Source organism: Paenibacillus sp., from assembly GCF_031177825.1.
In the GTDB taxonomy this organism is placed as follows: domain Bacteria; phylum Bacillota; class Bacilli; order Paenibacillales; family YIM-B00363; genus Paenibacillus_AE.
In genome coordinates this window covers 1-57,671 of sequence record NZ_JAPSKE010000003.1, presented here as the reverse complement: position 1 = coordinate 57,671, position 57,671 = coordinate 1, and the positions used below count along the sequence as shown (strand labels likewise).

General features: G+C 61.5%; 52 protein-coding genes. 18 read left to right on the top strand and 34 right to left on the bottom strand.

Annotated features, from left to right (window positions below):
* The first annotated feature begins 203 nt into the window (after positions 1 to 203).
* The 3 genes from RIN49_RS04470 to RIN49_RS04460 are packed head-to-tail and all read left to right on the top strand — an operon-like array spanning position 204 to position 2,187.
* On the top strand, positions 204 to 1,103 hold the full coding sequence (locus tag RIN49_RS04470; RefSeq protein ID WP_309118966.1) for a GNAT family N-acetyltransferase: 900 nt from the start codon (positions 204 to 206) through the stop codon (positions 1,101 to 1,103).
* Positions 1,104 to 1,159: 56 nt separating this feature from the next.
* Complete coding sequence (locus RIN49_RS04465) at positions 1,160 to 1,498, top strand: CidA/LrgA family protein (RefSeq protein WP_309118965.1); 339 nt, start codon at positions 1,160 to 1,162, stop codon at positions 1,496 to 1,498.
* Positions 1,495 to 2,187, top strand: coding sequence for an LrgB family protein (locus RIN49_RS04460; RefSeq protein WP_309118964.1), 693 nt, complete (start codon positions 1,495 to 1,497; stop codon positions 2,185 to 2,187). The genes RIN49_RS04465 and RIN49_RS04460 overlap by 4 nt, the downstream gene beginning before the upstream one ends.
* 518 nt (positions 2,188 to 2,705) lie before the next feature.
* Here the strand turns inward: RIN49_RS04460 and RIN49_RS04455 are convergent.
* The 18 genes from RIN49_RS04455 to RIN49_RS04370 all read right to left on the bottom strand — a co-directional run bounded on the left by RIN49_RS04455 (position 2,706) and on the right by RIN49_RS04370 (position 25,193).
* Positions 2,706 to 5,402 carry a chemotaxis protein CheA gene (locus RIN49_RS04455; RefSeq protein ID WP_309118963.1) on the bottom strand — a complete coding sequence of 899 codons (2,697 nt, stop codon included), beginning with the start codon at positions 5,400 to 5,402 and terminating at the stop codon, positions 2,706 to 2,708.
* Entirely contained in the window at positions 5,399 to 5,788 is a 390-nt protein-coding gene (locus RIN49_RS04450; protein ID WP_309118962.1) for a response regulator, read from the bottom strand. The genes RIN49_RS04455 and RIN49_RS04450 overlap by 4 nt, the downstream gene beginning before the upstream one ends.
* Positions 5,789 to 5,794: 6 nt before the next feature.
* Positions 5,795 to 6,625 carry a CheR family methyltransferase gene (locus tag RIN49_RS04445; RefSeq protein ID WP_309118961.1) on the bottom strand — a complete coding sequence of 277 codons (831 nt, stop codon included), beginning with the start codon at positions 6,623 to 6,625 and terminating at the stop codon, positions 5,795 to 5,797.
* Positions 6,622 to 7,215, bottom strand: a complete 594-nt coding sequence (locus RIN49_RS04440) for a HEAT repeat domain-containing protein (RefSeq protein ID WP_309118960.1) — start codon at positions 7,213 to 7,215, stop codon at positions 6,622 to 6,624. Before RIN49_RS04440 ends, RIN49_RS04445 begins: the two co-directional genes overlap by 4 nt.
* Positions 7,205 to 8,263, bottom strand: coding sequence for a protein-glutamate methylesterase/protein-glutamine glutaminase (locus RIN49_RS04435; RefSeq protein WP_309118959.1), 1,059 nt, complete (start codon positions 8,261 to 8,263; stop codon positions 7,205 to 7,207). Before RIN49_RS04435 ends, RIN49_RS04440 begins: the two co-directional genes overlap by 11 nt.
* 33 nt (positions 8,264 to 8,296) lie before the next feature.
* Complete coding sequence (locus RIN49_RS04430) at positions 8,297 to 9,706, bottom strand: chemotaxis protein CheW (RefSeq protein WP_309118958.1); 1,410 nt, start codon at positions 9,704 to 9,706, stop codon at positions 8,297 to 8,299.
* 23 nt (positions 9,707 to 9,729) lie between these two features.
* Entirely contained in the window at positions 9,730 to 11,694 is a 1,965-nt protein-coding gene (locus RIN49_RS04425; protein WP_309118957.1) for a methyl-accepting chemotaxis protein, read from the bottom strand.
* The gene (locus tag RIN49_RS04420) at positions 11,691 to 13,136 is read right to left on the bottom strand and encodes a PAS domain S-box protein (RefSeq protein ID WP_309118956.1); all 1,446 of its coding nucleotides are present in this window, start codon (positions 13,134 to 13,136) and stop codon (positions 11,691 to 11,693) included. The genes RIN49_RS04425 and RIN49_RS04420 overlap by 4 nt, the downstream gene beginning before the upstream one ends.
* A 492-nt stretch (positions 13,137 to 13,628) precedes the next feature.
* Positions 13,629 to 14,276 (bottom strand): nitroreductase family protein, encoded by a 648-nt coding sequence (locus tag RIN49_RS04415; protein WP_309118955.1) that lies wholly within the window; start codon positions 14,274 to 14,276, stop codon positions 13,629 to 13,631.
* Positions 14,277 to 14,350: 74 nt separating this feature from the next.
* Positions 14,351 to 14,668: a thioredoxin gene (gene trxA / locus RIN49_RS04410; protein ID WP_309118954.1), complete on the bottom strand. Its 318-nt coding sequence runs from the start codon at positions 14,666 to 14,668 to the stop codon at positions 14,351 to 14,353.
* Between the two features lie 54 nt (positions 14,669 to 14,722).
* Positions 14,723 to 15,070 carry an IDEAL domain-containing protein gene (locus RIN49_RS04405; protein ID WP_309118953.1) on the bottom strand — a complete coding sequence of 116 codons (348 nt, stop codon included), beginning with the start codon at positions 15,068 to 15,070 and terminating at the stop codon, positions 14,723 to 14,725.
* A 101-nt stretch (positions 15,071 to 15,171) separates the two neighbouring features.
* A complete protein-coding gene (locus RIN49_RS04400) occupies positions 15,172 to 15,603 on the bottom strand; it encodes an RrF2 family transcriptional regulator (RefSeq protein WP_309118952.1) in 432 nt (143 codons plus the stop codon).
* A 183-nt stretch (positions 15,604 to 15,786) separates the two neighbouring features.
* Positions 15,787 to 17,481 carry an ABC transporter substrate-binding protein gene (locus tag RIN49_RS04395; protein WP_375295207.1) on the bottom strand — a complete coding sequence of 565 codons (1,695 nt, stop codon included), beginning with the start codon at positions 17,479 to 17,481 and terminating at the stop codon, positions 15,787 to 15,789.
* A gap of 81 nt (positions 17,482 to 17,562) precedes the next feature.
* Positions 17,563 to 18,459, bottom strand: a complete 897-nt coding sequence (locus RIN49_RS04390; RefSeq protein ID WP_309118950.1) for a carbohydrate ABC transporter permease — start codon at positions 18,457 to 18,459, stop codon at positions 17,563 to 17,565.
* A gap of 10 nt (positions 18,460 to 18,469) precedes the next feature.
* Positions 18,470 to 19,408 (bottom strand): ABC transporter permease, encoded by a 939-nt coding sequence (locus RIN49_RS04385; protein ID WP_309119225.1) that lies wholly within the window; start codon positions 19,406 to 19,408, stop codon positions 18,470 to 18,472.
* Positions 19,409 to 19,663: 255 nt separating this feature from the next.
* Entirely contained in the window at positions 19,664 to 21,898 is a 2,235-nt protein-coding gene (locus RIN49_RS04380; protein ID WP_309118949.1) for a helix-turn-helix domain-containing protein, read from the bottom strand.
* Positions 21,899 to 22,076: 178 nt separating this feature from the next.
* On the bottom strand, positions 22,077 to 24,224 hold the full coding sequence (locus RIN49_RS04375; protein WP_309118948.1) for an Ig-like domain-containing protein: 2,148 nt from the start codon (positions 24,222 to 24,224) through the stop codon (positions 22,077 to 22,079).
* 102 nt (positions 24,225 to 24,326) lie between these two features.
* On the bottom strand, positions 24,327 to 25,193 hold the full coding sequence (locus RIN49_RS04370; protein WP_309118947.1) for an AAC(3) family N-acetyltransferase: 867 nt from the start codon (positions 25,191 to 25,193) through the stop codon (positions 24,327 to 24,329).
* 79 nt (positions 25,194 to 25,272) lie between these two features.
* Between RIN49_RS04370 and RIN49_RS04365 the strand changes: the two genes are divergently transcribed.
* Both RIN49_RS04365 and RIN49_RS04360 read left to right on the top strand, forming a co-directional pair.
* On the top strand, positions 25,273 to 25,866 hold the full coding sequence (locus RIN49_RS04365; RefSeq protein ID WP_309118946.1) for a thymidine kinase: 594 nt from the start codon (positions 25,273 to 25,275) through the stop codon (positions 25,864 to 25,866).
* Positions 25,867 to 25,944: 78 nt separating this feature from the next.
* Positions 25,945 to 26,385: a bactofilin family protein gene (locus RIN49_RS04360; RefSeq protein WP_309118945.1), complete on the top strand. Its 441-nt coding sequence runs from the start codon at positions 25,945 to 25,947 to the stop codon at positions 26,383 to 26,385.
* 106 nt (positions 26,386 to 26,491) lie between these two features.
* On the opposite strand, the gene RIN49_RS04355 is transcribed toward RIN49_RS04360, so the two are convergent.
* The 7 genes from RIN49_RS04355 to RIN49_RS04325 form a co-directional block, all read right to left on the bottom strand.
* Complete coding sequence (locus RIN49_RS04355) at positions 26,492 to 28,414, bottom strand: hypothetical protein (RefSeq protein WP_309118944.1); 1,923 nt, start codon at positions 28,412 to 28,414, stop codon at positions 26,492 to 26,494.
* 26 nt (positions 28,415 to 28,440) lie between these two features.
* Positions 28,441 to 29,277, bottom strand: coding sequence for a carbohydrate ABC transporter permease (locus RIN49_RS04350; protein WP_309118943.1), 837 nt, complete (start codon positions 29,275 to 29,277; stop codon positions 28,441 to 28,443).
* A complete protein-coding gene (locus tag RIN49_RS04345) occupies positions 29,277 to 30,200 on the bottom strand; it encodes a carbohydrate ABC transporter permease (protein ID WP_309118942.1) in 924 nt (307 codons plus the stop codon). Before RIN49_RS04345 ends, RIN49_RS04350 begins: the two co-directional genes overlap by 1 nt.
* Before the next feature lie 79 nt (positions 30,201 to 30,279).
* Positions 30,280 to 31,590, bottom strand: a complete 1,311-nt coding sequence (locus RIN49_RS04340) for an ABC transporter substrate-binding protein (RefSeq protein WP_309118941.1) — start codon at positions 31,588 to 31,590, stop codon at positions 30,280 to 30,282.
* A 49-nt stretch (positions 31,591 to 31,639) separates the two neighbouring features.
* Positions 31,640 to 34,117 (bottom strand): DUF4855 domain-containing protein, encoded by a 2,478-nt coding sequence (locus RIN49_RS04335; RefSeq protein ID WP_309118940.1) that lies wholly within the window; start codon positions 34,115 to 34,117, stop codon positions 31,640 to 31,642.
* 200 nt (positions 34,118 to 34,317) lie between these two features.
* Positions 34,318 to 35,850 carry an extracellular solute-binding protein gene (locus tag RIN49_RS04330; protein ID WP_309118939.1) on the bottom strand — a complete coding sequence of 511 codons (1,533 nt, stop codon included), beginning with the start codon at positions 35,848 to 35,850 and terminating at the stop codon, positions 34,318 to 34,320.
* A gap of 14 nt (positions 35,851 to 35,864) precedes the next feature.
* Positions 35,865 to 38,117 (bottom strand): AraC family transcriptional regulator, encoded by a 2,253-nt coding sequence (locus RIN49_RS04325; protein ID WP_309118938.1) that lies wholly within the window; start codon positions 38,115 to 38,117, stop codon positions 35,865 to 35,867.
* A 279-nt stretch (positions 38,118 to 38,396) separates the two neighbouring features.
* Between RIN49_RS04325 and RIN49_RS04320 the strand changes: the two genes are divergently transcribed.
* The gene (locus RIN49_RS04320) at positions 38,397 to 39,338 is read left to right on the top strand and encodes a DMT family transporter (protein ID WP_309118937.1); all 942 of its coding nucleotides are present in this window, start codon (positions 38,397 to 38,399) and stop codon (positions 39,336 to 39,338) included.
* Positions 39,339 to 39,513: 175 nt separating this feature from the next.
* Here RIN49_RS04320 and RIN49_RS04315 read toward each other — a convergent pair whose 3' ends face one another.
* Positions 39,514 to 39,702, bottom strand: a complete 189-nt coding sequence (locus RIN49_RS04315) for a dimerization/docking domain-containing protein (protein WP_138197183.1) — start codon at positions 39,700 to 39,702, stop codon at positions 39,514 to 39,516.
* Positions 39,703 to 39,878: 176 nt separating this feature from the next.
* On the opposite strand from RIN49_RS04315, the gene RIN49_RS04310 reads away from it, so the two are divergent.
* The 3 genes from RIN49_RS04310 to RIN49_RS04300 all read left to right on the top strand — a co-directional run bounded on the left by RIN49_RS04310 (position 39,879) and on the right by RIN49_RS04300 (position 43,383).
* A complete protein-coding gene (locus tag RIN49_RS04310) occupies positions 39,879 to 40,949 on the top strand; it encodes a serine hydrolase domain-containing protein (RefSeq protein WP_309118936.1) in 1,071 nt (356 codons plus the stop codon).
* A 105-nt stretch (positions 40,950 to 41,054) separates the two neighbouring features.
* Positions 41,055 to 42,233 (top strand): MGDG synthase family glycosyltransferase, encoded by a 1,179-nt coding sequence (locus RIN49_RS04305; protein ID WP_309118935.1) that lies wholly within the window; start codon positions 41,055 to 41,057, stop codon positions 42,231 to 42,233.
* Positions 42,217 to 43,383, top strand: coding sequence for an MFS transporter (locus RIN49_RS04300; RefSeq protein WP_309118934.1), 1,167 nt, complete (start codon positions 42,217 to 42,219; stop codon positions 43,381 to 43,383). Before RIN49_RS04305 ends, RIN49_RS04300 begins: the two co-directional genes overlap by 17 nt.
* A gap of 53 nt (positions 43,384 to 43,436) precedes the next feature.
* Here the strand turns inward: RIN49_RS04300 and RIN49_RS04295 are convergent, their stop codons facing one another.
* Positions 43,437 to 44,543, bottom strand: coding sequence for a diguanylate cyclase (locus RIN49_RS04295; RefSeq protein WP_309118933.1), 1,107 nt, complete (start codon positions 44,541 to 44,543; stop codon positions 43,437 to 43,439).
* Positions 44,544 to 44,719: 176 nt separating this feature from the next.
* Between RIN49_RS04295 and RIN49_RS04290 the strand changes: the two genes are divergently transcribed.
* The 4 genes from RIN49_RS04290 to RIN49_RS04275 all read left to right on the top strand — a co-directional run bounded on the left by RIN49_RS04290 (position 44,720) and on the right by RIN49_RS04275 (position 49,119).
* Positions 44,720 to 46,012 carry an AAA family ATPase gene (locus RIN49_RS04290; protein ID WP_309118932.1) on the top strand — a complete coding sequence of 431 codons (1,293 nt, stop codon included), beginning with the start codon at positions 44,720 to 44,722 and terminating at the stop codon, positions 46,010 to 46,012.
* On the top strand, positions 46,009 to 47,802 hold the full coding sequence (locus RIN49_RS04285; RefSeq protein WP_309118931.1) for a vWA domain-containing protein: 1,794 nt from the start codon (positions 46,009 to 46,011) through the stop codon (positions 47,800 to 47,802). The genes RIN49_RS04290 and RIN49_RS04285 overlap by 4 nt, the downstream gene beginning before the upstream one ends.
* Before the next feature lie 103 nt (positions 47,803 to 47,905).
* Positions 47,906 to 48,742: a MerR family transcriptional regulator gene (locus RIN49_RS04280; protein ID WP_309118930.1), complete on the top strand. Its 837-nt coding sequence runs from the start codon at positions 47,906 to 47,908 to the stop codon at positions 48,740 to 48,742.
* Between the two features lie 71 nt (positions 48,743 to 48,813).
* On the top strand, positions 48,814 to 49,119 hold the full coding sequence (locus RIN49_RS04275; RefSeq protein ID WP_309118929.1) for a hypothetical protein: 306 nt from the start codon (positions 48,814 to 48,816) through the stop codon (positions 49,117 to 49,119).
* Between the two features lie 71 nt (positions 49,120 to 49,190).
* Here the strand turns inward: RIN49_RS04275 and RIN49_RS04270 are convergent, their stop codons facing one another.
* The 5 genes from RIN49_RS04270 to RIN49_RS04250 form a co-directional block, all read right to left on the bottom strand.
* Positions 49,191 to 50,231: an FUSC family protein gene (locus RIN49_RS04270; RefSeq protein ID WP_309118928.1), complete on the bottom strand. Its 1,041-nt coding sequence runs from the start codon at positions 50,229 to 50,231 to the stop codon at positions 49,191 to 49,193.
* A gap of 155 nt (positions 50,232 to 50,386) precedes the next feature.
* The gene (locus tag RIN49_RS04265; RefSeq protein WP_309118927.1) at positions 50,387 to 51,160 is read right to left on the bottom strand and encodes a sporulation protein; all 774 of its coding nucleotides are present in this window, start codon (positions 51,158 to 51,160) and stop codon (positions 50,387 to 50,389) included.
* Between the two features lie 96 nt (positions 51,161 to 51,256).
* Entirely contained in the window at positions 51,257 to 51,928 is a 672-nt protein-coding gene (locus RIN49_RS04260) for a GNAT family N-acetyltransferase (protein ID WP_309118926.1), read from the bottom strand.
* 15 nt (positions 51,929 to 51,943) lie between these two features.
* The gene (locus RIN49_RS04255) at positions 51,944 to 52,621 is read right to left on the bottom strand and encodes a GNAT family N-acetyltransferase (RefSeq protein ID WP_309118925.1); all 678 of its coding nucleotides are present in this window, start codon (positions 52,619 to 52,621) and stop codon (positions 51,944 to 51,946) included.
* A gap of 10 nt (positions 52,622 to 52,631) precedes the next feature.
* Positions 52,632 to 53,489, bottom strand: a complete 858-nt coding sequence (locus RIN49_RS04250; protein WP_309118924.1) for a carbon-nitrogen hydrolase family protein — start codon at positions 53,487 to 53,489, stop codon at positions 52,632 to 52,634.
* A gap of 109 nt (positions 53,490 to 53,598) precedes the next feature.
* Here RIN49_RS04250 and RIN49_RS04245 point away from each other — a divergent pair, with 109 nt between their 5' ends.
* Positions 53,599 to 54,159 (top strand): CBO0543 family protein, encoded by a 561-nt coding sequence (locus RIN49_RS04245; RefSeq protein ID WP_309118923.1) that lies wholly within the window; start codon positions 53,599 to 53,601, stop codon positions 54,157 to 54,159.
* Between the two features lie 60 nt (positions 54,160 to 54,219).
* Here the strand turns inward: RIN49_RS04245 and RIN49_RS04240 are convergent, their stop codons facing one another.
* Positions 54,220 to 54,897, bottom strand: a complete 678-nt coding sequence (locus RIN49_RS04240; RefSeq protein ID WP_309118922.1) for a uracil-DNA glycosylase — start codon at positions 54,895 to 54,897, stop codon at positions 54,220 to 54,222.
* A gap of 15 nt (positions 54,898 to 54,912) precedes the next feature.
* Positions 54,913 to 55,068, bottom strand: coding sequence for a hypothetical protein (locus RIN49_RS04235; RefSeq protein WP_309118921.1), 156 nt, complete (start codon positions 55,066 to 55,068; stop codon positions 54,913 to 54,915).
* 136 nt (positions 55,069 to 55,204) lie between these two features.
* On the opposite strand from RIN49_RS04235, the gene RIN49_RS04230 reads away from it, so the two are divergent.
* From RIN49_RS04230 to RIN49_RS04215, 4 genes are all read left to right on the top strand, one after another.
* Positions 55,205 to 55,855, top strand: a complete 651-nt coding sequence (locus tag RIN49_RS04230) for an HAD family hydrolase (RefSeq protein ID WP_309118920.1) — start codon at positions 55,205 to 55,207, stop codon at positions 55,853 to 55,855.
* A 111-nt stretch (positions 55,856 to 55,966) separates the two neighbouring features.
* Positions 55,967 to 56,965: a DUF3231 family protein gene (locus RIN49_RS04225; RefSeq protein WP_309118919.1), complete on the top strand. Its 999-nt coding sequence runs from the start codon at positions 55,967 to 55,969 to the stop codon at positions 56,963 to 56,965.
* Positions 56,966 to 57,073: 108 nt separating this feature from the next.
* The gene (locus RIN49_RS04220; RefSeq protein ID WP_309118918.1) at positions 57,074 to 57,274 is read left to right on the top strand and encodes an aspartyl-phosphate phosphatase Spo0E family protein; all 201 of its coding nucleotides are present in this window, start codon (positions 57,074 to 57,076) and stop codon (positions 57,272 to 57,274) included.
* A 104-nt stretch (positions 57,275 to 57,378) separates the two neighbouring features.
* The gene (locus RIN49_RS04215; RefSeq protein ID WP_138197163.1) at positions 57,379 to 57,603 is read left to right on the top strand and encodes an alpha/beta-type small acid-soluble spore protein; all 225 of its coding nucleotides are present in this window, start codon (positions 57,379 to 57,381) and stop codon (positions 57,601 to 57,603) included.
* The last annotated feature ends 68 nt before the right edge of the window (positions 57,604 to 57,671 follow it).

Genomic DNA, 57,671 nt, shown 5'->3' with positions numbered 1-57,671 from the left:
AAGTGTGTAAACCTTTACATAGATCCGTCCCCTTCATTCTACACGCTGTCCGTCCGGGGAGGAATGATGATTTTTACCGAAAAACTTCTCGGAATTCGGAGAAGAAAAACCGTTGACAATCCACGATGGATGGAATATGCTCCCACTAACTTGATACGAGTTCGATCATCATAGAACTGTTTATTCAAGAGGAGGCTGCCCTTATGACCCAACTCCGGCTGGAACGGTTGGCCGACGTCCCGTTGTCCCGCGTCGTCGCCGCTTGGAACGAATGCTTCTCCGATTATTACGTACCGATCGCGATGGACGTCCCCGCCTTCGCCGCCGCGAAGCTCGGCAACGAAGACCTGCATCCCGAGTTGTCCTTCCTCGCGTTCGCGGACGGGCGCGAGGCGCCGGTCGGGTTTCTGCTGAACGCCGTGCGGACGGTCGACGGCGAGCGGATCGCCTGGAACGGCGGCACCGCGGTGCATCCCGACTTCCGCGGACGCGGGGTGGGAGCCGCCCTTCTCGAGAAGGCGCTGGAGACGTACCGGGAGCAAGGCGTCGGCGCCGCGCTGCTCGAGGCGTTCGTCCAGAACGAAGGCGCCATCCGGCTGTATCGCCGGTTCGGCTACGAGCGATTCGATACGCTCTATGGGATGGAGGCGGCGGGGGCGCTCGATTTCGGCCTCGATTCGGCCGAGGTCTCCTCCGAGGCGGCCTATCGAATCGAGCGGCGTCCCGCGGCGGCGCTCGAAGGGTTGCGGTTCGCGACGGAGACGCCGCCGTGGCAGACGATGCGCCAATCCGCCAAGACGGGCGAAGCGCTCGTCGCCGAGGACGCCGCCGGACGCCCCGTCGGATACGCGCTTCGGCGGCGCTCTCCTGCGGCGACGACGCTGCTGCAATGCGCCGTCGATCCTGCGCTGACCGACGACGCGGCCGTCGACGTGACGCGACGGCTGCTCGGCGCCGTCTTCTCCGGGACCGCCGCGGACGGCTCGGCCGGTCGCCGGAACGTCTTCGCCGCCCCGGCGTCTCAGCCGGCGCTGCGCGCCGCGCTCGCCTCGGCCGGCTTCGAGGACAAGTACGCCCTTGCGCATATGCGTTTACGCTTCTAAGCATCCTTGATACAATAAAAGGCAACTTGTTACGTATCTAGGAGGCAACGCTCGACATGCGCGGTATCGCGATCCTTCTTCTGTTCCACCTGGCGGGCACCGCCCTCGAACGGCTCGCCGGCGTGCCGCTCCCCGGCAACGTCATCGGCCTCTTGCTGCTGCTCGCGGCGCTCGGCCTCGGATGGGTGAAGCTCGAATGGGTGGAGGCGTCCGCTTCCTTCTTGCTGAAGCATATGATGCTCTTCTTCGCGCCGATCGTCGTCGGGACGATCGTCTTCCTTCCGCTTATCCGAACGGAATGGGCAGCCATCGTCGCTTCGCTCCTGCTCGGCCCGGCGATCGTCATACTCCTGACCGCCTTGACGGCGAAGCTGTGGCCGGGGGGAACGCGTTGACCGCGCTTTTGGAATGGGCGTCGACGCCGGCGTTCGCCGTCGCCGTCACCGTCGGCCTCTACGTCTTATCGCTCCGTTGGAACGCCCGCCTGCCCTGGCTGCATCCGCTGATCGTCACGTCGGGCGGCCTGATGGCGCTGCTGCTGGCGGCGGACATTCCTTACGCGACGTATTCCGAAGGCGGGGACCTGCTGTCCTTCTTCCTCGGACCCGCCACCGTCGCGTTGGCCGTTCCTTTGTATAAGCGGAGGAACGAAATCCGGAGGCGGCTCGGGCTCATCCTCGCTTCCGTGACGGTCGGCAGCGCGGCGGGCATCGGCAGCGCTTGGCTGCTCGTCACGCTGCTCGGCGGCAGCCGCGACCTGTTGATCGCCTCGCTGCCGAAGTCGGCCACCTCGGCGATTTCGATCGAGCTCGCCCGCTTCCTCGGCGGCCCCGGCGAGCTGTCCGCCGTGCTGACCGTGCTGACCGGCATCGCCGGCAGCATGTTCGGCCCCGCGCTGCTCCGCCTGTTCCGCATCGACGGCGACGTGCCGCTCGGCCTGGCCGTCGGCACCGCCGCGCACGGCATCGGCACGTCGCGGCTGCTGCGCGACTCCGAGGAGGCCGGCAGCTACTCCGGACTCGCGATGGGCATCGCGGGCATCGTCATCTCGCTGCTCATGGTGCCGCTCTCTTGGCTGCTGTAAGCCGCGGGTAAGCCGCGAGTTCACCCCGCTGTCGGCGCTGCGCCGGCCGGCGGGGTTTTGTTTGTTCCGCGGCTCCTTCTCCTCGAATTGCCTTCGTTCGGCCAAGACCGCGCAAACGTTCGGAATTGCCGTGAAGTGCCGGTTGTCGTTGACGGTAACGTCAAGGAGGCGATAACGGTATGCGAGGACCGCGCGAACGAACGCGCTTGCATGATTGAACTGCACGAATGCAGGTATATTCTCAAAAACCAGCCGAATCGACCCGGATGCCTGCAACCATGCAGTTATTTTCGGCGATTTCCGGAACATGCAGGCAAGACGCCTGCATCTTTGCGGTTATTTCGCTCGGAGCGGCTAATTTCCGGTGGAATACCTGCAGTCGTGCATTTCGTTTCGCAACCGCCCAAGCTGAGCGAAGGGAACCCGAGGGGAAGGAGCGGAGAAAGTAACACCCTCCCCCGCTAAAAAACGAAGCGCCGCGATCGGGAGATTTCTTCTCCCGAATCGCGGCGCTCTGTTTATCCTGTCGCCTCGACCGTCTCTTTGCGCGGCTCGAAGCGGATCGCGTTGCCGTTCAAAATCAACAGCACCGTACCGTCGCCGAGGATCGACGCCCCGGCCAAATACGAAAGATGCTTGAAGCAGTCCTCCGGCGGCTTGACCACGACCTCCTGCTGTCCCGCGAGTCCGTCGACGCGCAGCGCGACGCCGTTGCCGAGGATGACGAGGTACGAGGAGGAGTCCCCCGCCTTCTCGGCCGTTGCCGCCCCCTTCCCGTCTTCCGGTTCCGGCAACGACAAGTACGTCCGCAAATTCACGACCGGGTAAACCGTATCCCGCAGAATGACGACCGGCTCGCCCTGCATCGTCCGAACGTCGCCCGCGGAAATCCGCAGCGTCTCCTCGATCTGCTCGAGCGGGATGCCGTACGCGCTGCCGCCGACGGACACTTGGAGAATATGAGTCATCGACAGCGTGAGCGGCAATTCGATGCGAACCGTCGTGCCCGCGCCCCGCTCGCTGCGGATGCCGACATCCCCTTGCAGCCGGCGGATCGCCTTCTTCACGGCGTCCATCCCGACGCCCCGGCCCGAAAGCGTTGTCACTTCTTCCGCCGTGGAGAGGCCCGTCCGGAAGACGCAAGCGACCAACTCCTGCTGCGTCATCGCGGCGATGCGGTCCTCGGACAATTCGCCCGTCTCTCGCAGCTTGTCGGCGATCCGCTCCGTATCCACGCCGGCGCCGTCGTCGTACACTTCCAACACGACGCGGTTCCCCTCGCGGAACGCGGAGATGCGGAGCAGCCCTTCCGCCGGCTTCCCGGCCCGCGACCGTTCCTCCGACGGTTCGATGCCGTGATCGATGGCGTTGCGGATCAGATGGATCAGCGGATCGGATATGGCTTCGACCAACGTCTTGTCGAGCGTCGTCTCTTCGCCCTCGAACGCCAACCGGATCCGCTTGCCGGACTGACGAGCCATATCCCTTACGAACCGATGAAATTTATTGAACACGAACGATACCGGCAGCATGCGAATGTCGACGATCGCGTCCTGCAAATCCCGCGTAATCCGGTCGAGCACGGCATACTTCTCCTTGAGCTCGGCCGCGACGGACGCAGCGTCGTTCGGCCGACGCAGCTTCCCGATCATGAACGGGAACGCGTTCCGCGCGACCGCCAGCTCGCCGATCAGCTCCATCAACCGCTCGACCTTCCCCGTCTCCACGCGGATGATTTGGTCCGGGTCCATCGGAGCCGAAGCGGATGCCGTTGCCGAAGCCGTCGCCTTGCCTGCCGCCGGCGTCGAAGCCGCGGGCGGCGGCGGCGCGGAGGCCGCCGCTTCCTTACCCGCGCGCCCTCCCTCCGGCGCCTTCCGCCCTATAACGTCCGCCGCGCGCGAAGCCGAAGCCGCGGCGGGCGCCGACTCCGACGCAGCCGATGCCGCCCCCTTCTCCGCCTTCGCCGGCCCGGCCAAATACCGGTTCGCCCGTTCGTTCAGCGCCGTCAAATCCGGGGCTTGCATCGCGGCGAGCGCAAGCAGGCCGTCGTCCTTGAGCGCCTCGGCGCACCGACGAAGCAGCTCGCGGGCCAATTCCCAGCGCTCGATCAGCGGGCGGCCCTTCGGCGCCAAGAAATGCAGCTGCTCGACGACCAACCTGCCGGCCAGCGGGGCAAGATCCGGGAGCGAGGCATCCGCCGCCGGCCGGCGACGCGGCGGCGCTTCGGACAAAGACGGCCCCTCCTCCTCGCCCGCGAACGGGTCCTCCAACGAGCTTTCGAACGCCGCCGGCGCGAGCAGCCTGCCGAACTCCTGCTTCGCCGCCTCGCGCGGCTTGCACAGCTCCCAGACGTCCAACACGACGTCGGAGAACCGCTCCGGCGCCGTCCCGTTCGCCCACGATTCCGCGCCGCCGCGCACCGCGTCGCATACGTCGGACCACCAATGCGGACGCGGCGAGGCCGCGTCGGCCTTGCGTGCGTAAGCCTCAAGCAACGTGCAGACGACGACGAACTGCATGAACAGGAGGAGCGCCGGCCGGCCTTGCGCCTTCTCGGACATGCGGCCGAACTTCGCCCCTACGCTCTCGAGCAGCGCGGTCAGCTTCGCATCGTCGAAGCGCAGCCCCGCGGCCTCCGCGAGCTCCGCGGCGGCCGCCTTCGCCTGCCGGACCTGATACCGGTTCAGCTGCGCCGCCGCGGCGTCCGCGGCCGATAGCGTCGGCAGGAAGTGCGCGAACGCGTCCGCGTCCTTCGTCCCCTCCATGAAATCGCGCGCCGCCGCGGCCCAATCCGTCGCCCGCTGGGAAAACAGCGCCGCCCGAGGCTCCTCCCGCTCCCGGGTCGACAGGAATTGCCCGAGCCGATGCAGCAGCTCCGGCTCCGACTGCGGATCGTCCTCGCCGTCCCGAATGCGCTCGGCCAGCGACCGCACTTGGTCGAAGCTCTCGAGCAAAATATCGATCAGCGCCGCGTCCGCGACCCGCGTCCCGTTCCGCAGATCGTCCAGCACGCTCTCGAGCAGATGCGTGAGGATCGCGATCCCGCTATAATCGTACAGATTCGCGGAGCCCTTCAGCGTATGCGCCGCGCGAAAGACGTGGTCGACGTTTTCCTTGTCGTCCGGCCGGCGCTCGAGCGCGAGAATATGATCGCCGATCGCGTTCAGCAGCTCGTCCGCCTCTCTCGAAAACGAAGCCTTCACATTCCCCCTCATACGCCCGCTCCTTCCGGTTCGATGCCGAACAGCCGAATGAGCGCCTCGAGCCGATCCGGCTTCACGGGCTTGACGAGGTACGCGTTGGCGCCGGCCTGATACGCGAGCTGCTGGTCGGACGGCTTGCTTTCGCTCGAGACGACGGCGATCGGGATCGTGTAGCTGCGTTCCCCGCCGCGAAGCTCCCGAATGAATTGATAGCCGTCCATCTTCGGCATGTTAATGTCCACGATCGCGGCGTCGTATCGTCCGACGGCGAACTTTTCCAACGCTTCCAGGCCGTTATACGCCTCGTCGACCGCGAAGCCGCGCCGCTGCAAATATTCCTTGTAGTAGTCCCGGGTCGCCGCGGAGTCCTCCACGATCAATACTTTCCCTCGTCCCATCCCGCTTCACCTCGCCGGCTGTTTTTGATAGATGATTGCATTTTGGAATCTGCAAAGCTGGAAGATCGACGTAATGCGGCTCATCGATTCCGAATGTCCGAGGAACACGTACCCGCCCGCCTTGATGGACTGGTAGAAGTCCAACGCCACTTGCCGCCTCGACTGGTCGTCGAAATAGATTAATACGTTCCTACAGAAAATGACGTCCACATCCCGAATCTCGCGCATCTCGTCGGGATCGATTAAATTCATTCGCCGAAACTCCACAAGGCTTCGTAATTCGTCCTTCACGCGGAGCTCGAACCCGCCCTTTTCGAAATACCGTTCCAAATACGGCGCCGGCAGATGCCGCGTCGACCGGTCGCCGTAGCAGCCCTTCCGCGCGAACGCCAGCACCTTGTTGTCGATGTCCGTGGCGACGATTTTGCAGCGGGCCAGATTTTCCGGACCGAGCATCTCGCTGAGAATGATGGCGAGCGTATACGCCTCCTCCCCCGTCGAGCAGCCGGCCGACCAGAACGTCAACGGCCCCCGCTCCCGGCGGACGATCTCCGGCAGCACTTCCTCGGCGAAGCACTTCAGTTGATTGAATTCTCGGAAAAAGTACGTCTCGTTCACCGTCAACAGCTCGATGAACGCCTGCAGCTCTCCGCCGTTGTTCTCGTAGCGAAGCATGGAATAATACATATTGAGATCGTAGATGTCGAGTGCTTCCATTCGCTGGCACAGCCGCCGCTCCATGAAGTACAGCTTGCTGTCGGAAAAATAGATGCCTGTCTTTTCATAGATGAAATCCCGCAGACGACGAAACTGTTCTAGCGACAAGGTCGCGTTCATAACCGTTCTCCGCCGGTCGCGGCAAGCCGCTCCCAACCGAGGCGAAGCAGCGCCCGCTCGCCGACGAACCGGACGTACGGATGATCGTAAGCCTCCATCGCGCCGACGATCGCCTCCGCTTCCGCCGGACCCGCGCCCATATCCCCGATCGCTTCGACGATGGCGACCAGCACGTTCGGTTCCCGTTCCACCGACAGCTGCTTGGCGAGCGTCCGCACGACCTCGTCTTTATAAGGAAGTTGCTGCATCGCTTGCACGACGAACAGCCGAACGTCCGGGTCCATGTCGCACGCATGCGACTGCAGCACTCGCAGCGAGGCGATGCCGAACGCCGGAAACAGCTCGATCGCCAGATTGCGAGCGGCGGCCTCTTCGGAATACAACAGCTCGATGAGAATCGCCGTACCCTGTTCGCCGGAGAGGCGCGTCACCTCGGAGCCCAAGTATTCCAGCACGTCGGAGCGAAGCGGCAGCTGAAGCACGCTCCGCAAATACTCCTCCCGACTCGCCGCGGACAAGTCCGCCAGCACCTCTCGAATCATGCCGAGGTTGCCCGCCTGGCAGTAAAACCGAAATTGCTTAGGATCCATCCCTCATCACCTCGCCCACAATGAACCTGCCGATCTGCGAATACGGCAGGACGACGCTGGCGCCGCCCATCTCCGCCGCGGCCCGCGGCATGCCGTATACGACCGCCGTTTCCTCGGCTTCCGCGATCGTGAAGCCCCCGCGCTTTTTGATTTCCACCATCGCCTGCGCGCCGTCCGAGCCGATGCCCGTCAGCAGCACCCCGATCAGCTTCGATGCGGGGAGCTGCTCGAGCAGCGACATCATCGTCACGTCCACGGAAGGCTTGAATATCGTCTCCTTCGGCAGAGCGCCGACCGCGATGCGGTATTGAGGTTTGCCGAGCACCTTCTCGACCGTCATATGTTTGCCTCCGGGCGCGACGTAGACGGTGCCCGGCTCGACGGGCATCCGATGCGCGCCCTCCACCGTTCGAATCGGGTACTTCTCGTTCAGCCGCTCCGCGAACGAGCTCGTAAACAGCGGCGGCATATGCTGCACGAGGAAGACGGGCGCCGGCAAGTCCGCCGGCAGATGGCGGACGATATCCTCCACCGCTCTCGGGCCGCCCGTGGAAGCGCCGATCGCGATCGCCTTCCGGAACGGCTCCCCCCGCTCCCCCGTTTCCTCCGCGTACTCGTCGTCCGGGCGCTTGCGCGTCCGGCTCGAGCCGGACGCGGCGGCGACGATCCGCTCGACGAGCAAGTCGACCGTCTTCCCCATCTCCGCGGCGCCCATGACCTCCGGTTTCGTCACATAGTCGAACGCGCCCAGCTCGAGCGCCTCGAACGTTACGAGCGCCCCCTTGCGGGAATACGCCGACAAGATGATGACGGGGCGCGGCGCGATCTCCATTACGTATTGCAGCGCCGTAATCCCGTCCATCGTCGGCATATGAATGTCCATCGTCACGACGTCGGGCTGCAGGCGGATCGCCTTTTCGACCCCTTCTCTGCCGTCCCGCGCCGAGCCGATCACTTCGATGCTGGGATGCTTGGACAACAGAAGCGTAAGCTGCTGCCGCATCAAGGCGGAATCGTCCACGATCAGCACTTTAATTCGGTTGCCCATAGTTACCATCCTGATTCGCTAAGATGTATACCGCTACCGGAACGCAGACGGAGCGACCAGCGGAACGAGCTTCCGGTCGCGGCTGCAATGGTAGAAGCCTTGCTTGGTTTGGTCCGGCGGGATGCGGACGACCCGCGTCACCCGGGGCACGGCGATGCCGCGCTCGGCGCCGTCCTTCTCCGCGACGATGAGGTGCGCCGTCCGCTCCCGCGCGCCGCCCAGCTCCAGCGCGGCCTGCGCGCCGACGACCGTCAAGATGCGGCCGCGCACGTTCGCCACGCCGGCGATGCCGGCCGGCGCGTGCGGAACCGGCGTTAACCGCGTCAATCGCCGCACCTCCTTAACGTCGCCGGCCGGCATGCCGTATTCCTGCCCGCACGCCTGGAAGAATACGTATAAGCTGTCCGGCGCGCCGCCCTCCGGCGCCTCCTCGGCCGCTTCGGCTGCGGACGCGCGCCGGCCCGCCTGCGAAGGCAGCAGCCGGCATAACGCGCCGCCCTCTCCGAGCAGCCGCTCCTCGTCCAAGACGAACATCGGCGTCCCCGACGAGGCGTACGCGACGCCCCGAACCATCTCCGAGTACGACTCCAAGGACGGGGCGAAGCGAGCGGCGGCGTCCGCCCGCGGCGCCTGCAAATCGTGCACCCAGTCGACGGCGAGGCCGACGATCTGCCGGCCGTTCGGCGTCGCGACCTCGGCGCAGACGACGCGCCGCGGCTTCGAGGCGGCGCCTGCGAGCAGCAACGCGCCGAGATGAACGATCGGCATCGCCGTTCCGTTCCGATATACGCCCGTGCCCATCGCGTACGGCGGCAGACCCTGCACGCCGACGAGCTTCTCCGGCATCGGGAGGATTTCGCGCACGCCGCCCATGTCGAGTCCGTACTGTTCCCCGCTCGTCTCGAAACGGAGCATGCGGCGTTCTTGCGGCGCCGCTTCGACGTCCCGCTCGCCGGACCGGAGCGCGCGAACGCTCGTCGCCATAGGCGCCGAATCGGCGACGGCGGGCTTGCGCGATTTCAGCGCGTCGAATAAGGCCTGCACGCGGAAGATGCGGACCGCCGTATCCTCCCGCATATACAATCCTTCATAGATGTCCGCTTCCCCCGACGACAGCGGAGCGATCTCCCGCTCGCGCGCCTCGGCGACGCCCAGCATGCGGTCGACCGCGAGGCCGACGTCGTTCGCCCGCTGCCGCAGCACGACGATCTTGCCTGCCTTCCCATAGACGCGCGGCGCTCCGCTCGCCCAGCGGACGCCGTCCACGACGGGCAAGAGCGCGCCGCGAACGTTCGTCAGCCCGTCGATGAACGAATCGGCGTGCGGCACCCGCGTCGAGGCGCCCGCGGCGACGACGAACGCAACCGATTCGATGCCGACCGCATAGACGTCTCCATCCAACGCGAACGTCACGAGCTGTCTGACCGATGTCGTCTCCATCATGGCCTCCCCTTCTTTCCGGCGCGTTACAAGTAGATGTCGTCCGCCATGCTCGCGATTTCCTCGATCGCCCGAGCCAGCTCGTTGATGCCGATGTTTTGCTCTTGACCGGCATGCGCCGCCTGCTTGCTCGCCGCCGCGGATTCCGCGGACGTGACCGCGATCTGATCGACCGCCCGCTTGGATTCGATAATGGCGAATTCCATCTCGTTCAACCGGCCCGCGTTATCGGCGATCATGCTGCGCATATGGCGCAAATCTTCTTCGATGCGGAGCGAATCGGTCAAGATGCGCTTCTCCTTCTCGACCTCGGCCTTCGTCGTCTCCTTGGACACTTGCAGCTCCCGCAGCACGGCCGACACCTGCGACTGCGTATCGCGGATGAGATCCTTGATGTTCTCCGCATGACCCGCCGTCTCGACGGCCAGCGAACGAATGTCCGCCGCCACGACCGCGAAACCGCGGCCGAATTTCCCGGCGCCCGCCGCTTCGATCGCGCCGTTGACGGCCAGCATGTTCGTCTGGATGCCGACGCGGTCGATCGCGTTCACGATCTTGTCGATGCTGCAGAATTGACCGTCGAGGCGAACCAGCTTGTCCAGATTGTCCTCCATAGCCTGGAGGCCTTCCGCGACATTTTCGATCATGGCGTCGGTTTGCCGCTTCCCCGCGTCGTACAGGCTCGCCACTTCGGCGAGATGCGTCTCGGACGATACGGCGAGGCCGGCCACCTTCTTCGTCATCTGCTCGAGCTGCGTGACCGCCGTCGCGGATTGCTCCGTCGCCACGGACTGCATCTCCGAGCTCCGGTCCATGCCGTTGATCGCGTACATGATCTGCTGCGCCGACTGTCCCGCTTCCGTAATCGAGGCGGACAGCTCCGCCGCCGCCGCGGCCAACGTCTCGGCCGAACGCGCCGCGTTCTTGCTCGAGCGCAAATCCTCGGTGAGATCCGAAAGCTCCAGAGCGCTGTGATTGATGTCCTGCAGCGCTCTCGATTGCTGAAGAATCGCCTGGAGCGCTTGAGCGGCGCCCGTCGCCTGCTCCTCGGACGCTTGGGCGATGACCCTCGCGCCGTTTTCGAAATCGCGAATGCCGGTCCGCAGGACGAGCGACTCTCCGTTCATTTCCTTCACGCGCTGGACGAACAGCTCGATCTTCTCGCTTACGGTCGTCAGCAATCGGATGACGCCGCGCCCGTTGTCCGCCTCCTGCAGCGCGACGCGTTCCGCCTCCTTGATCGACGCCGCGATCGGAGCGACCTCCGCTTGAATGCTCGCGACGAGTCCCCGAATATCGTTCGCGGACTTCTCGGACACTTCCGCCAGCGCGCGCACCTCGTCCGCCACGATCGCGAAGCCGGCGCCGTGCTCTCCGGCTCTCGCCGCTTCGATCGCCGCGTTCAGCGCCAGCAGATTCGTCTGATCCGCCAGATGAACGACCGTGCCGATAATGTCGCCGATCTCCTGCGCCTGCCGCTCCAATCGGCCGATCGCGCGCGCCGAATCCGAGCTCTTGGCCGCGGAGAACGTCACGCCCTCGACGAGCCGATGAATGTCGGAGGACGAGCCCGCGACGATCTGCTGAATCGTCAAGCTCCGGTTCATCGACAGCGTCACGTTATGGGAGATCGCGTTCATATTGTCCATGATCTTCGTAATGGAGGCCGAGCTTTCCTCGCATGCGGCGCTCGACTCTTCCGCGCCCGTCACGAGCTGCTCCATCGCTTGGCGCAGCTCTTGCATCGCCGACTGCGATTCCTCTACGCCCGCGGACAGCTGCTGCGACGCCGCGGCCAACCGTTCCGACAGCTGCTGGTATTTCGCGAACGTCCTCGCCCGCTGCCGCTGCTCCTGCAGCCGCTTGCCCGCCGCAGGGTCGAGCGAATCCGCAGGTTCGGACCGGAACTCCCTCGCCTCTCTCGGCGGCGCTTCGTCCTGCCTGATCTTCGGATACGTGGGCGGCGACAGCAGCGTCTTCTTCTCATTCATGGTTGACGAACCTCCAGTAACGTTGATTTTTCGGATATCGGAAACACGATCTCGAAAGTCGTGCCTTCGTTCACTTTGCTCGTTACTTTCACGCGTCCTCGGTGCTTCTGAATGATCTGGTAGCTAATCATCAGACCGAGCCCCGTTCCCTTCTCCTTACTGGAGTAGAACGGCTCCCCAAGCTTCGACAGCCGATCCTCGGGAATGCCGCAGCCGTCGTCTTCCACGGTCAGCGTCACGGCCGACGGCTCCTTCCGGGTCAGCCCGACGCGCAGCCGGCCGCCGCTCGTCATCGATTCGATCGCGTTCTGCATCAGGTTCACCAGCATCTGCTTGATCTGATTCGCGTCGCACAATATCGGATTCGGACCGGACGGCGGGCGCATATGGATTTGGACGCCGCTCATGATCGCTTTCGTCTCCATCAAGCTCGCGACTTCGCTCGTCAGCACGTTCAAGTCCGCTTCGTAGAATTTCACCATCTGGGGTTTGGCCAGCATCAGAAACTCCCCGATAATCGATTCGATGCGCTCCACCTCGGAGAGCATCAGCTCGAAATAGCGGTTCCCTCTGTCCCCCGAACGCAAAATCTGGGCGAAACCCTTCAACACGGTCAGCGGATTGCGTACTTCGTGCGCGACGCCGGCCGCCAGCTGACCGACGATGGTGAGCTTGTCGGACTTGCGGAGCAGCTCTTCCGTCTCCTTCTTCTGCGTAATGTCTTGGAGTTGTATGATGTAGTTCAGCGGACGACCGTCGACGTCTCGAACCAGCGTGATGCACAGCGCTCCCCAGACGAGGCGGCCCGAGGCGTGGAGGAGCCGCTTCTCCATCTCGCACGACTGCGTCTCTCCGATCAACAGCCGCGTGCAGCCCTCCAGATAGCTGTCCATGTCTTCCGGGTACAGGAACGACTTGATATTCAGCGCTCCCGACGTCTGCGCCGGAAGCCCGATAATTTCGCAGAACGCGTAGTTCATCTCCTGCAGGACGCCCTGCACGGTCACCAGCGCCATGCCGACGGCCGCGAAATGAAACGCCGACCGGAACCGCTCCTCGATGATCGCGACGCTCGTCTCCTCCGCCTTCGGGGGCGTGATGTCCTCCATGGCGCGAATAACGAGGTATACGCTGCTGCCGCGATGAAACGTAGACGCGTGTAGGTCGACGTGAATCGTCGTTTTGTTTTTGCGGTACGCCTTCGTCTGAAGGCGGAACGGCTGCTCGTCCGAACCCGATAAGCGCTCCAGGGAATCCGGACTGAACAATCGTTCGATCCGTTCGCCGATCAACTCGCGGTCCCCGTAGCCGAATAGCTCCCGCATGCTTCGCGAGACGACGATCATCCGTCCGTTCTCCGCGACGCTGACGTCGGGCAGCCACTCGTGAATCGGCCCGAAGGGGTAGGAGCGCTCTTCGCTGCAATCGTCTAGACTATCCATGATTAATCTCCACCAGCTGTAAATATATGTAATTAAATTGGTAATCCTTCGACCACTTTTCAAAGTATAGAGATATCGATAAATTGTGTAAACGAAGAACGACGTCGGGTTCTGTATGCTTTTGTCGTATGCTGTCGGATGCCTTAATTTTTTTTTGAACACGGATCAAAATCGGGGGAAGGCGACATCGGATATGCGATTTTTACGGTTGATTCGACCGGATTTGCAGATCATGGAAGGCGGGCGTGACGGTTCGTGTGTCGTTCGCGCGGCCGTGCCGTCGATTGCCGACGGAATCGCGGCGCGAGGCGGCGGATTGTGCCGGACCGTCGGGGCGGGTGGCGAGAGAGGCGGCTATGGCGTATGAAACAATGCGGATGCTCTAAGGTTGAGGCAGTGTCGCCGCTTTAGACGGAATATTCCGCTTATCTGCCGCGGTTTGTTGCTATAAACTAAAAAAAGGTGGGCTTCCGCCCCCCCCCCCCCCCAAACTTAAAACGTATCCCGCACGACCGTCTCCTCCAACGAGAACCGCGTCGACGGGTGCGCCGCCTTCGCCGGCTTGCCGATCGAGATCAGCAGCAGCGGAACGTACCGCTCCGGAACGCGGAACGCCTCGACGAACGCGTCCTTGCGGAACCCGCCCATCGGGCACGTATCGTATCCGAGCGCCTTGGCGGCCAGCATGAGCTGCATCGCGGCGAAGCCGCCGTTGAGGAACGCCTCGTCCCGGGCGACCGTGCCGCTCCCGTAGGCGCGCTCCACTTGGCCGACGAGCGTATCCTTGATCTCCGCGCTCATCGCGCCGGACTCGACGCGCTCGCCGTACACGATTTCCGCGTTGCGGTACCCCTCTAGATCCCCGAGCACGGCGACGACGACCGAGCTATCCACGACCTGCCGCTGATGGTTCGCAATCGGCAGCAGCTTCTCGCGAAGCGCCGCGTCCTCGATCGCGAGAAACTTCCACGGCTGCAGGTTCCACGACGACGGCGCGCTCCCGGCCGCGCTTAGAATCGCGTCGAGATCCTCCTTCGGCATCGCGAGTCCCGCTTCGTACGCGCGCACCGAATGCCGTTCCTTCATGACGCGGATCGTCTCCGGCGTGCGCGAAGCCTCTTCGATTACAGTCGGTTCCATTGGTTCTCCCATTCCTCTCCGCTCGATGTCTCTATTCCGTCACTATTCCGTCTCTATTGTTCTCTTGTTCTCTATTAGATATGTCGTTCGATCCACTGCTTCAGCTGCGTCTTGTCCCGGAACCCTACCACCATATCCACCTCGACGCCGTTCTTGAACAGCTTCAGCGTCGGAATGCTCATGACGCCGTTCGCCGCAGCCGACTCGGGATTATCGTCCACATTCAGCTTCGCGACGGTCAGCTTGTCGCCCGCCTCCGCGGCCACTTCGTCGAGCACCGGGGCGATCATCCGGCACGGTCCACACCAAGGCGCCCAGAAATCCACCAATACCAATCCGTCTCGACCGACGACCTCACCCCAGGTTTGATCCGTCACATGTTGCAACGACATAGAAAACCCTCCTACCCTATAGATAATATATATAATTAACGCGGTTCGCCGTCTTTAGGCCGGCGCCGCGGACATCCCTCTCACCGCCGTCAGCGCGATCAGCTCCGCCGTCAGCTCGTAAAACCAAGCCTCGTCCCGCGCCGACAGCGCCAAGTCGATCAGCTCGCGCAGCGCTTCGGGGTCGGACGCCACGTCGTCCGGCAGCCGCTTCAGCTGCGCCTCCTTCGCATACACCGTCTTCCCGACCGACTCCGCGCGATCCGACTCGACGACGGCGACCGTTACGATTCCGTCCAACGGGTCGCGGCTGCGTACATACCCCCGGATCCGTTCGTCGTTCACCGACGTCCCCGCGACCCAATCGCCCTCCGCCAGTCTCGCTTGCTTAAGCTGCTCCGACATGTCTCTTCCTCCTCGCATGAATCCAAATTGTAATCAAATCTGTAACAGTTACCTCGGAAAAGGGCGCCGTCTCCCGCAAGAAGTCGCTTCCCCATTCCGTCCTATCCCTTCGCCTTCTGCGATTCCCGAATCGACCTAAGCACGTCGCCGATCGTCAGCCCCTCGAAGTATGCCTCCAAGTGCCGCTCCGCGTCCGCGAAAATCCGATCCATGACGCACTGCATGTTGCCCGCGACCAAACACTTCTCCTCGGGATTGCCCGAGGTCCATGACGGCTTCAGCGAGCCCGGACACATCACCCGGTAAATCTCGGCCAACGTGACGGCATCCGGATCGCAGTCGAGCGAATATCCTCCGCCGAGACCTTCCTTCGTGACGACGTATCCCCGGTTGCGCAGGCAGCCCATCACCTTGCGCACCCTCGCGGGATGCGTCGCGACGTTGCACGCGATCTTCTCGCTCGTCGCCATATGGTCCGGCGTGTACGCAAGGAGGACGAGACTGTGTACCGCGATCGTGAATTCGCTGTTCATCGTTCCATGTCTCCTCGTCTTGTCGTCGGCGTCTTACTACTGTTATTTTATTAATTACAGTTGATTCTGTCAAGGGGTTCGGCGCGGATCGAGCGACCGCTTGAAGTCGGACCGAAGGGACCTGTCCGACTTCCCACGGACAACACGGCTGCCTCGAGCGGCAGCCGTGGTTCATCAGGTCCCCTATTCCGCTATTGCGCTCTGCATCACTTCCAAATACTGATCCAGCTTCATGCCTTGGAACCCTTCCAGATAGCTTTCCCAATCTTTCTCGAGATCTCTGTTGCCGGTAATGAATTGGGCCGCGTTCGTGTTGACATAGTCTTGGATCGACTTTTGGATCTGCGCGATGAACGTCGCGTCGTCCGGATCGTAAAATACATCCTTCGGATACACGACCTCGGGTTTGGCGTAAGGCTCATACTTTTTGGCGGCTAGCCAGAGCCGATACTCGTATCCTCCGTTGCCGAGAGGATCCTCCGGCGCGACGAACGATTCGCGCATCGCGTTCGTCATCTTCATCGTCCCGAGCTGCCACCACGTCTCGTCCAACGTGCCTTGCGGTCTGTTCTTCGTTATGTCCTCGTACTTCGCCTGATTTCCGTTGTAATCCAGCGACCCTTCTTTCGCTTTGATCCAGCCGCCCTCTTCGAAGCCCCACGTCGTCATGAGAGTGCCTTCTTCCGAGAACAAGTAATCGGCTAATCGAATCGCGGCGATTTGCTGTTCCTCGGTCGCCTTGTTCGTAATGACGAATTGTCCGCCCCCGGCGCCGACGTCGTAATAGCTGAGTTGTACGCCGGCCGGTCCTTTCAGCGGCGGGACGACATCGTAATCCTTGTGAAGAGGCGTCTCGTCGTTCACGCCGATCATGCTGCTGATCAACGCATAGCTTACCGCTCCTACGACCGGCTCCGGCTTGGCGCCCAATTGCCTGACGGCATCGTTATTTTGGGTGAAGGCGCCTTGATCGACCAGTCCTTCGCTATAAAGCTTGCGGAGATAGGCCAGTCCTTCCTTCCATTCCGGTTGAGCGGCGGACATAATCACCTCTCCGTCGCGAATGCTAAGGCGAGTCGCCGGATCTTCGTAAATAAACGCGTTCATCAGGAAGGGAGTCAAACCTCCGCCCCACATATCGTAGGAGGTCGTCAGCGGAATTTCGTCCGGCTGACCGTTGCCGTTCGGATCTTGTTCTTTGAACGCTTTCAGCACCTCATAAAACTCGTCCGTCGTCGTCGGCATCGCGAGTCCCAGCTTCTCCAGCCAAGCCGTATTGATCCACATTCTGTGGCCGAACGTACAGTGCTTGCATTCGTTCACCTTCGGCAAGGCGTAAATGATTCCATCGGGCGCGGTCATGGCCGGTTTCAAGTAATCGATCTCTTCCATCGCTTGTTTAATATTCGGCGCATACCGATCGATCAGGTCGTTAAGGGGAAGGAGTACGCCTTGTTTGCCGTATTTGATAAGATCCGCTTTCGACATGCCGGCGTCGAGAATGACCGATGGATAGTCCCCGCTAGCGAGCAGAAGCATCTTCTTGTCTCCGAACACATTGTACGGGGTTATCTCCCAATCGAATTTGATGTTCAGCCGTTCCTCCAGATGCTTGGAGAACCGGTTCTCGTCCAACTTCTGGATCCCTTCGGTTTGCGGAGCGAACACGGTCACCGTTACGGGCTCGCTCGACGCCTGGGTTCCGTTCGACGCTTCCGCCGCGTTCGACGGTTGTGTCTCGTTCGGTTGCTGCGAACCGGCGTCGTCGACGCCTCCGTTGCCGTTGCTGCAAGCGGACAGCGCGAATGCCGCCGCCAGGATCAAACTCGCGATCGATCTCATATTCGTTTTCAACAAAATTCCTCCTTGTTTTAACATGCGCGACACCCTTGAACTACACAGCCGTCCGCCGAGGATCGGGTTCCGACATCACCTCCGTCCATTCGCCGGCCCATCGCGTTACCCTTTCAAAGATCCGATCATTACCCCTTTGACGAAATACTTTTGCACGAACGGGTAGATGATCAGTACGGGTACGCTCGCAACGACGATCAAAGAATATTTCAGCATATCCTTCAATCCTTGTCGGACCAGCATTTGGTTCATATTGGTGTACATATCCGAATCCGAGCTGTTCAAGATTAAAATCTCCCGAAGGAAAATTTGCAGCGGATACAACGCGCTGTCCTTCAAATAAATCAAAGCGCTGAAATACGTATTCCAGTGTCCCACCGCATACATCAGCGTCAGTACGGCCAATATCGGCTTAGACAACGGGAGAACGACGCTCAAGAAAAACCTCATATCGGTGCACCCGTCGATATCGGCCGCTTCGGCGAGTTCGTCCGGAATCGTCGTCTGGAAGAACGTCCTGGCGATGATCACCTGAAATACGGCCAACGCCCCCGGCAAAATCATCGCCCATCGGGTATCCAACAAGCCGAGCGATTTGACGAGCAAATAATTCGGAATGAGCCCCCCGTCGAAAAACATCGTAAACACGATCGCGATCATCATGACGCTTCGTCCTTGGAACGTCTTTCGGGCTAACGGATAAGCGAGCATGACCGTGAACGCCACATTGACGAGCGTCCCCGTCACCGTATAAAACAACGAATTGACGAAACCGGTGACGATATTGGCGTTTTGAAACACGGCCTGATACCCTACGAGGGTCGGCTCCACCGGCAGCAGCCACACTTGGCCCGAGGTGACGGCGGCCGGCGCGCTGAACGATGCGCTGACGATGTGCATAAGCGGAAGCAAGATCGCGAGAAGGACGGCGATGAGAAAAAGGTAAACCGCCAGAAGGAACAGGCGATCGGACGCCGACTCTCGGATGGCCGATTTGTTCATACGAATCCCCCTACCATAAGCTCGTGCTGGAAACTTTTTTGGCGATGAAATTGACGAGTACGAGCAATATGAAATTAATGACTGAATTCAATAAACCGACGGCGGCCGAGAAGCTGAAATTCGTTTCCAGGAGTCCGACCTTATACACGTAAGTCGAAATCACCTCCGAAGAAGCCTGATTGAGCGGGTTCTGCATCAAATACATTTTCTCGAAGCCGACGCTCATGACATTGCCCATGTTCAAGATGAGCAAGATGACCATGACCGGAACCAAGCTCGGCAGATCGATATGGACGATCTTCTGTCGACGAGTCGCTCCGTCTACCTTAGCCGCTTCGTACAATTCCGGATTCACCCCGGCCAATGCGGCGATGTAGATGATGGCGCCATACCCGACGAATTGCCATACGTCGGACCAAACATAGATCGACGTGAACCATCCCGGCTTGCCCATGAAATCGATCGGCTCGAGCCCCAAGCTTCGGAACAGGCTGCTCATCAGTCCGGTATTCGGCGAAAGATTGACGATCAGGATCGAAACGATGACGACGGTGGAAATAAAATATGGCGCATAAGTGACCATCTGGACCGTCTTCTTGAATCGGCCGTTGCGAATTTCGTTCAGGGCCAGCGCCAACGCGATCGGCGCCGGAAATCCGACAAGCATGCCGTATAAGGAGATCTCTAACGTGTTCTTGAAGTAATCCCAAATAAACGGCGTATCGAATATTTGCTTGAAATAATCGAGCCCTGCCCAGGGACTGCCTAGAATGCCTTGAACGACGTTATACTCCTTGAACGCGATCAGTACGCCGAACATCGGAATATACTTGAAAATCAAGATGTAGAGAAGGGGGAGGGCGACGAGCAAGTAGTACTGCCAATGCCTCTTCCACTTCCTTACGGCGGAAACGCGGGACTTCCTCGGATACGCATGGGGCTGCCGCATCGCTGCCGCATCGTTGACGGTGTCTGCCATCGGGCCGCTCTCCTTTTCGTTGGGTCTGGCCCCATTCTATAGAGTCCCGGCGGCTTCGCTCAATAAACAAGATTCCCGGCGCAACGTAATTCCTCCGGAGGCCTAACGACGCGCCGAAGCGATCGAAGTCGGGGAACCCAATGTTTTTTCGCTTATAAACTTTTTTCCTCTTCGCCCCAATGCAAAGTCCCGCAAGGGATTATCCCCTTGCGGGACTCGGTCGTTTCATTCTTCCCCTGTCCGGTCCGCCCGCTCCCGATACTCCCCCGGCGTCATCCCGACGACCCTCTTGAACATCCGCCCGAAGGATATCGCATTCGTATACCCGACCTCGGCGGCGACGTCTTGAATCGGAAGGTTCGTCTCCGCCAGAAGCTTTCTCGCTCGGACGATCCGAAGCCCGATTAAGTAATCGACGAATTTATGCCCCGTCTCTTCTTTGAACATCTTGCTGAGCGATTTCCAATTCAAGTCGAACCGATCGCTGACATGTTCCAGGGATACGTCCGGATTCGCGAAGTTCGACTCCAAGTAACTGCGAATATTATGGATCGTTGCGGCATGACTCCTTCTCGTCGACATGTCCGACAGCTGTCCGTAGATCGAATCCAGCGCTTGTCCGAAGCGCGTCGCCATCCTATCGAACGTATCCGACTGCGAAAGCGCAGCCTTCAACGCCGGCTCCCCTTCCCGCCCCCATAACTCTTGGACCTCGGCGTTCATGAGCGATAGCTCGCGCCCCAGACAATAGATCAAATAATCCGCTAGATTCAAAATTTGGTCGTTGCTCAGCATATCCCGTTCGATCGTTCGAAGGACGGTTTCGAACTGCTCCCGCCAGCGATCGTTCATCAACCGGAACGATTGCGCCGTCGAATGAATCAAGTGCAAATAGTCGAACGCGTTCCCCTTGTCTTGTTTCGCGACTTGGTCGTACGCGATGACGCGGTTATCGCCGAGAATCATATTATAATTGAGCGCTTCGCGCGCCTGTTCGTACGAATCGGGGATAAGAGAATACGCCGAAGCGATCCCCCCGACTCCCGCCGAGATCGTCAGCTTCAGATGCGCTTCCACCCAGATGCGCGCTTGCTCCAATAGAGCCGTCGCCTGAAGCCATTGGAATTCAGGTCCCGCTTCTGCCGACGATAGCATCCCTAACTTATCTGGGAACAGCCATTCCGTCCAGACTTCGGTCCCATGCTGCTGAGCCATCTCATGAATGACGCTTCGCAACGCGAATTTGAGCAGGTTTTGGTCCCGCTGCGAAAACCGATTGCAAAATTGCGCGTAGGAATCAATGCCCACGATGCTCACGACATGCCGCTTTTCCAAATCCGGAAGCTCCAACGCCTCCCACTGCTCCATGTCGATGGGGAACTGGCCCTCCAACAATTGCTGGAACAAATACGCTTTCTTCATCGGCAGATCCGCATGATGCCGCTGCCGATACTGATTGGACTGCTCTAGCAAGCTTTCGATGGCGGTTTCGATAAAGGCGAATTCGTCGTCGTTATTCCCGTGGAGCAGCGCGTTCGTCTTCGTCTGCGTGAACGCTTGAATGCGCGACACGATCTGCTCGACCGGCTTATAATTTCGGCGCGTCACGAACACGATCCAATATAACCCCGCCGCGATCATGACGAGGCCGATCCAAAACCATGCATTATACAGCTGATTGACGACGGAGACCATCTTCCCGTTGACCAGACCGCTCTCATACACCCAGCCGGTGTATGGCGATGTCAGCGTGGAAAACACCTTTTCTCCTCCCGATTTCGGATCGAAGACGTCGACCATAGGGCTTCGGTTCCCATCGTGGATTCGAAGAAAGCTCACCTCGGGATCGTATATGCTTTTCAAACGGCCGGCCATCGTCTCGACCGATACGTTGACAACGACGAAGCCCTTCCCGTCGGTCACGAACGGAGCTTTGCGAACGAGCGAGACGACCGGTTCCGCACCGTTGAAGCTGAATTCCTGAAATGTACGAATCCCGGTCCATCCCGCTAGATCGTTTCCGACTTCCAGATAAGGCTCTATGAATGCATAATCGGGATAGTCTTGCAGTTCCGAGGCAATCGCGGCGCTCAAGGCGAAATGGTCCCGCGTTCGAACGAGGTAGAGCGAGTCGACGGACGGATTCGATACTTTCAGCTGCGTGAGCGCTCGGATGACCTTCATATTCAGTACAACGTCATCCTTCCGGCCATCGTCGAAGAAGGAGGATAAATCCGGGTTGTTCAACAATTCGGCGACCAAGGCTTCGTCTATTTTTTTCAAGGAATCGTCAGTCGTCCGCAATGCATGCAGCAGCAGCGACTCGTTCGCCTTGATCGCCTCTTTGCGGGTCTGTTCGCCGAGAATCTGAAAGAATACGAAGAAAATAAACGTCATCACGATAAAGAAAGCGGGTACGTACGATAGTAGCTGGCGGTACAACAAAGACTTTCTCTTCATCTTTTACCTCCGCGCTCGTGCTTCTTTCTCTTCTCCCGGGAAGGCGCTTTCATTGCTACCATTATGACTTCGGCCTCTTCCGCAAGACATTCACAAAGCGTCCTATTTTTTGACCTTTTGTGCCGAATTCCGATTCAAAAGAAAAACCCGCCGTCTCCGGCGGGTTTCTATGAATGATTTAGGAGACCGTTACGCGCGCGGTCGCCGTCTTGTTTTCGAACTTCGCCTTCACGGAGACGCTCCCCTTCTTGAGGCCCTTCGTCTTTCCGAGCGCGACGGACGCGACCGAGACGTTGGACGACGTCCACGTCGCCAGATGCGTGACGTCCTTCGTCGCGCCGTTGTCGTAATAAGCGGTCAACGCGAACGTCGTCGATCCGCCGACCGCGAGCTTCGCGGACTTCTCGGAGAGGACGACCTTCTCGAGCCGCGGCTCGACCGCGACGCTGACGGCGAGCGACTGCCCTTGGTACGTCGCGGTCAACGTCGCGGCTCCCTCCGCGACGCCGCGAACGGTCGAGCCGCTTACGGTCGCCGCGGACGGATTCGAAGACGTCCAGACGATGCTGCGGGTCAGCGTCACCGTCTTGCCGGTCGAATCCTTGCCGGTCACCTTAATGGTCTGGCTGCGCTTCGGGTTCAGCGTCACCGCCGTCGGTTCGACGACGACGTTCGTCATCTTGTCCTCGATCGTAACCGGAATCGTAATCTTCTTGTTCAAGTACGATCCCGTCAGCGTCACCTTCGAGTTCAACAGCGCCTTCATCGTCGTTCCCGCGATCAGCAGGTTCGGCGAGGACGTCGTCCATTCGACGGCGCCCGAAATCTCGAGCTCCGTTCCGTCCTCGAGCAGCGCCGTCACCTTCGGCAGCGCCGTCGTCTCGCCTCTAACGAGCGAATACGCGGACGTCTGCGGCAGCAGCGCAAGCGCCTTCTCCCGCACCGTCACCTCCAGCGCGTCCGTCTCCCCGCGAATCGTCATGGCGACGGTCGCCGCGCCGGGCTTCTTCGCCTTCAGCTTGCCGTTCTCGACGACGACGACGGCCTCGTCGCTCGACGTCCACTCGGCGATGTCCGCGAACGAATATTCCGTTCCGTTCAAGTCTTTGCCGTAGACGTCTGGCAGCGCCGCGACTTCGCCCTTGAACAGCGTCATCTCGGTTTCGTCGAGATGCAGTCCGTTCACGACCGGCATGACCGTCACTTCGATCTTCTTCTGCAACCCCTTGTACGTCACGACGACTTCCGCCGCGCCGGCGCCCCTCGGCTTCAACAGGCCGTCGTCGACGGAGACGACGAGCGGATTCGACGTCGTCCACTCCGCTTCGCCGGTCACTTCGAGCTTGTTCGCGAAGTCGTTCGCGACGTGCGCTTCCACCTGCACCGGAGCGTCCGAGAGGAACATATGGACCGGCTTCGCCGGCGTCAGCATCAACGCTTGGTACGGGAGCCGCACCACGACGCTCGCCTTCGCCGTAAGACCGAAGCGCGTTGCTTGAATGTCCGCGACCCCGGCGCTTTTGAAGGTCAGCTTGCCGTCTTCGACGGAGACGACCGCCGAATTCGAGGACGACCAGACGGCTTTGTCGTTCACCGTCTCGCTCAGATCGTTCAACAGCGTGGCGATCGCGTCCAGCTGGACGGGAGCTTGTCCGACCGTAAACTCGTATTCGCCGTCGTACTCGAGGTCCAGCGCCTTATACGGCGAAGTGACCGTGTACGTCACGGAGTCGCTGCGGCCCTTGTATTTCGCCGTGATCGTCGTCGTGCCCTTCTTCAACAGCTGCACCTTGCCGTCGTCGACCGTCGCCACCGCCGGGTCGCTCGACGACCAGACCGCCGCGGTCGTCACGTCGAATAACGCGCCGTCGCTCTCGACCGCGCTCGCCGTCAGGCCGAGCGGCAGATCCTGCAGCTCGACGGCGACGGTTCCGTCCACGTTCAGCCGAACGGCTTCGTACAAGAAGTCGACCTTCACGTTCACGGTCACCGTCTTGCCTTCGTATTTCGCCGTCACCTTGGCGGCGCCGGCGCCCACCGGCGTCAGCTTCCCCTTGTCCACCTTGACGACCGTCGCGCTCGTCGTCGCCCAGACCGCCGTCGCCGTGACGTCCTTCTTCGTCGAGACGCCTTCGAGCGTCGCGAGCGCCTTCAGCTGCGCGGTGTTATGATCGACGTACAAGTGCACCTCGTCGCCGTTCTCGATTTCCAAAGCCGTCACGACTTCGGCGGCCTTCGCCGGGGAGGCGAGCACCCCTGAAATCATCGAAATAAGCAATAGTAGCGCGATGAATATCCTGCTGCGTTGCATGGGAACGAACGACATCTCTCGGTTTCTCCTCCTGCTTCTCTCTATAGCTGGTTAATGGTTACCTATACTATCGGTAAACCCTGCCAATTATTAAAGACGTCAACCGCGGAAAAAAAGTTACGCGCTCGGCGCCGGATTTTCCCCTCGATGCCGCTCCATCCAACTCGCCGCGTAATCGACGAGCGGCCGCTGCGGCATGAGGCGCGTCGGCGCCATACCCGCTCGGCCGCTGCGGACGAGCCCGGCGTCGAGTTCGAACTCCGCGCCGATGCGCGCGAAGTCGTCCGTGTCGAAAGCCAGATCGACGTACCGCACCCAGCGGCGCTCGCCGTTCGCGAGGACGGGCGCCTGGCACGTTTCGACGGCCTTCGGGCCGTATTTCGCCCGGTATTCCGCCAGGTGCAGCGACGTATTGTTCTCGTAGCCGACGCCGAGCAGCAGCACGTACCCGCCGAGCTCGTAAACCCGCCCGATCGGCGACGCATCCCCGAGCGGCTCGGCCAGGCGATCCGGGTCCTCGCCGTGGCCGGCGAGCACCGCCTCCGCCTTCGGGCCCCGTGCGGCGAACGACAGTTGCGGGTGGCGGCTCCGGCGGACGCCGGGCATGCGCCGGAACGTCTCCGGGATGACGCCCATGCCGTACACCGGGGTGACGTCCGGATCGAAGGCCGGCGTCTCCGCGCGGATCGCCTCCCACCACGACTCGGGGACGGGCGGATTTTGCCAACGGGACGGGTCGGACAGATTACCGGTATGGGTCGGCATGACGAGCGTACCGTTCTCGCCGACCGCGCCCTGCAGCGCCTCGATAACGGCCTGCGCGCCGCCGGCCACCCAACCGACCGTCGACATGGCGGAATGGACGAGCAGCGTCATGCCCTCTTCGACGCCGAGACGGCGGAAATCTTCGACTAAAGACGAACGCGTGACCGGACGGCCCAACGCTTGATGCGTGCGTTCGATAAGCTCTCGTTCGCGGGACATTTTCTGTAAAAACTCCTCTGCTCGAAATTATTTGCTATAATTAATGGACTTGCGCGAAGGCGACGAAAGGAAGTCACTCATGGCACAATTGTATTACCGATACGGCACGATGAACAGCGGCAAATCGATCGAGGTGCTGCGCGTGGCCCACAATTACGAGGAACAAGGCAAGTCCGTGCTCCTCTTCACCCCTTCGATCGACTCGCGGTACGGCACAGGCGTCGTCACGTCCCGCATCGGCCTGCATAAGGAAGCGACGATCGTCGGCGACGACACGGATATGGCCCTGTTGACCCGCGAAGCGATGCCCGATTGCGTCATCGTGGACGAAGCGCAATTTCTATCCGAGGCGCAAGTGCTCCAGCTCACCGAAATCGTGGATCGCCTAAAGATCCCCGTCTTATGCTACGGCCTGCGCGCCGATTTCTTGGGGCGTCTATTCCCGGGCAGCACGGCGCTTTTCTCTTGGGCCGACAAAATCGAGGAGATTAAGACGATCTGCTGGTACTGCAATCGGAAGGCGCTGATGAACATGCGGTACAAGGACGGCATCCCCGTCTTCCACGGCGAACAAATTCAGATCGGCGGCAACGAAAGCTATTTGCCGGTTTGCCGCCGCTGTTATAAAGAAGCGCGCGCTCGTTTCGTCGAGGCGGCCGACGCGAACGTCTAGCGATTCGCGTCTAAACGAGCCCCCTTTCTCATATAGTAGATGTGGACTGACCATCCGCAGGAGAGGGGTTGACGGGCCATGTTCGGCAAACGCAAATCATCGTCGGGCAACGTAAGCGCCACCGACACGTTCATCGGCGAAGGCACGATCGTCGAGGGCAAAATCGTGACCACGGCGAGTCTGCGCATCGAAGGAAGCGTCGTCGGCGACATCGAATGCTCGGGTGACGTCACCATCGGGGAGAAAGGCATCGTACGCTCCATCATCGCCGCCCGCAGCGTATTCAACGCCGGGACGATCGAGGGCAGCGTCATTGCGAAGGGCAAGATGACGATCACCAGCAAGGGGCGCGTCCTCGGCAACATCAACGCGGGTTCGCTGCACGTCTCCGAGGGCGCCGTCTTCAAAGGCGAGTGCGCCATGGACTTGCCGAGGGGCGGCGAGCTTCGCCAGTCGAAGGAGAAGGAGAAGCCCCACGGCAAGGACAAAGGGCAAGACGCGAAGCAAGCGTCCGCTTGACGTTATGGGATGGCCGCCTCAGAGGCGGTCTTTTTTTTGCAAAAAAAAGGGCCGTCCCCGCGTAGCTCGCTACTCGAAGACATCCCCTATGTTGTTTGTTCTTCCTTCACTCGTAAGCGGGCCGCAGCCGATGCTTCAGGAGACCCATCAATAAGCCGGAGGCGATCTCCGCGACGGTCCACCCCGATTCGATCGCCCACGGTCCCCAGCCGGCGTCCGCCGGATTGCCGTACACTTCGTGCAGCTCGACGTCGAACGCCCGCGCCCATGCCCCGTCGATCTGGGGATTGTCGCCGGCGAGCTGCGCGGATAAGAGGAAGGCGGCATGCTCCTCCCACCGGCGTAAGAACCACTCGTCCTTCGTGACGAAGTACGCCTGCATATACGCGATCGGCAGCCAATTGTTCGAGTAGAGCAGATCGGCGACCGGATCGCCGTTCTTGGCCAGCAAGGAGCTCTCCCCCTCGCCCATCCCGTGCCGCATCGCGGCTTGATATCCCTCGTCCCATTCGAGGTAGGCGCCGGACGGATGCTTGAAAGACTGCAGGTCTTCCGCGACCCGATACAGCCATTCCTTATGCCGTTCCTCCCCCGTCGCCCAGTACATCCAGGCCAGCGGGAGAATGAGCCGGCAATATTCTTGCGTTTGGCTCTGCTCTCGAACGGTGTCCGGGTACACGTCCAGGAGCGTCTTCATGCCGCGAACGCCGGTCTCGAGAAAGGCGCGTTCCCCCGTAAGCTTGTAAGCCAAAAACAAAGCCGCCCAATAGTACCCGTTGTAGTGCGCCGAAGGCAGCCGTCCCGGCTCGCTTCGCAGCGCCCGCAGCTTCTCCTCGGTAAGCGCGAGGTTGTCGGTCCGGAACACCCGCGTCCCGTCGGTTCCCGTCGTCTTTACTAGGAAGCGAAGCGCGTCCGCCGCCTCGTCCAGCCGATACCGGGAACCGGTATATAAGCACTTCAGCAGATGCGGGATGAGCGCGCGCGCGACATCGTCTTGATAACAGACGCCCCACGCCTCCTCCGTCCAACGCATCATGCCGTATAGCTCGCCCGGTTCCTTATTCAAAAAGTAATCGAACACGTAATCGTGAAGCCGCTCGGAAACAAGCAAGTCCCGCTCGTTCGAGGCGTACAGATAATTCAGGAAGTACGGCAGGGCCGCTTCGCCGATGCAATCGACGCGGCGGATCGCGCTGACGCGTTGCGTCCCGTCCGGCGCGATCTCCGTCCCCATGCCCTCCCACACGCCGCCGCGGCCTTCGTCGCGCAGCACGCCCGACTTTTCGAACCACGCCATCGCACGCTCGACGCTGTGCGCGATTCTGCTCTCGAGCGTCGCCGAGCCGCCGTCCGCATGAACGAAGGAATAAGCCGCGCGCATCGGCCCCAAGTCGACCTTCGTACGAAAGAACCATCCGAGAATGTACGAGATCAACGCGGCGACCTTTCGATGCGGCGCGAACCTTGCCTTTCGGAACCGGCATAAGCGGAACGAACAGACCAGAAGCCGATCCGGCTCCTCGAACCATAACGCCCGATCGGAAATTCGGCCAAGCATCTCGTCGCTCACCTCCACGAAGCCGTGAGCGTTCACCGAGGCGAATGTTAAGATCGGTCTCCCGTGGGAGCACGCGATATCGTGGGGCTTGATCCGCATGCCGCTCTGGTCGTCCAGCACGTCGCCTAAGGTCAATCCGTCTATGTCAGGGCTCTCCGCGCAATAAACCAAGCGCTCGAACCGCGTGCTCTGCGGCGGAGATGCATACATGTGGCCGATACTGGCCGCGTATTCGGCGAACACGCGCTTGCCCTTGCGAATTTCTTTCTCCACCAGAAGTCTCTCTTCCGGGGCGAGCAGCAGCGGTTTGTCCGAGACGCCTCCCAGCAGGGCGATCGCTTCGAAGCGATCCAAGTCGTACCGAGACACCTCCCCCGGCTTGATGAGCGTCGCCGTCGGTTCGAAGGCCAGCATCAATTCCGACAAATCGCTGGATTCCGCGGTGATGATCGCTATGTTTTTGTTTTGCATCGCTAGACCTCCCGCCCGATTCTCATTTACTTCATGCCCGTGATCGAGATGCCCTCGATGAACTTCTTCTGCACGAAGAAGTACAGAACGACGATTGGCAGCGTGAACAAGGTGGAGGCCGCCATCAGCTGGCCCCAAGCGACCGTATTTTCGCGAATATACTGCTTCAGGCCGATCGAGAGCGTCCACTTGTCCGGGTCGTTCAGGTAAATCAACGGGCCTTGGAAGTCCCCCCAGGCGCCGAGGAAGGTGAACAGCCCCACGGTCAAGATCGCGGGTTTCGAAAGCGGGAGCATGATTCCGGCGAAAATTCGAAACTCCGACGCCCCGTCGATTTTGGCCGATTCGGTCAGCTCGTACGGGATGCCCATGAAAAATTGCCTCATTAAGAAAATATAGTATGCCATCCCCGTCCCGAACCACGAGGACAGCACGATCGGCCAATACGAATCTACAAGGTTTACCTTGTTAAAGCTGACGTAAATCGGAATCATCGTCACTTGGAACGGAAGCATCAACGTGCTCATCATGATTAAAAACAATACGTTCCGGCCCTTGAAGTCGATTCTGGCGAAGCCGTAGGCGACGAGCGGAGCGATCGCCGCGACGCCCGCGACGCATAGCGCCGCGATCCAAACCGTGTTGAACGTGTAAAGGAAAAACGGGATCGCTTGAATGGCCTCGACGTAATTGTTCCATTGCAGCTCGCTCGGCCACCACCGGACGGGGACGACGAAAATCTCCTCGTCCGTCTTCAGCGACGTGATCAGCAGCCAGACGAAGGGCATCAAAAATAGGGCGCCGATCAGGACAAGCATCGTATGGGCGGACGCCTTCGGCCGTTCGGCGCGGGTTCCGGCCATCAGCGTTCACCTCCGTAGTACACCCATCTCGCCGACGTCTTGAACACGACGACCGTCAGCAGGAAGACGATGAGGAACAGCAGCCACGCCAGCGCGGAGGCATACCCCATTTTCAAGAAGGAAAACGCGGTTTGGTACAAGTAGATGGCGAAGAAGAGCAGCGAATTCTCGGGTCCTCCCATCGCTTGCCCGTTCCCTTCGGTAAAGACATAGCCTTGCGTGAACAGTTGCAGCGCGCCGATCAGTCCCATAATGACATGGAACAGCGTCATCGGAGAAATCGCGGGCAGCGTAATATGCCTGAATTTATGCCAGGCGTTGGCGCCGTCGATTTCCGCTGCTTCGTAATAGAGTTTGGGAACCTCTTGCAGCGCGGCCAAATACATGATCGTCGTCGTCCCCGTTCCCCAGAAGCCCATCATGATCAGCGACGGCTTCGTCCACAGCGGATCGAGCAGCCAGACCGGCTGCGGCAGCCCAATTCGACCGAGCAGTTCGTTGATCAGCCCGTATTGGGCGTTCAACAGCCACATCCATAGCAGCGTCGCCGCGACCGTCGGCACCAGCGTCGGCAGGAAGTAGATCGTCCGATAGACGGACTGCCCGCGAACGTTCTTGTTCAGCAGCAGCGCGATCGCGAGAGCGAACGCCAGGTGGGGAAACAGGCCGAACACGGCCATGAACAACGTATTGTACAAGGAGAGCCATACCTTCTCGTCCCGAACCATCTCCGCGTAATTGCCGAATCCGATCCACTCGGGCGGCTGGAACAAGTTGAAATTCGTCATGCTGTAATAGAAAGAAGACAATATCGGGTACAATTGAAAAAGAATCAATCCGATCAGCCAAGGGCTGATGAAGCACAATCCGACGAGGAGCCGCTTCCGCTCGCGCTTTCGGATCCCGATGGCATTGCCGATCATCGTCGACACCTCCCTATCCGCGCGGAACGAGCGGAAACGGCGAGCAGCCGCCCAACCGTTTCCGCTGCCGCCCGTTCTTTTATTTCTTCGCGGCGTCCGCCTTCGGCTGCATCTTCGCGACGACCGCATCCATCGCTTCTTGGGCCGAGATTTGCCCTTTGATCGCCTTCTCCGTCTCCTCGTTCAACGCTTGCAAGTATTCGTTGATATAGATGCTGTTCGGGAAGCCGTTCAGGTTCGGGCTCTTCGCGCTTTCGAAAAACTCCTTCAGCGACGCCGTCGATTCATTCTCCGTCAGTTCCGGATTGTCCAGCGCCCCGAGCAGTACCGGAATCGTCTTGTTTCGAATCGCATATTCGATCTGCACCTCCTCGGACAGCAAATATTGCATGAACTCCCATGCCGCCTCTTGGCGCTTCGACTTCGACGGAATAAACATCGCCACCGGACTGACCATGCCTGACTGTTTCAATTCCGGCCGGGCTTCCGGATACGGGAACGGAGCGACGCCGATTTCGCCGTTCTCGCCGCGCTTGTCGTTATACCAGTTCTCCCACCCGATCATCATCGCCAAATCGCCGGTGATGATCGGATCTTGCGGCGTATTCATCTGTCCCATGCCGGACTTGAATTTATTGATGCCGTCTACGCCGAATTCCTGATAATACTGCGCCTGGTAAGCGATCGAATCGACGTTGGCCTTCTGGTTCGCCGTCAGCTTCCCGTTGCCGTCGTCCCATGAGCCGCCGAAGATAATCGGCCAGAAGACATTATCGATCCATGGATAGTCCGGAATGAATCCGATCTGCGTGAGGTTGCCGGCGCCGTCTTTCTTCGTGAGCCGCTTCGCGTACTCGAACATCTGCTCCAGCGTCTCCGGCGGCGCCGAGAGGCCGGCGTCGGCGAACGCCTTCTTATTGTAGAATAGCTTGTTGGCCATGCTCATGGAGATCGGGAAGCCGTGAATTTCGCCGTCGACCTTCATGCGGTCCAGCGCGGCCGGAATGATCCGAGACGCGTCGAAATCCGAAGACTGCACGAGACTTTCCAGGTTTTGCACGGCTCCCGCTTCGGACCAAGGTCCGACGTTGTTCCAGTACGTAATGACCAAGTCCGGCGCGTTGCCGCCGGATATTGCCGTCAATTGCTTCTGCGGGTCTTGATTGCTGAGCGACTTGACGGAGATGTTCGTCTGGCTCGCATTGTACTTCTCCACGATGTCGTCGACGACCGCCGCGGTGTCGCCCGTGAACGGGTTCCAAAATTGAATTTCCACGGTTTCCTTCGACGAGGTCGCGTTGGAGCAAGCCGAGACGCCTAACGCCGACGCGAACAGCAGCGCCAAAGCGGCGCGACCTAATTTGAACGGTTTTGTCATGTTTCGTTGCATTCGCGATCACCCTTTTGTAAAAATTTGGTTGTATTCTGTCGGTGCCTGCTTACGGGTTCGGCGTCACGACGACCAGACGCTCGAACGTCTCCGACTTGCCGTTGTATTCGATCGTGACGGACACCTTCGCGCTGCCGTTCCGAACGCCGATCAACGTCTTCTCGTTCGCGACGACGGTACCGTTGGGCCGCAGCTTGTCGTTCAAGGCGACGGCGTTCCCGTCGACGAACCAGCGGTACGTCGCTTCTTCCCACGGAATCAGGTAGCCGTTATCGAAGAAGCTGCGAAGCGAGATCGGAGCGGCGTCGCCCGGGGACAGCTTGGAGCGCCCGCCCTTCAGCTCGTGGAACGTCCGTCCCGACACTTCGATTACGGTCGACTCGGCTTCGATGCCGTTCGCGACGGCCCGCAGCGTAACCCGTCCCGGCGCGAGCGCCTGCAGCGTTCCGTCCGGCCGCACCTCGACGACCGAGGGGTCGGAGGATTCGAATGCGGCGTCCGGGACGATGGCGGGCCTCCCTTGCGCGTCCATCGCGGACCGGTCCTTCACGACCGGCGTCCAACGGGCGCCGACGTCCATCGTCGGCACCGTCGACGGAAGCGCCGCATAGGTGTCCGCCGGCTGATCCTGACGTTCGTATTTCAGCAGCGCGATGTCGTCGAAATACATCGTCGCTCCGTCCGTCGCGAATTCGCTCATGCGCAAAGAAAGCCGGATTACATTGCTCAGGTTCACGCCCGCCTCCCGCAGCTCGCGCAGCGGAATCTCCACATGGTTCCATTGCCCGGGCGAGAGGAGGACTTGCTTCACCCTCGAAGACCCCCAGCTGTACCGGTCGTACATAAACTCCATATCGAGCGTCTGCTCCGCGTTCGTGGCGTTGTACACTTCCATGGTTATCGCGTCGTAGCCGCTCCAATCGGTGTTCTCGTAGTTCACGAATTGCCGGTCCGAATCGGCCAACGCCTCGGAGCTTGAATCGATGAACGCGCGCACCGGTCCCCAGCCGCTAGGGTACCCGACCTTAAGCGATTGGGCGCCCGCATACACGAACTCCGGCGCCGCCTCGAACGACCGGGACACGACCCCGTTCCCGCCTACGTCGAAGCTTCCTTCGAAATCCGCGACGGCGTATCGTTCGATCACCGGACCGCCGCTGCGCGCCAACGCGATATCCTTGCGGATCGTCGTTCCTTCCGACGCCTGCAGCCGCACCGTCCGGCTCTGGTACCCGTCTTTCGCGACGGCGAACGTCTGAAGGATCGCGAAGCGATCGTTCGCCGCGAAGCGTCCCTCCGCATCGGTCGCGGCGGCGTACCCGTCTTCGCCGGTCACCGTCGCGCCGGCGATCGGCCGCCCTTCCGCGTCCAGCACTCTGCCCTCGACGTTGCCAGTCGGCGCGACGAACGTCCCTTTCGCGAAGCGATAGATGTCGTCGTACAGCTCGCGCCCGACCGGACTCCGATGGCGGTAAAAATCGTAAATCGCGTAGACGTCCTGGTAATAGGCCAAGATCGACTCCGTCATGTACCCGTATTTCACGCCCCCGATCAGATAGTTGTAGAGGACTTGACGGTAATACGGGCTTTCCGCGGCGCGTTGGTCGAATTCGATCTCGACGCCTTGCCCGCTGCTCCGCGACAGCTCCGCGGTTTCCTCGATCCGTTCGATCGTCGTGTCCGCGTTGAAATAGTGGTTCGGCTGCACGATCGTAAAGTCGTACCCGTGACGGTCGCCGTTCCCCTTCTCGCCGGCCCCGGACCATGGAATCCACCCCAAGCGCATCCCGCGCTCCCGCAAGTAGTCGGCGGTCGCCATGACGTTCTCCCGCTCTCCCGGTACGGTCGTGTCCAGGTCCTCCTGCAGCCAATAGAAGCCCGCCAGTCGCAAGTGCTCGTAATCCCGGCTCTCGAAGCGCTCGGTCATCTCGTCGATATACCAGCGAACGAGCGCGTTCCTCTCCTCCAGGCTGCTTAGATCGTCCGACGCGCCGTCGCCGTCGAAATCGCCGAAGTCGCGGCTTTGCGGATCCGGGAACGGAATCGTCAAGTATACGTTCACTTGCTTGTCGGGTTCGCCGAGGTCGCGCCCGACTTGTTTCGCCGCCTGCTCCAACGCGTCCAGTTGCAGGTTCTTCGCGAAGGGCCTCTCCATGGCGTACTGCCAATCCTGCAGCCGGCCCGGCACCGAGTTCGGAACCCAGTCGTACCATCGATGCAGGCTGCCTCCGTGCGGGGATTGCAGACTCAAGATCAAGAATGTATCGAAGAAGTCGTCCTGCGCCTTGCCCCGTTCGTCCAAATATCCGACGTACGGCATAAACTTGTCCTTGTCGTAATCTCCGACGGGTACGCCGTCGTAGTTCGCCGGGTCGTAATAGCCCGTATAGATGAGAGCAATGTTAGAAGCGAAATTCGAACGAGGATCGCGCTTCGGCAAATACGCCGCCGACGCGGCAGGCAGCAGCCCCGCGGCGCCGACCGCGCAAGCGAGAATCAGACTGACCGAGCGTTTGACGAAATTCATGACGAGTTCACATCTCCCTCTTTGATCAGATCGACTTGAAACGAACGAAGCTGGGTAGGTCGGCATCACTCCTTTCAGTATTTAGTTGGGTTATTATGAATTTTTATCCAGTTGTATGGGCGCGGCTTCCCGTCACGCGCCGCATCCTCCTAGGGGGACCTGCCCGTGCTCCGGGATCGCCTTTTTCCATCGTTCCGTCTTTACTTCCTCATATACGCATCCGCTTGCCTCTGCAGCTCGCGCTCGATCGCCTCCAGCGACGGCCCCGCCTCCGCCTCGAACGCCGCCCAAGCCGACGCAGGGTCGATTACGCCGTTGAACAAGGGCGTATAATACTCCGCTTCGATTCGGTTGTAACGGTCCAGCTCCGCCTGCACCGAGGAGCCGTCGAATTCGAAGCCGGTCAGTACGTCCGGCGTGAAGTTGTCGGCGTTGCGGATGAAGCGCGTCAGCTCCTCCGTTCTTGCGTCATCCGCCAAGAGGCGATCGTCCGTCGGGTTCCAGATCCAGACGAAGGCCGGTTGATTGTAGCCGGTATCCAGCAGTTTGAACTTATTCCCTTCGAGCGGCTTCCAATGCGTGTCTTGCAGCCCGTAGGCGAGCAAGTCGTAGTTCCGCTTCTCGTTCGCCCAGTTCAAGAACCGGACGGCTTCCTCCTTGTGTTTGCTCACGACCGGGACCGCGATGAAATTCCACTGTCCGAAGTCCGAGACGTTCGCTCCGGGCGTATCGTCGAAGAACGTCACGCGCTCGAGCTCTCCGTCCGGCACGGTCTCCCGGAGCTTCTCTTGCGCGATCTCTCCGACATGGAAGGAGCCTGTCGGGAAGATCGCAACGGCGCCGGATGCTCCGGGTTCCTGAAAATCCTTGATCCCCAGCACGTCCTTATGCATGATGCCATCGACGTACAAGCGCCTTGCTTCCTCTACCCATGTCCGGACCGGCGAATCGAGCTCCTTGAACGCATTGTGCACCTTCCCGTCATTATGTCGGTAGTACAGCATCAGACTGCTGTCCAACGCCTGCGTCGGTCGAATATCGGTATCGTCGAAGTAATGGCGGAAGGCGGCCTGACTGTACAATTGTTGGCTTCTCGTTCCTCCCGCGATCAGCGGTACGACCTCCGGCGCCTTCTCCTTCACGAGATACGCGAATCGAAGCAGCTCTTCGTACGTGCGGATCGGCGGGACGCCGAGAGATTCCCGAACGTCCTTACGAATGAAATACGAATGGCTCATTACGTGACTGACGCCGAGCGGGATCGCCATCACGCGCCCTGCGCTTCGATTCGCGTCCCACATCTGCCTGGGTCGCTTCGCGACGATCGTCTCTCCGTACTGCTCCAGCAGGACGTCCAGCGGCTCGTAATATCCGCTCGCGATCATCTCGTTCAGATGCAGCCACGGGGCGTCGAAGATCAGATCGATCTCTTCCCCGGAAGCGAGCGCGACCTCGGATCGCGTGCCGAAGTCGTTCCATGGCACGAACTCCATCCGAATATCGAGGTGGAGCCCTTCCTCCGCCATGCGGCGCTCCGCTTCCTCCATCACGAGGTCGAAGTCCGGGGAACGGTCGCCGGGCACCATGATGTTCAGCGTCGTTGGCGTCATAGGCGCCGCAGGGGACACGCCCCGAACCGCCGCCGGTCCCGTTTCGTTCGCGCATCCGGCGGTCAAGAGGATAGAAAGCGCCCAAGTCGCACCCTTTGCGAGCAACGATTGTCGTAAGGCCACTCCGACCCCTCCCCTCATGAAGAATGCTGTTGGCGGTACTGATTCGGCGTCACGCCCGTCGCTTTCTTGAACGCCGTGAAGAAGTGGCTCTTCGTCAGAAAGCCGGACCGCTCCCCGATATCCGACACGGACAGCGCCGTCGTGACCAGGAGCTCCTTCACTTTATTGACCCGCAGATCGAGCATATACGCCGACAGCGACTGATGATGGGTTTCCATAAAGATTTGCCTCACGTACTTGGCGGACAACGAGACGTGCTCCGCCACGTCCTCGGCCGACAGCATCGGGTCGTGAATCCGATAAGCGATGTACGCGGCCATCTCCTGGGCCAGCTTCCCCTTGCGGTCGGACCCCTGCCTGCTGCTCAGCCGTTCCATAATTTCCAGCAGCTCTTGCTCCAGCCATCTCCTTAAGTCTTGCAGCGTCGGAAATCCGGCGAGCTGCTTCTCGATCCCGTCCACCCCCTGGAGGGCTGACAGCTTCTCGAATTCCTTCACGACCGAAAACAACAGTACGGTCAACTGCACCTTGCACTCCGAAAACTTCATCGCTGCGAGCTGACCGAACAGCTCATCCAACGACTCGACGACTTGTTCGCCGTTGCCGGCTTTCACCGACGCCAGCAGCTTCTCGACGCCCTTCCGTTCGACGACGGGGTCCATCATATGTACGTAACGCTCGTAATCGCCTTCGGTGTAAATCCGGTCGCTTCCGTTGATGAACTTCAGCAAGGTCAACTCGAGCACGAAGTCGTATACCGCTCGAAGATCGTCGTCGATGTCCTTCGCGTCGCTGACCGCGATGACGATGTTCACCCGGATGTACTGGCGAACGTGTTTCTTGACGGCCTCGAGGATCGCCTTGATGTCGGACTCGGCGCGGTCCAGCCCGATCAGCAGGACGATGTGGTCCCCGGCGAAATCGACCGCCTCGAACGCCCCGCCTTCGCCGCGGACGACTTCTTCCGCGATATTACACAGCGCGTAGGTGAACAGGCGCCGAGACTCGAAATCGTAGCGTTCGGCGAAAGCATGGTACGACTCGATCTTGATCACCGCGAGCCGAAGCTTCTCCTTCGCGAAGAGGTCGGTCGCTTCGGCGATCTCTCCCCTCACCGCGCGGCCGAGCCGTCCCTGAAGCACCCATTGGCGCAAATATTCCGCCTTCACGATGCCTTGCCGATCCCGCAGCGATACGTTCATCTCGTCGACCTGATTGGACAGCTTCTCGATCCCGTATTTGAGCATGCTGTATTCGTCGCGGACGACGGGCGGCGCGGACGATTGGCCGGCGTCGGCGTTGAACTTCCGCTGCAGCTGCTCCGCCAGATGCCGGAACGGCCGGACGGCGCGCCTCGAATTCCACATGGCGGCCGTCAGCAGCAGGACCAGCAGCAGCAGCGAATACATGACGATACGCCGTTGGAACGAATCCGCCTGGCTCCGAAAGCTCCTCATCTCGGTCAGGGAGTGCACGGTCCACTTCTGCGACGGCATAACGGCGGAGTTCACGAACAATCGCCGCCCCGTCTCGAATTCGACCACCGCGGGCGCCGCCCCGTGGATTTGCGCCCCGCTCAGCAAGGCGGCGATCGACTCGCCGCTTCCCTCCCCGCCCAAGACGTTGCGCCCCTCCTCGTCCAGCACGATCAGGTTCGTGCCCAACTCCTCGTTATGCGCTAGCAGGTGGGTCTGCAGCGCGCGATTGTCGAGCAGGAGCACCAAGTATCCGCGGATATCCCGCTTCGCTGGCGTCGAAGGGACGACCAAGGACAAATGGGCGTCGCCTTGCACCTCGTGCGGTTGAAATTGTAGGAACAAGGATTGCTGCTCTTGCACCCGCTTCAACATGACCTGGTCTCGGAATGCCTCGAACGACGTGACCCCCGTCTGCGAGTCGAACGCTTGGCGCGTCCGGAGGTTTATCAAATACGCTCGCCGAATGAACGGCTCCGTGGACATGAAGGTGGTCAGCGTATTCAGCACCTCCATGTCCGCCAGCGGATCCGGCCGCTCTCGCTGGAGCCAGCCCTGAATCGTTCGGTCCTCGTACATGTTCAATCCGTACGACTTCAGCTTGTTCAGAATGAATTCGGTTTGGCTCGCCGTATGGACGACCTTATCGCGATGGAACAAATCCATCTGCGAATGCGCGTACTTCGAAAATTGGTTGGACAAAAACAAGGAAAAGGGAATGATGATCAGCGTAAACACGATCCCCGCCCATAAGAGCAGACGAAAGTGATTCCGCGTCAGCAGCTCGCGCATCGTCCCGCCTCCGTTCGCCGGTTGTCGCTTACGTCTTCGGCGCGCCGCCTCCCGCATCCTCTTCCTTCGGCCCGCCGGCTTTCGCCTTTTCCAACGAGATCGTATCATGCACCCCGGCTCGCGGCCTAGTTTTCATTCGGCGCATCGGGTTCTGAAACGGCGAAATCGCCGGCTGCGGGAGGAAAACCTCCGTTTGAGAACCTAGCGGCCGCCGCGCCCTTCCTGTTATACTAGGGAACGTCGTTCGATTTGAACATTGGTTAGAAAGGAAGCGTCACCGTGAATCCTGGATTGTCGGAACGCCGCGCGTTCCTGTGGAGTTTATTGTTCGTCGGCATTATCGCGATTTCGTTTTCGGCGATTTTCGTCAAATGGACGGACGCGCCCGTGTCGGTCATCGGCATGTATCGACTGGGCCTCACGTTAGTCGGCATGACCCCCTTCCTGTTCCGCTATCGCGCCGAGCTCGGCGCCGTGTCGGCGCGGGATTGGGCGCTGCTCGGGCTGTCCGGCTTCATGCTGGCGCTGCACTTCTTGCTGTGGATGGGCTCCCTCCGTTACACGACCGTCGCCAGCTCCACCGTGCTGATGACGCTCGAGCCGGTGCTCGTCATGATCGGCGCGCTCGTCTTCTTCCGAGAGCGCATCCGCGGCGCCGCGGTCGCCGCGATGGGCGTCGCCCTGATCGGCGCGGTGCTTATCGGCTGGGGCGACTTCCGCCTCTCGGGCACGGCGCTCTACGGCGACTTGCTGTCGATCCTCGGCACGCTGGCCGTCGTCGTCCACATGCTGCTCGGGCAGGCGCTGCGGGGGCGCATCTCGTCGTTCGTCTACAGCTATACCGTCTTCTTGGCGGCGGCCGCGGCGTTCGCGGTCTACAATCTCGCGGCGGGCTTCTCGTTTATCGGCTATGCGTCGAACGACTGGCTCATCTTCGTGCTGATGGCCGCCGTGCCGACCGTCTTCGGCCATCTGCTGTTCAATTGGCTGCTGAAGTACGTCGGCGCCACCACCGTCTCGATGGCGGTGCTCGGCGAGCCGGTCGGCGCGTCGCTGCTCGCTTGGGCGCTGCTCGACGAGCGGCTGACGACGCTGCAGGCGTTCGCGGGCGCGCTGCTCATCGGCGGCGTGTGGCTGTTCCTGCGCTCCGGCGGCCATCGGCACGCGGAGGCGGGGGAATCGCCGGTCGCGGACGTCACCGCCACGCCCGTAGGGAAGTAGCCGTGGGCCGGCGGGTTTGTGTAGCGGAATACTCCGCTTATAAGCGCGAATTCGCGCTTGGATGATCGCCCTTGGCAGGCCGCGAGGCCGGAGCCCCCGTCTCCGAAACCCGCGCGACGAAATGAAAAACCGCCGAACGGATATCCGTTCGGCGGTCGCTGTATGGTCAACTCTGTTACGATACCGATCCTTCCAGCTTCGCCATTTCGAATTCGACGAGGCGCGTAAGAGCGTCTTCGTAACCTCCGGGGATGCGGTATTTCTTCACGTAGTCTTTTACGAATTTACGTGGATTGGCAGGCCTATAGATTCGAACCAGTTCTCTCACACTATCCTTTACTTCATTACTTCCTTTTGCAGCCATAAGCTTGCTCCTCTCCGTAACATTACTTTGTTCGTAAGCGGCTAGGTAGGTCAGGCAGTAATGCATCTATACATACATAATACAATATTCAGATAATTATGTCCCTTAATTTATTTGGCGCACTCGAAAATTGGGCAACCTGTTACCATCCCTAGGAAAAAGGAGTGCCCGCGCCCATGGACGCGCCAAGGAACGACGTCTCGCCGGAGCCCCCGCGGTTCGACCCGGCCGCGGGCGGGAAGACGTGGACGATCGCCTCGCCGGCGGAGGCGAACCTGGACCCGGCGCCGCTCCTCCAAGCGGACGAAGACATCCAGAAGCGCTTCCCGAAGATGCGCTGCTTCCTCGTCGCGAAAGACGGCGCCCTCGTCTTCGAGCGGTATTACGGCGGCGCGGACGCCTCGACGCGCCTCGACCTGCGCTCCGCGACGAAGAGCGCGACCGCGGCCGTCGCCGCTTGCGCCGGCGCGCTCGGCGACGACGGCGAGAAGCCGCCGACGCTGGCGACGCTGTTTCCGGAGCTGCTGCCCCGCGCCGCGAGCGAGGACGTCCGCGCGACGACGACCCGGCAGCTGCTGGCGATGACGTCCGGTCTGCACTGGAAGACCGGCAAGCGGCTCGGCGAAGCGTTCGTGCCGCGGTTGCACCGCTCTCGCCATTGGGTCCGCTTCGCGCTCCGGCTGCCGGTCGACCCCGAGACGCGGGGCGCCTTCGTGTACCGCAGCGTCGACTCGCATCTGCTCTCGGCCGCGGTCTCCGCCACGACCGGCCGCCCGGCGTCCGACGTCGCGCAGGAGGCGATCTTCGGCCCGCTCGGCATCGCGCCGCCGCCGTGGGAGGCCGACCCGCAGGGCGTCACGGTCGGCCATATCGGACTCGCGCTCGCCGGGCGCGACCTCGCGAGGCTCGGCTGGCTGCACGCGACCGGCGGCGTTTGGGAGGGGCGGCGAATTCTGCCGCCCGACTACGTGCGCCTCGCGTTCACGCCGCTCGGCGAAGGGCTGCCCGCCTTCGGCCGGTACGGCGGGCACTGGTGGATCGCCCGCGCGGCGACGGGCGAGGCGGTCCGCTGCGCCCTCGGGCACGGCGGACAGCTCGTCTTCGTCATGCCGGAGCGCCGGCTCGTCGCCGTCTTCGCCGCCGACCCGAAGGTCAGCCGCTGGAAGCACCCGCTGTCGCTGTTCGAGCGGTACGTGCTCGCCGCGGACGCGGACGGCCCCGGCGCCGCCTCCCCGCCCCCGTCTTAGGTCGGGGGGGCCCGCTTGCGGAAGACGTGTGCAATTCCCGCCCGTTCGAGTTACAATTAGCAACGGACCTGTTGTGAGTCCTCCCGAGAAGGAGATGAGCGCGGAGTGACGACGGAGAAGAAAAAAGTGATGATTGTGTACGCCAGCTACGGCGAAGGCCACATCCAAGTATCCAACGCGCTGAAGGAACGATTCGAACGCGAAGCCGGCTGCGAGGTGTCGCTGGTGGATTTATTCGCGGAAGCGTATCCAAGGCTGAATGAATTAACGAAATACATATATATTAAAAGCTATACATTATTTCCCAAGCTGTACGGCTGGTCGTACTACAGCACGCGGGAGATGCGCGACGATACATGGTTCTCCGCCTGGTTTCACGGTTGGGGAACCGGCAAGCTGAAGCAAATTCTCGAACGAGAGCGGCCGGACGCCGTCGTGAACACGTTCCCGACGCTCGCGATGCCCGAGCTGCGGCGAAGACGGGGCGTCGCCATCCCGATCTTCAATGTATTGACCGATTACGTCATGCACGCGCGATGGATCCATCCGCACATCGACCGATATTACGTCGCGACGGACGACCTCCGAGCCGCCATGACGGCGGTCGGGGTGCCCGAGCATCGCATTCGCGTCACCGGGATCCCGCTCAAGAGCGCCTTCCGCCCGGTGGAACGGTCGGAAGCGCTCTACGCCAAGTACGACCTCGACCCGGCGCGGCGAACCGTCCTGATCATGGCGGGCTCGTACGGCGTGCTGCAGGGGCTGCGTGACGTGTGCGACGCATTGGCCGCGCTGCCGGGCGTGCAGCTGGCGGTCGTCTGCGGCAAGAACGAATCGCTGTACGCTTCGATGCGGGACATCGCGGGGCGCAGGCCGAACGTGAAGGTGTTCGGCTTCATGAAGGAGATGCACGAGCTGATGTCGCTCGCGGAGACGATGGTGACGAAGCCCGGCGGCATCACGTTGACCGAAGCGATCCAATGCGAGCTTCCGGTCGTTCTGCTCCGCCCGGTGCCCGGGCAAGAGCGGGACAACGCGGAATATTTGGCGTCTCGCGGCGCGGCGTACGTCGCCGGGAACGACGCGGAGGTGCTGGAAGCCGTTCGCTCGCTCATGGAGCGCCCCGACCGGCGGCGGCTCGCGGTCCGGGCGATGGCCGCGCTGAAGCGGGCGCATTCGGCCGAGCGAATCGTCCAAGACATCTTAGAGGCGATGGACGCTCTCCGGTCGGAGTCCGTCTTCACCGAGGAACGAAGGAGAGTATCGAGTGAACGCTATTCGTAATTTATCCGTCCCGATGCCGCTGGCGCGGCTCGCCCTTCTCTTTTTCCTGATCGAATTCGTTCGGGGCGCGATCCTGATCAGTTATATTCCGAAGTATGCGGTCGACGAGCTGTACCTGACCGTGACGACCGTCGGCTTCGCCGTCACGATGCACTACGTGGCCGACACGGTGGCCAAGCTCGGCATCGGATACTTGCTGGATCGGTTCCCGCTGCAGTGGATCTTGCAAACCTGCTTCGCCTTGTCGATCGTCGGCCTGCTGATGCTGGAGTATGCATTGGAAGCGTGGGTGCTCGTCGTCGGCTCCATCTTGTTCGGGGTCGGCGCTTCGCCGATCTGGCTCGTCGGCATGAGCAGCGTGACGGAGAGCGAGCGCGGCAAGCAGATGGGCGCCTTGTACATGGCTTGGATGATGGGCCTCGGCCTCGGTCCCGTGCTGCTGAATTTCTTCCTCGACTGGTTCGACTACGGCATCTCGTTCCTCGTGCTGCTCGGCATGACGGCGCTCGCGTGGGCGATCTCTTGGTTCGTCAAAGGGGCCGAGAACATCCCGCATCCCGAACCGTTCTTCCGACAGCTCGGCGCGCTCGCCGTCCATATGAAGGCGGTCAAGCCGCTGCTGCCCGGCATGATTTTGCAGACGCTCGGCGCGGCGATGCTTCTCCCGATTCTGCCGACGTTCGCCGAGGAAAACCTGCTGCTCACGAACTCGCAATATTCGCTCTTCCTGCTCACCGGCGGCGCCTTCGCCGTGCTGGCGCTCGTGCCGATGGGCCGGCTCAGCGACAAGCTCGGGAAGAAGTGGTTCCTGATCGCGGGCTTCCTCTCCGTCGCCTTCGGCCTCTATATGATCACGACGATCGAGACGCTTTGGGTATGTCTGTTCTGGGCGATCGTGCTCGGCATCTCTTACGCGGCCGTCCTGCCCGCCTGGAACGCCCTGCTCGCGCAGTTCGTGCCGCCGCAGCAGAAGGGCGTCGGCTGGGGCGTCTTCTCGACGGTGGAAGGCATCGGCGTCATGCTCGGTCCGGTCATCGGCGGCATCATCGCCGACTCTTTCGGGCTGTCGGTTCCGTTCCTCGTGGCCGCGGCGCTCTTCCTGTTCATCGGCTTGTTCTACGTCTGGTTCCCGTTCCGGCTGTTCAAATAATAAAAAGGCGCATTCGACCCTCGCCGCAAGGAGGGTCGATGCGCCTTTCTTTTTTACGAAGCGGCTACGCACACCCGGTTGCGACCGGACCGCTTCGCTTGGTACAACCCGTCGTCGGCCATCTGCAGCAGCTCGTCCGAGCGGGTCAGCATGTCGGGGAACGTCGCCGCGCCGATCGACACCGTGATCCGCAGCGACTGGCCGCCCTCGATCGGGAACGCATGCCCTTCGACCGCTTGCCGGATCCGCTCCGCCACCTCGACGGCCCGTTCGACCGCGCAGTCCGGCAGCAGCACGGAAAACTCCTCCCCACCGTTGCGCGATACCGTATCGACCGAGCGGCACGTCTGCAGCAGCACCCCGGCGAGCTCCCGCAAGACGTCGTCCCCCGCCTTATGGCCGTACGTGTCGTTGATCGACTTGAAGAAATCGATGTCGATCAGGAGCAGCGACAATCGTTCCCCGCGCTGCATGGCCGACCGCATGCATTCGTTCAGCGCTTTGTCGAAGCGTCGGACATTGTTCAGCCCCGTCAGGAAGTCCGTCGTCGACTGCTGCTTGAACCGTTGGAACAGCAGGTCGGACACGATAATGTTTTCCATTAAATAATAAACGAGGACGCCGCCGCCCGCGGAGAAGCCGACGTACATCAGCCACGTGTACCACAACATCTCCTTGGGGAGCACGATCCCGAACACGAGGAGCGTCCCCCCGACCGCGACCGCCGTCATGGCCACGTATTTCCGCAGCCGGCTCCATCGCAGCTTGGAGATGTATCCGCAGGCGAACGCACAGAAAATAACGTTGGCCGCGGCCAACAGCGCCGTCGTGCTGACGCCGAAGAAGACGAGCCGGAACAAGGCGATCATGACGCCGCATATCGCCGAAGCGATCAAGCCCCCCTGGCTCGCGGCCAGCACGATCGCGATGTGGCGCGCGTCTAGAATCGTCGCGTCCGAGATGCGGACCGTATAAAACATCAGCACGATGCCCGCCGCGCCGCAGGCGATGCCGAGGAGCGCCTGCTCCGAAGCGAGCGCCCGGCTGTCTTCGGAGCGGTAGCGGTAATATAAACTGCCTATATGGATCATGGCGATCAACAACGCGCCGTTACCGATCAAATCGTGAAACAGATCGACCCCTCCTCTCCCTCCCGGCATCCGGTCAGGGAAATCCGACACATCTTATTCGACACGAATCGCCAAATCCCTGCAATGTTCACACCCATTCCCAACGCCGTACCCGTCGAAGCGGCCGCATGTGTATTGCCCGCCCCGGTTTGCTACAATGATAGGGTGTGCGATCCAAGCCAAGCCGAATGAGGGGTCGAGTGAACATGGAATCAATGAAGACAAGGTTGGAAGCCGCCGTCGCCGCGCTGGAGGAGCGGTTCCTCGAACGCGAGGAGCTCATCCGGCTCGCCCTGCTGGGCGTCATGTCCGGGGAGAACGTCCTGCTCGTCGGACCTCCCGGGACCGCCAAGTCGCAGCTGGCGCGAGCGGTCTCGGGCCTGTTCGGGGGCGAAGGCTGGTTCGAATATTTGCTGACGCGCTTCACGACGCCGGACGAGGTGTTCGGCCCCGTCTCGCTGCGCGAGCTGAAGATGGACCGGTACGTAAGGCAGACCGAGGGCTACTTGCCGTCGGCGCGCTTCGCCTTCCTCGACGAAATTTTCAAATCCGGCAGCGCGATTTTGAACGCGCTTTTGTCTCTGTTGAACGAACGCATTTATTATAACGGCCGGGAAAAGGAAGCCTCCCCCCTCCTCTGCCTCCTCGCGGCGTCCAACGAGCTGCCCGAGGAGACGGAGGGGCTCGGGGCGCTGTACGACCGGTTCTTGATCCGGTACGAGGTCGGGTTTCTAAAGCACATGTCCAGCTACGAACGGATGTTTACGCTGCCGCGGGAGCCCGTGCCGGCGGTGCTGTCGATTGCCGACGTCGAACGCGTGCGGGAACGCGCCGCCCGCGTCGTCCTGCCGGAGCCGATGGTCCTGTTTCTCTTCCGGCTGAAGACGGAAGCGGAGGAGCGCGACCTGTCCGTCTCCGACCGCCGCTGGCGCAAGATCGGCGACGTCTGGCGGACGTCCGCCGCCCTGAACGGGCGCGACGCCGTCTCGATTTGGGACGCCGTCTTTACGCCCCATATGCTATGGGACGTGCCGGAGGCGCTGCCCGGCATTCAGGAGTGGTTCGAGGCGCGCTTCGACGAAGCGCTCGAGGTCGAGAGCGAAGCGGAGCTGCCGCTCGCCCGGTTCGCGGCGACGCTGGACCGTTGGAAGGCGCGGAAGCAGGAGCTGTTCGGGCACCAATTCAAGAAGGAAATGAAAGCCGGCGCCGGGTCGTCGCGTTCCGAGGCGGCGGAGTCGCTGCTCGCGGAATGCCGCGACGAGCTGGAGACGCAGGGGCAGAACCTGCGCCGGGCGCTCGTGCGGTTCCACGAACGCGAGCGTGGCCGCGCCGACGAGCTGCGCCGCCTGAACGCGCTGCTGCCCGATCCGGCGGCGGCCGCCGCGAAATACGCGACGGCGCGCATTCGCGGCGAGCGGGTGCTCCACGACATGTTAGAGCTGTACCGTTCCTTGTTCGACGCCGACATGCCCGGCGTCGACTACGACTTCACGTTATGATCCGCCACGCGAACGTCGACCGGTACGTCTTCGACCTGCAGCTCGTCGCCGACGCGGACGCGCGGGAGCGCGTGCGCGTCGCCCGGACGCGGGCGCCGTGGCTGACCGACGCGCTGTTCGCCGACGTCTTCTATTGCTTCTACCTGCCTAAGCCGTCGGAGGAGGCGGGGTCGGACGCGCCGCCGTTCCACCGGTGGCTGATCAAGACGCTGATGCGGCAGTATTTGTATGCGCGGCTCCGGCCGCCCACGGAAGGGGCCGCGCCCGCGGCCTTCCGCACCGCCTTGAAGGCGGTGCTGTGGCTGACGGCCCAATACGCCGAGGAGGCCGCCCGGCGGAAGAAAGACCGCCGCGAGATGCCCGCGCTCGCCGAACGCGAGCTCGCGGGCGCCGGCGAGACGCCGGGCGGCGCGGGCGGCGCGGGCCTCGACCTCGGCGACAAGGCGACGCCGACCGGCCGCAAGAAGGACGGCGAGCGGTCGCTAGCTGCGAAGGGCGAGCCGACGCTCGCCGAGCGGATGAGCGCCGAGCAGATGGAGCGGCTGAAGAAGGTCGGCTACCGGCTCGAGCGCGGCAAGCACGAAGCCGAGCAGCGCCAGTCGGCCGCCGACGCGAAGCCGCTCGCCGAGGCGGAAATCGCCGAGCTGCGGGCGAAGGTCGCCGAGCTGCGGGAGTCGATGCGCACCGACTTCGTCCGCCGCGACAAGTGGAAGAAGAAGCTCGAGAAAGCCGAAGACGAGCTCGCCGGCCGGCTGAAGGCGCTGGAGCGGCTGGAGGCGGCCGAGAAAGCGACGTTCGACGCGCTCGACCGGGAGCTAGGCGCTTGGCTGAACGGCGCCTTGCGCGGAACGCTCGAGGAAGAGGACCGCGAGACGAAGGCGCTCGAAGACTTGATTCAGGCGAGCCTGCGGTTCGCGAACCGCCGCTGGGGAAGCGACCTCGGGAAGCTCCGCCGCCAGTCGTACGGGCGTTATCTCGAATGGGTCGAGCGGCTGAAGCGGCACCCGGACCTCGTCGCCATGGTGCAGGAGGTCGGCCGGAATACGGAACGGCTCCTCCGCCAACGGCGCGAGCAGCGGCGGCGTGCGGCGCCGGACCGGTACGACGAGCTCGGCCTCTCCGGCGACCTCTCGCATATGCTGCCGAGCGAAGCGAGCCTGCTCGCCGACCCGGACTACGAAGCCTACTTCCTGCAGAAGTGGCTCGACGGCAAGCTGATGACGTATAGCGCCCGCTCCCCGTCGCAAGACGCCGGAAAGGGGCCCGTCATCTGCCTGCTCGATTCCTCCCATTCGATGCGCGGGGCGAAGCAGCGGCTCGCGCAAATTTTCGTCATGACGTTCGCCGCCCTGACGCTGTCGGAATCGCGCGACTTCGTACTGCTGCTGTTCGGCGCGAAGGGCGAGCTGATCGAACGGCATCTGCGCTATAAGCAGCCCGATTGGACGGCGTTCTACCGGCTGTCGCAGCTCGCGTTCGGCGGCGGCACGCACTTCGACGCCCCGCTCCGGCGCGGCATGCGGCTCGTGCGCGAGGCGCGCGGGCTCGCGGACGCCGACCTCGTCATGGTGACCGACGGCATCGGCGCCGTGTCGCAGCCCGTCCGGGACGAGTTGGCCGAGCTGGGCGCTTCCGTCTCGCTCCGGCTGCATACGCTGATCGTCGGCTCCGCGCGGCAGCACAAGATCGCCCCGTACGACATTCTCGGGGTGTCGCACAAGGTGCGCTTCGCGGCGTCTTGGGACGGTCGGGACGACGCCAACGAGGCGCTGCTGCTGGACGTGACGTGACGCCGGCGAGGAAATTTTTTCCCCGGCATCGCTTGACCTTGACCTTGGGGGAATGTTGTACGGTAAAGGAGCAAGTCGATGGAAGAGGAGGAATCGAACGCGCATGACGAAGCTGACGATCGGACAGATGGCGCGCCTGTTCGGCATCACGACGAAGACGCTGCGTCACTACGACGCCGTCGGGCTGTTCTCCCCCGCCGAGATCAATCCGGACAATCAGTACCGGTATTACAATCCGGGGCAGATCGCTACGCTGCGCTCCATCTTATTCCTGCGGGAGCTGGATGTCGGGCTCGAGACGATTCGCGAACTGGCGGCCGGCGGCACGCTGTCGGACCGCGCCCGGCTCGCCCGCGTGCTTCGGGAACACGCGGATCGCGTCCGCTCGGCCATCGAGGCGCAGACGACGCTGCTGAACCGGATCGACCGGGAGCTCGGTCGCTGGGAAGCGGACGCAACGGGAGGAATCGCAGTGAAAGCGAAAATCGTGAGAATGGAACCCTTTTACGCGGTAGGGGTCGCGGCGCACCAAGCGGACGCCTCGATGGAGTTCGGACGGCTCTGGGAGAAGCTGCTGCCGGTGGAGGCGAGCATTCCGCATCGCTCCGAGGAGAACGTCTCTTTCGGTTTGTGTTACGACTTCGACGGCGAGCGTTTCAGCTATATGGCCGGGGTCAAAGTCGACGCGGTCGACGACGTGCCGGAGGGCTTCGAAGCGAAGCTCGTCCCCGCGCAGACGTACGCGGTGTTTACGCACCGGGGGACGATCGCCGGACTTCAGGAAACGTATGAGCGGATACATGAAACATGGTTAGCGGAAAACGGTCTTCAGTTCGCGGAAGGCATCGACTTCGAGCGGTACGACGAGCGGTTTTACGGCCCGACGGACGAACGGTCGGAGTTGGATCTCTACATTCCGATCCTCGAGCCGGCCGAGTAATGAAAACCGCCGAGGCAGGGAACAGTAACTCCGACACGTTCGATTGACTTGACGTTAAGGAGGACTTGTTCTTGGCAAATCAAAAGCATATGCACCCGATGTCCGGCGACCGCGTCGAGACGAACGCCGTCTATAAGAGCGAGTACGGCTACGAGGTCGAGCTGAAGGCCGGCGAAACGTTCCCGATGGATCCGCAGCTCGGCTCGGTGGAATACGAAATGACGGCCTTGTCCTACGCGGAATGGCCGGAGGACGTCCACGGCGACCGTACCGCCGCGGCGGAGGCCCACGTTCCGGTGTCCGCCGCGAACGAGGAGAAGGCGGAGCGCAAGCACGTGCAGGCGCTGCAGCATCGGCTGCATCGCGGCAACCGGTAAGTTTCTCCTGTAGGGAAAGAGAGCCCGAACCGGCGCCCCTTCTTCAGGCGCCCGGTTCGGGCTCTCTTTCGTTATTCGGCCGACGCGGCTTCTTCCCCGCCTTGCACATGCCCGACCATCTTATCGAGCCGCCTGAGCTGCCGGCCGTACTCGTAGATCGCGGACGCGACGACGACGAGGGAGACGCTGCTCTTCGGCTCGCCGCCCACGCGCTCGATCGCGTCCCGGAGCAGCCGTTCGGTGAGCTCCCCGACCTTGTCGTACAGCTGTTCGCCGGGCTTCATCTTCCCCTCGTACTTCAGCAGCGCGTACTCGTGGTACCGGATCAGCTCTTCGAGCGCGTCGTCGAACGCCCGGTCCGCCGAATCGTCCTTCCGCTGCGGGAAGTAGTGGACCTGGACCGCGTCCAGCACGAGCAAGCCGACCGTCATCGCCCGCACCATCTGCTTCTGGACGACGAGATGGCGCCCCGGTTGCGGACGGAACCTCTTCCACTTCCGCCATTCCTCCTCCAGCATGCCGTACCGCTCCGAGATTTTCCGGACCGTATCGTTCAGTCGGTCGCGCTGCGACTTCGCTTCGCCTTCCTTCAGCTCGTCGGACACGGCCGTGCGCAGCAGCAGCGACATCGTGCCGAGCGCGTCGCGGTAGCCGTCGAGGAACTGCTTCCGATGATTCGGCGGCAGGACGACCGCGTTGACGAGGAACGCGGACGCGATGCCGATCAGAATCGTGGAAAACCGCTCGAGCGCATACATCCACTCCCCGCCCGCCTCGAGCACGACGATCGTCGTCACGAGCGTCAGCGCGACGGTCGATTCCATGCGAAGCGCCAGCGTAATGAGGATGACGGCGATGCACGTCAGCCCGACGACGACCTCGTTCACCGGCATGACGAGGCTGACGCCGAGCGCGAGAATGGCGCCGAGCGTATTCGTCTGCACTTGCTCGAGCATGTGCTGCCACGACTTGTACACGGACGGCTGTATCGCGAAGATGGCCGCGACGCCGGCGATCGTGACGCCCTTGAGTCCCAGTTGTTGCGTTATGTATAGCGCCAGCGCGACGGCGATGCCGGTCTTCACGACCCGCGCGCCGATCGTAACGTTCATGATGTCGTTCCCTCCTCGTTCCTCTCACATCTTACATGATATGGACGAGCCGACGCAAAGATGCGCCGTTTCCCGGGACTCGCTCGCCGCCCGCAAAAATCGAAAAAGCCCCTCCCCCGACCATGTCGGGGAAGGGGCGCGCCGTACGGCGAAGATTACGCGTACCGGCGGATGACCGAGTCGATCGCCGCGGCGACGGCGCTCGGACCGCGCGACAGCGTGCCGGCGTCGATGGAGCAGCGGACGTTCGTCTCGTCCATGTCCATCGCTTCGGCGAACAAGCCGCCGAGGCCGCGCGCGCGACGGTCGACCTGCAGGAACAAGTCGATCGACGACGCTTGCGGCGACAAGATGACTTCCAGCTCGTCAAGGCGACCGCGGTACGATCCGGATACCGGCACGAATTCGAGCTCCTGCACGAAGGAACCGTAGCCGAAGCGCGGCGCGTATTCGCAATCCGCGTTCCGGAGCCGGAAGCCGAGCTCGCTGATGCCGTCGAGCACCGCGCGCATGCCGGCGTTCGGCACGACTTCGATCTTGTCGTCGTCCGTCGGATCGACGGCGGACTTAATGTCGAGCCCGGTCTTCAGCCACACCGGCGTACGTCCGACCGTGAGCGGCGTCGAAAGCGGCAGCGCGAACGCGAACGGAATCTCCTTCGCCTCGCCCGGCTGCAGACGGAACGGCTCGGCTACGCGCATCTTCGAAATTTCCGCGCTCTGATACACCTTCCGGTCGTCGACTTCCTTCACGTATTGCGTCATCACAGAGATGTATATGGTGTCTACTTGTTGCTCTACGTTGCCGCCCTTGACCTTCACGACGCCCCGCAGCGTCTCGCCCGGCTCGTAGCGCTGCTTCTCCAAGAGCGTATCCACTTGCGCCGAACCGATGCCGATGCTCGCCATCATTCGATTGAAAAACGACATCCCAACCATCCTCTCCTATGTACGGAATCAAGATTCAGGGTCAATCTACAAATAGTACGCACGATTCCCGGAAAGGTTTCCGACTTTCGCGTCGATCTACAGCGGCAGCAAGCCCACCTGATCGCGGCGTTCGACCGCCTCCACCATCGCCGTCCACGCGGCCGGCTTCGGGTTCAAGATGTCGTAGTACGTGCGCAGGAACCGCCCGACGAGCGCGCCCGGCACGCTCTCCGTCGACTCGTCCGCCGCCAGGAAGCCGAGATTGAGGCCGCCGACCGCCTCTCCGTCGCCCTGCCAGGAAGGATGCACGTAGTCCATGTCCAAGCGGCGGTAGCCGAGATGCGAGAGCACCTCGCGCCGCACGTACGGATTCATCGGCTTCACGCCGCCGAACCCGAGGTCCTCCACCGCGTATGGGTTGTAGATTTCAGCGAACATACCGAGCATCGGCCCTTCCGTCCGCGCCACCCATGACGCGAGGTCCGCTGCGCGATGCTTCACGAGGAACGGCCCGATCCCGAGCCCCTCGCGGCCGATGATCGTGAAGTCGGTCATCGCGACGCGCATGTCCGGGTAATACCGGTATTCCGTCGCGCCGACGACTTCGTCCTCGTGCACGGCGACGTAGACGCGGAGGCCCTGGTCCTTCAACGGCTCCTCCCACAAGGAGAACTCCAACACTTCTTCGGGCGGGAAAATGGTTCCCATCAATGCGTGCATCTTCGCGAACAACGGATCCTCGATACTTTCGATTCTTATGTATTCCATCGGCCGATTCACTCCTTATGACTGTATAAAAGGATTTTTCCATTCCATCAGCAGCGCGTAATCGCGCGATTCCTCGTCGTCGAGGTAGTTCGGCGCGACGCGCACGGGCGTCCGGCCGCACCGCAGCAGGAACGTGATGACCGGGTCCTTCAGCCGCCCGGCTACGACCGCTTCGGCATAACCTTCGGCCGACATCTTATCCGCGTACCGATGATATCCGGACATGCGCCCCCCGCCCAGCAGCCGGGCGAGCCGCTTCTCCACGACCAGGTGGTACATCGCGTGCGCCATCGCCTTGCCGAAGCCGTACGCCCGATACGCCGGGCGAACGCTGACGTCGACGACGTACAGCGTGTCTCCCGCGGGATCGTGCGGCGTAATAAACCCGTTCCCCGTCGTCTCCGCCCAGGTGTGCGACGGCGCAGACGGGTCGTACCGAACGATCAGCGCCGTCATCGAACCGACGAGCTTGCCGTCCGCCTCGACGCAGATCGCCCCTTCCGGGAACAGCCGCGTGTGCGAGGCAAGCTGTTCCTCCGTCCACCACAGCTCGGACGGGAACGGCGGCGGGAAGCATTCCCGCTGAATGTCGATCAGCGCCGCGAAGTCTTCGGCCCCGTAATTCCGAACGATCGCCTTCGTCGGCCGCCCCTCCCGGTCGAACGCGTAATATTCGCTGCGATACCCCGTCATCCGCTCCGCCTCACTCCCAGTCGGTATACAGGTCGGTGCGGCGATCGCGCCACGTCGTGACGCTGCCGCGTTCGCGCACCTCGTAGAGCAGCGACAAATCGAGATCCGCCGTCACGATCATGTCGTCGTTCACGACGCCCTCGGCGAGAACGCCCGCCGGCGGGAACGGAATGTCGTTCGGCGAGAGGATCGCCGACTGGCCGTAGTTCAGCCGCATGAAGTCGACGGTCGGCAGACTGCCGACCGTGCCGGCCGTCACGACGTACACTTGATTTTCCACCGCCCGCGCATGGCTCGTATACCGAACGCGGTGGAAGCCGTGCCGGTCGTCCGTGCACGACGGACAGAAAATCACGTCGGCGCCGCGCGCCTTCGCCATCCGAACGATCTCCGGAAACTCGATGTCGTAACACGTCAACACGGCGATCGTGCCCTTCGGCGTCTGAAACACCTGGAACGAATCGCCGCCGCGCACGTTCCATTCCGTCACCTCGGTCGGGGTGATATGCAGCTTCGGCTGCTCCCCGATCGAGCCGTCCGGGGAAAACAGATGCGCGGTATTATACAGAAACCCGTCCCGCTCCAACACATGCGTCCCCGCGACGATGTACATGCCCGTCTCGCGGGCGAGGCGAACGAACAGCTCGCGATACGCCCCCGTATAGCCGGGCAGCGTCTCGATGCCGTTCGCGGTTCCCGCCGCGTTCGGGATCGACAGCAGCTGCGTCGTGAAAAACTCGGGAAACAATAAAAATTCCGTTCCGAACTCCTGCGCGGTCTTTACGTAATGCTCGACCTGCGCCCGGAATTCGTCGAAACTCGCAATCGTGTGCAGGTGGTACTGCACGCTGGACACTCTCATTTTCATCTCCGGCACCTCCGCTTCTTCCCGATCATTGTACCAAAGTTCGAGTAAGGAAACACCCGACGGCGCATCCTAGGTTTAACAATATCGATACGACCCGAGGAGGGACCTGATGGACGCGCTCGAACGTATTTATCGGCAGTCCCAGGAACTGCAGCGGCAGTTGACGGACGCCAGAGAGACCTACTTCTTCAACGAGGTCGTACACTCCTACCAATGGTGGCTGATGCTGGCGGCGTTGGTCGTCTCATACACGCTCTTATGGTTTCTTATCGACCGCAGTAGATTGGTGCCGATTCTGCTCGTCGGTTGGTTCGTCTTCGGCGTCGCGACGGCGGCCGACGGCGTCGGCGGCGACCTTGTCCTGTGGGATTACCCCCGCATGGGGATCCCTTGGGGAGAGAGGCTGCTGCAAGCGGACCTCGTCATGCCGGTCGGGTATATGCTGACCTACCAATGGTATCGCGAATGGAAGCCGTTCTTCGTCGCCTGCGTCGCGCTTGCCGTACTGTACGCCTTCGTGCTCGAACCGTTCGCGATCGCCGCGGGCGTGTACGAAACCTATTTGTGGCGACACGTGTACTCGTTCCCGATCTATGTCGCGATCGGCCTGTTCGTCAAGTGGATGGCCGACGCCGCCGAGCGCGTACAGACGCGAAACAGCGCCGTGTGAAAAAGCAAAAGCCCCCCCGTCCCGCCGACATCCATGGAACGGAGCGTTTAAGGCGCACGATCAACGATTCGGGATCGCCCAGTCGACCGGAGCTTCCCCTTGCGCGGTCAGCCACGCGTTGATGCGGGAGAACGGCTTGCTCCCGAAGAAGCCGCGATGCGCCGACAGCGGGCTCGGATGCGGCGAGCGCAGAACGAGATGGCGTCCGGCGTCGATTCGCGCTCCCTTCGCTTGGGCGTGGCTGCCCCATAAGACGAAGGCGATCGGCCGCTCGCGCGCGTTCAGCCGTTCGACGACCGCGTCCGTGAACGTCTCCCACCCGCGGCCCTTGTGCGAATTCGGTTCGCCGTCCCGTACCGTCAGCACCGCGTTGAGCAGCAGCACGCCTTGACCCGCCCATGACGCCAAGGAGCCGTGATTCGGGATCGGCGCGCCGAGATCGTCTCGCAGCTCCTTAAATATGTTTTGCAGCGACGGAGGCGGCGGTACCCCCGGTTTCACGGAGAAGCTGAGTCCGTGGGCTTGTCCCGGTCCGTGATACGGGTCCTGGCCGAGAACGACCGCTTTGACGTCCGCGTACGCGGTATGATGCAGCGCGTTGAAAATATGTTCCGCCTCCGGATACACCTTCCGCGTCCGGTACTCCGCCTTCAGAAATTCGCGCAGCTGTATGTAATAAGGCCGTTCGAATTGATCGCCGACCTGCTCCTGCCAATCGTTCCGCAGCACGATCGCCATACGCTTACCAACCCCCTATTCCAAATACGCGGGCGTCCCGGTCCACTCCCACAGCCAAGCTCCCAACAAGCTCGCCGCGGCGACGGTCGCCACGAACCAGAACGTACGCTTCGCCCACTTCATCCGGTTGTCCCGTATGCGGCGCCGCATCTCCGCTCTCGATAACGACACGGTTCTCACCTTCCTTACGACGTACTCTCTTGTATGATAAAATGCCCTTATGAACAAGTGTGTGTATACTTTACCATCCTAACCAATTCAGGGAAAGAGAAAAAGAGGGGATTCCCCCTTTAAAGGAGAGAACGCCTTGATTCAAGCGGTCATTTTCGATTTCGACGGAACGATTCTCGACACCGAGTCGGTATGGTACGAAAGCTATCGCGACGCGCTGCAAGACCATGACGTCGAGCTGCCGCTCGCGGTATTCGCCGAAGGCATCGGCACGTACGACGACGGAATGTTCCGGTATATGCGGGAACGCCTCGGAACCGAGGAGAAGTATCAAGCCGTGAAGACGGCGGCGCATGCGCTGCATCAGTCGAAGACGTCGGCGCTTCGGCCGCGGGAAGGGGTCGTCGCGTATTTGGAGGAAGCGAAACGGCTCGGCCTCCGGATCGGCCTCGCCACCAGCAGTCCGCTCAGCTGGATCGAGCCGTTCCTCGATGTTCACGGACTTCGCGGATATTTCGAGACGTTATGCACGTCCGACGACGTCGAGAAGGTGAAGCCGGACCCGGCGTTGTACCGCCTTGCGGCGGAGCGGCTCAAGGTCGAGCCCCGCCGCGCGGTCGCGTTCGAGGATTCCGCGAACGGCGCGAGATCGGCCGTCGCGGCCGGCGTCCGGTGCGTCGTCGTGCCGAATCCGATGACGGAGGCGCTTCGGTTCGAACGGTACGACTTCCGTCTCGCCTCGTTCGAAGAGTTGCCGCTCGGCGAGCTGCTGGCTCGGTTCGAATAACTTCCGGCGGCCGATTCGCCCGCGGCGTCGGCCTCCCGACTTTTCCCATGCATAAATCGCCCGACGTTGGAAAATGCTATATGAAAATCTTCTACGAATCGGGGATTTCCATTGAATACTAAAGAGCCGCTCACATCGGCCGAGATGGGCAAGCTGTGGGCCACGTATATGGGAAACAGCATGGCGGTATGCGTATTACGCTATTACTTGAAGCATGTCGTCGACGAGGATATTAAGGAGATCTTACAAAAGTCTTACGATTTAAGCGAAGAGTTCTCCAGTCGATGCGCCGAAATTTTGAAGGCGGACAACCATCCCGTGCCTTTCGGCTTCGCGGACCAAGACGTAAACGTCGACGCGCCTCGGTTGTTCGGGGACGAGTTTTATTTGCATTACTTGAAATACGTCGGGAAGGCGGGCCTCAGCATCTACGGCATCGCCGTTCCGCTGGTCACAAGACCGGACATGCGCGAGTTCTTCACGCACGTTCTGAACTCCACCGTGAATTTGATGACCGAAATCAACGGATTGCTCGAGGCCAAGAGCTTCCTCGTTCGGCCGCCGCTCATTCCGGTTCCGACGCGGACCGATTACGCCAGAAAGCAGAGCTACCTCAGCGGGTTCATCGGGCCCATCCGCCCGCTGCACGCGCTCGAAATCGCGCACCTGCACGACAATTTGGAAAATAACGCAACGAGCCGAACCGTATTGGTCGGGTTCTCCCAAGTGGCCCAAACGCCGGAGGCTCGGGATTATTTCATCCGAGGCGGGGAAATCGCGGGCAAGCATTTTAAAATATTCAGCGAGATCTTATCTAAGGAGCATCTGCCGTCGCCGCCGATCCTGAATCATCTGGTGACCGATTCGACGATTTCGCCGTTCTCGGACAAGCTGATGATGTTCCATAAGCTCGACATGTTCTCGATGCGCATCCGCTCCTACGCCAACTCGATGGCGGTCAGTCCGAGACACGACTTGGCGGCGATGTACGGACGGCTTGCGCTCGAGGTCGGCAAATACGCCGAAGACGGCGCGAGGATCATGATCGACGCCGGGTGGCTCGAGCAGCCGCCTCAAGCGGCCGATCGGGAGGCGCTTGTGTCGCATTGATGTAAAGTCAAGGGGCGAACGATTCGCGCGCGCCAATCCGCCTTCCCTCGAAACGATAAGCGATGTAAAATATTCTCATGTTTAGCTGTCGCTACGGGGAGGGATTTCATGATGAACTCATTACAACGCAAGATCGAAACTATGCGTTTCATTATGATTACGACCGCCGAGAAGCATAGCAACGACCTTCTTCACCCCGAAGTCATTCGCGTCTCCCGCGAGCTGGACCAGCTCATCGTGCAAGCGATGAAGTCGCGCTCGCGCCCGTCGAGCCTGGCCGTCGCCGAACGCGCCAGTTACGTTTCCTAACCGTCTCCCCCTCCCGGCCGGGTTGGGGGATTTTCTTGTTTTCCTGCATAAAGATCCTTCGCCCTGCTAATGATATCCTTACATCCACAAGGAGGTGACATCTCATGGGTAAAGGTTCTCAAAGTTCCAACAACTTGGTCGTTCCTCAAGCGAACCAAGCGCTCGACCAGCTCAAGTACGAGGTGGCGCAAGAGCTTGGCGTACAAATCCCGCAAGATGGTTACTACGGTTACATGGCGACGCGCGACACGGGCGCGATCGGCGGACATATGGTACGCCGCATGGTGCAGATCGCCGAAGAGTCGCTCGCGCGCGGCGCACGCTTCTAACTAGCCTCCGGAAACGTAAGCGAATCCCCCGTCTCGGCCGTGCGGCCGTCGGGGGATTCTTCGTTGTT

Coding starts and splice junctions, on each gene's coding strand:
- RIN49_RS04470 (WP_309118966.1), top strand. CDS start 204: ATGACCCAACTCCGGCTGGAACGGTTGGCCGACGTCCCGTTGTCCCGC.
- RIN49_RS04465 (WP_309118965.1), top strand. CDS start 1,160: ATGCGCGGTATCGCGATCCTTCTTCTGTTCCACCTGGCGGGCACCGCC.
- RIN49_RS04455 (WP_309118963.1), bottom strand. CDS start 5,402: ATGAGGGGGAATGTGAAGGCTTCGTTTTCGAGAGAGGCGGACGAGCTG.
- RIN49_RS04450 (WP_309118962.1), bottom strand. CDS start 5,788: ATGGGACGAGGGAAAGTATTGATCGTGGAGGACTCCGCGGCGACCCGG.
- RIN49_RS04445 (WP_309118961.1), bottom strand. CDS start 6,625: ATGAACGCGACCTTGTCGCTAGAACAGTTTCGTCGTCTGCGGGATTTC.
- RIN49_RS04440 (WP_309118960.1), bottom strand. CDS start 7,215: ATGGATCCTAAGCAATTTCGGTTTTACTGCCAGGCGGGCAACCTCGGC.
- RIN49_RS04435 (WP_309118959.1), bottom strand. CDS start 8,263: ATGGGCAACCGAATTAAAGTGCTGATCGTGGACGATTCCGCCTTGATG.
- RIN49_RS04430 (WP_309118958.1), bottom strand. CDS start 9,706: ATGATGGAGACGACATCGGTCAGACAGCTCGTGACGTTCGCGTTGGAT.
- RIN49_RS04425 (WP_309118957.1), bottom strand. CDS start 11,694: ATGAATGAGAAGAAGACGCTGCTGTCGCCGCCCACGTATCCGAAGATC.
- RIN49_RS04420 (WP_309118956.1), bottom strand. CDS start 13,136: ATGGATAGTCTAGACGATTGCAGCGAAGAGCGCTCCTACCCCTTCGGG.
- RIN49_RS04415 (WP_309118955.1), bottom strand. CDS start 14,276: ATGGAACCGACTGTAATCGAAGAGGCTTCGCGCACGCCGGAGACGATC.
- trxA (WP_309118954.1), bottom strand. CDS start 14,668: ATGTCGTTGCAACATGTGACGGATCAAACCTGGGGTGAGGTCGTCGGT.
- RIN49_RS04405 (WP_309118953.1), bottom strand. CDS start 15,070: ATGTCGGAGCAGCTTAAGCAAGCGAGACTGGCGGAGGGCGATTGGGTC.
- RIN49_RS04400 (WP_309118952.1), bottom strand. CDS start 15,603: ATGAACAGCGAATTCACGATCGCGGTACACAGTCTCGTCCTCCTTGCG.
- RIN49_RS04395 (WP_375295207.1), bottom strand. CDS start 17,481: ATGTTAAAACAAGGAGGAATTTTGTTGAAAACGAATATGAGATCGATC.
- RIN49_RS04390 (WP_309118950.1), bottom strand. CDS start 18,459: ATGAACAAATCGGCCATCCGAGAGTCGGCGTCCGATCGCCTGTTCCTT.
- RIN49_RS04385 (WP_309119225.1), bottom strand. CDS start 19,408: ATGCGGCAGCCCCATGCGTATCCGAGGAAGTCCCGCGTTTCCGCCGTA.
- RIN49_RS04380 (WP_309118949.1), bottom strand. CDS start 21,898: ATGAAGAGAAAGTCTTTGTTGTACCGCCAGCTACTATCGTACGTACCC.
- RIN49_RS04375 (WP_309118948.1), bottom strand. CDS start 24,224: ATGTCGTTCGTTCCCATGCAACGCAGCAGGATATTCATCGCGCTACTA.
- RIN49_RS04370 (WP_309118947.1), bottom strand. CDS start 25,193: ATGTCCCGCGAACGAGAGCTTATCGAACGCACGCATCAAGCGTTGGGC.
- RIN49_RS04365 (WP_309118946.1), top strand. CDS start 25,273: ATGGCACAATTGTATTACCGATACGGCACGATGAACAGCGGCAAATCG.
- RIN49_RS04360 (WP_309118945.1), top strand. CDS start 25,945: ATGTTCGGCAAACGCAAATCATCGTCGGGCAACGTAAGCGCCACCGAC.
- RIN49_RS04355 (WP_309118944.1), bottom strand. CDS start 28,414: ATGCAAAACAAAAACATAGCGATCATCACCGCGGAATCCAGCGATTTG.
- RIN49_RS04350 (WP_309118943.1), bottom strand. CDS start 29,277: ATGGCCGGAACCCGCGCCGAACGGCCGAAGGCGTCCGCCCATACGATG.
- RIN49_RS04345 (WP_309118942.1), bottom strand. CDS start 30,200: ATGATCGGCAATGCCATCGGGATCCGAAAGCGCGAGCGGAAGCGGCTC.
- RIN49_RS04340 (WP_309118941.1), bottom strand. CDS start 31,590: ATGCAACGAAACATGACAAAACCGTTCAAATTAGGTCGCGCCGCTTTG.
- RIN49_RS04335 (WP_309118940.1), bottom strand. CDS start 34,117: ATGAATTTCGTCAAACGCTCGGTCAGTCTGATTCTCGCTTGCGCGGTC.
- RIN49_RS04325 (WP_309118938.1), bottom strand. CDS start 38,117: ATGCGCGAGCTGCTGACGCGGAATCACTTTCGTCTGCTCTTATGGGCG.
- RIN49_RS04315 (WP_138197183.1), bottom strand. CDS start 39,702: ATGGCTGCAAAAGGAAGTAATGAAGTAAAGGATAGTGTGAGAGAACTG.
- RIN49_RS04310 (WP_309118936.1), top strand. CDS start 39,879: ATGGACGCGCCAAGGAACGACGTCTCGCCGGAGCCCCCGCGGTTCGAC.
- RIN49_RS04295 (WP_309118933.1), bottom strand. CDS start 44,543: ATGCCGGGAGGGAGAGGAGGGGTCGATCTGTTTCACGATTTGATCGGT.
- RIN49_RS04290 (WP_309118932.1), top strand. CDS start 44,720: ATGGAATCAATGAAGACAAGGTTGGAAGCCGCCGTCGCCGCGCTGGAG.
- RIN49_RS04285 (WP_309118931.1), top strand. CDS start 46,009: ATGATCCGCCACGCGAACGTCGACCGGTACGTCTTCGACCTGCAGCTC.
- RIN49_RS04280 (WP_309118930.1), top strand. CDS start 47,906: ATGACGAAGCTGACGATCGGACAGATGGCGCGCCTGTTCGGCATCACG.
- RIN49_RS04270 (WP_309118928.1), bottom strand. CDS start 50,231: ATGAACGTTACGATCGGCGCGCGGGTCGTGAAGACCGGCATCGCCGTC.
- RIN49_RS04265 (WP_309118927.1), bottom strand. CDS start 51,160: ATGTCGTTTTTCAATCGAATGATGGCGAGCATCGGCATCGGTTCGGCG.
- RIN49_RS04260 (WP_309118926.1), bottom strand. CDS start 51,928: ATGGAATACATAAGAATCGAAAGTATCGAGGATCCGTTGTTCGCGAAG.
- RIN49_RS04255 (WP_309118925.1), bottom strand. CDS start 52,621: ATGACGGGGTATCGCAGCGAATATTACGCGTTCGACCGGGAGGGGCGG.
- RIN49_RS04250 (WP_309118924.1), bottom strand. CDS start 53,489: ATGAAAATGAGAGTGTCCAGCGTGCAGTACCACCTGCACACGATTGCG.
- RIN49_RS04245 (WP_309118923.1), top strand. CDS start 53,599: ATGGACGCGCTCGAACGTATTTATCGGCAGTCCCAGGAACTGCAGCGG.
- RIN49_RS04240 (WP_309118922.1), bottom strand. CDS start 54,897: ATGGCGATCGTGCTGCGGAACGATTGGCAGGAGCAGGTCGGCGATCAA.
- RIN49_RS04220 (WP_309118918.1), top strand. CDS start 57,074: ATGATGAACTCATTACAACGCAAGATCGAAACTATGCGTTTCATTATG.
- RIN49_RS04215 (WP_138197163.1), top strand. CDS start 57,379: ATGGGTAAAGGTTCTCAAAGTTCCAACAACTTGGTCGTTCCTCAAGCG.